The 55,015-nt window shown below is 68.0% G+C and carries 56 protein-coding genes (2 of these 56 only partly in view); 33 read left to right on the top strand and 23 right to left on the bottom strand.

Going from position 1 to position 55,015, the window contains the following annotated elements:
- Positions 1–157 carry the end of an LpxL/LpxP family Kdo(2)-lipid IV(A) lauroyl/palmitoleoyl acyltransferase gene (gene lpxL, locus I6J77_RS15965; RefSeq protein ID WP_239309054.1) on the top strand. It extends 761 nt beyond the left edge of the window, so 157 of the gene's 918 nt are visible here — the last part of the coding sequence; its start codon lies beyond the left edge, outside the window; its stop codon occupies positions 155–157.
- On the opposite strand, the gene I6J77_RS15970 is transcribed toward lpxL, so the two are convergent.
- The 4 genes from I6J77_RS15970 to I6J77_RS15985 all read right to left on the bottom strand — a co-directional run bounded on the left by I6J77_RS15970 (position 151) and on the right by I6J77_RS15985 (position 3,713).
- Positions 151–927, bottom strand: coding sequence for a glycosyltransferase family 2 protein (locus I6J77_RS15970; protein WP_204111520.1), 777 nt, complete (start codon positions 925–927; stop codon positions 151–153). The two genes, lpxL and I6J77_RS15970, sit on opposite strands and share 7 nt — an antisense overlap.
- A complete protein-coding gene (locus I6J77_RS15975; RefSeq protein ID WP_204109794.1) occupies positions 927–2,222 on the bottom strand; it encodes an O-antigen ligase in 1,296 nt (431 codons plus the stop codon). The genes I6J77_RS15970 and I6J77_RS15975 overlap by 1 nt, the downstream gene beginning before the upstream one ends.
- A 75-nt stretch (positions 2,223–2,297) precedes the next feature.
- Entirely contained in the window at positions 2,298–3,425 is a 1,128-nt protein-coding gene (locus I6J77_RS15980) for a glycosyltransferase (protein WP_204109795.1), read from the bottom strand.
- A 78-nt stretch (positions 3,426–3,503) separates the two neighbouring features.
- On the bottom strand, positions 3,504–3,713 hold the full coding sequence (locus tag I6J77_RS15985; RefSeq protein ID WP_204109796.1) for a zinc-finger domain-containing protein: 210 nt from the start codon (positions 3,711–3,713) through the stop codon (positions 3,504–3,506).
- A gap of 197 nt (positions 3,714–3,910) precedes the next feature.
- Between I6J77_RS15985 and I6J77_RS15990 the strand changes: the two genes are divergently transcribed.
- Entirely contained in the window at positions 3,911–5,176 is a 1,266-nt protein-coding gene (locus I6J77_RS15990) for a Yip1 family protein (protein WP_204109797.1), read from the top strand.
- 65 nt (positions 5,177–5,241) lie between these two features.
- Here the strand turns inward: I6J77_RS15990 and I6J77_RS15995 are convergent, their stop codons facing one another.
- Entirely contained in the window at positions 5,242–5,826 is a 585-nt protein-coding gene (locus tag I6J77_RS15995; protein ID WP_204109798.1) for a YceI family protein, read from the bottom strand.
- Positions 5,827–6,077: 251 nt separating this feature from the next.
- Here I6J77_RS15995 and I6J77_RS16000 point away from each other — a divergent pair, with 251 nt between their 5' ends.
- Together I6J77_RS16000 and I6J77_RS16005 are read left to right on the top strand one after the other, a co-directional pair.
- Positions 6,078–7,064 carry a mitochondrial fission ELM1 family protein gene (locus tag I6J77_RS16000; RefSeq protein WP_204109799.1) on the top strand — a complete coding sequence of 329 codons (987 nt, stop codon included), beginning with the start codon at positions 6,078–6,080 and terminating at the stop codon, positions 7,062–7,064.
- A gap of 45 nt (positions 7,065–7,109) precedes the next feature.
- A complete protein-coding gene (locus I6J77_RS16005) occupies positions 7,110–7,670 on the top strand; it encodes a hypothetical protein (protein ID WP_204109800.1) in 561 nt (186 codons plus the stop codon).
- A gap of 9 nt (positions 7,671–7,679) precedes the next feature.
- Here the strand turns inward: I6J77_RS16005 and glnE are convergent, their stop codons facing one another.
- A complete protein-coding gene (glnE, locus tag I6J77_RS16010; RefSeq protein ID WP_204109801.1) occupies positions 7,680–10,520 on the bottom strand; it encodes a bifunctional [glutamate--ammonia ligase]-adenylyl-L-tyrosine phosphorylase/[glutamate--ammonia-ligase] adenylyltransferase in 2,841 nt (946 codons plus the stop codon).
- 158 nt (positions 10,521–10,678) lie between these two features.
- Between glnE and I6J77_RS16015 the strand changes: the two genes are divergently transcribed.
- The gene (locus I6J77_RS16015; RefSeq protein ID WP_204109802.1) at positions 10,679–12,577 is read left to right on the top strand and encodes an LTA synthase family protein; all 1,899 of its coding nucleotides are present in this window, start codon (positions 10,679–10,681) and stop codon (positions 12,575–12,577) included.
- A gap of 170 nt (positions 12,578–12,747) precedes the next feature.
- Entirely contained in the window at positions 12,748–13,293 is a 546-nt protein-coding gene (locus I6J77_RS16020) for a hypothetical protein (protein WP_204109803.1), read from the top strand.
- A 104-nt stretch (positions 13,294–13,397) separates the two neighbouring features.
- On the opposite strand, the gene groL is transcribed toward I6J77_RS16020, so the two are convergent.
- Positions 13,398–15,047 carry a chaperonin GroEL gene (gene groL, locus I6J77_RS16025; protein ID WP_056768241.1) on the bottom strand — a complete coding sequence of 550 codons (1,650 nt, stop codon included), beginning with the start codon at positions 15,045–15,047 and terminating at the stop codon, positions 13,398–13,400.
- 120 nt (positions 15,048–15,167) lie between these two features.
- Positions 15,168–15,461, bottom strand: a complete 294-nt coding sequence (gene groES, locus I6J77_RS16030; protein WP_007806603.1) for a co-chaperone GroES — start codon at positions 15,459–15,461, stop codon at positions 15,168–15,170.
- 221 nt (positions 15,462–15,682) lie between these two features.
- Here groES and cutA point away from each other — a divergent pair, with 221 nt between their 5' ends.
- From cutA to I6J77_RS16085, 11 genes are all read left to right on the top strand, one after another.
- On the top strand, positions 15,683–16,018 hold the full coding sequence (gene cutA / locus I6J77_RS16035; RefSeq protein WP_204109804.1) for a divalent-cation tolerance protein CutA: 336 nt from the start codon (positions 15,683–15,685) through the stop codon (positions 16,016–16,018).
- Positions 16,019–16,088: 70 nt separating this feature from the next.
- Positions 16,089–18,332, top strand: coding sequence for a protein-disulfide reductase DsbD (locus tag I6J77_RS16040; protein ID WP_204109805.1), 2,244 nt, complete (start codon positions 16,089–16,091; stop codon positions 18,330–18,332).
- Positions 18,332–18,871, top strand: a complete 540-nt coding sequence (locus I6J77_RS16045; RefSeq protein ID WP_204109806.1) for a TlpA disulfide reductase family protein — start codon at positions 18,332–18,334, stop codon at positions 18,869–18,871. The genes I6J77_RS16040 and I6J77_RS16045 overlap by 1 nt, the downstream gene beginning before the upstream one ends.
- A 159-nt stretch (positions 18,872–19,030) precedes the next feature.
- Positions 19,031–19,483: a type II 3-dehydroquinate dehydratase gene (gene aroQ / locus I6J77_RS16050; protein WP_204109807.1), complete on the top strand. Its 453-nt coding sequence runs from the start codon at positions 19,031–19,033 to the stop codon at positions 19,481–19,483.
- Between the two features lie 68 nt (positions 19,484–19,551).
- Positions 19,552–20,013 carry an acetyl-CoA carboxylase biotin carboxyl carrier protein gene (accB, locus tag I6J77_RS16055; protein ID WP_056718023.1) on the top strand — a complete coding sequence of 154 codons (462 nt, stop codon included), beginning with the start codon at positions 19,552–19,554 and terminating at the stop codon, positions 20,011–20,013.
- A 121-nt stretch (positions 20,014–20,134) separates the two neighbouring features.
- The gene (accC, locus tag I6J77_RS16060) at positions 20,135–21,502 is read left to right on the top strand and encodes an acetyl-CoA carboxylase biotin carboxylase subunit (protein ID WP_007806616.1); all 1,368 of its coding nucleotides are present in this window, start codon (positions 20,135–20,137) and stop codon (positions 21,500–21,502) included.
- Between the two features lie 189 nt (positions 21,503–21,691).
- Positions 21,692–22,591: a 50S ribosomal protein L11 methyltransferase gene (prmA, locus tag I6J77_RS16065; protein WP_204109808.1), complete on the top strand. Its 900-nt coding sequence runs from the start codon at positions 21,692–21,694 to the stop codon at positions 22,589–22,591.
- Positions 22,592–22,661: 70 nt separating this feature from the next.
- On the top strand, positions 22,662–23,522 hold the full coding sequence (locus tag I6J77_RS16070; RefSeq protein WP_204109809.1) for a zinc-ribbon and DUF3426 domain-containing protein: 861 nt from the start codon (positions 22,662–22,664) through the stop codon (positions 23,520–23,522).
- 158 nt (positions 23,523–23,680) lie between these two features.
- Positions 23,681–24,004, top strand: a complete 324-nt coding sequence (locus I6J77_RS16075) for a helix-turn-helix domain-containing protein (RefSeq protein ID WP_050981427.1) — start codon at positions 23,681–23,683, stop codon at positions 24,002–24,004.
- Positions 24,005–24,076: 72 nt separating this feature from the next.
- On the top strand, positions 24,077–25,687 hold the full coding sequence (gene purH, locus I6J77_RS16080) for a bifunctional phosphoribosylaminoimidazolecarboxamide formyltransferase/IMP cyclohydrolase (RefSeq protein WP_056768230.1): 1,611 nt from the start codon (positions 24,077–24,079) through the stop codon (positions 25,685–25,687).
- A gap of 80 nt (positions 25,688–25,767) precedes the next feature.
- A complete protein-coding gene (locus I6J77_RS16085) occupies positions 25,768–26,478 on the top strand; it encodes a glutathione S-transferase (RefSeq protein WP_204109810.1) in 711 nt (236 codons plus the stop codon).
- Between the two features lie 110 nt (positions 26,479–26,588).
- On the opposite strand, the gene I6J77_RS16090 is transcribed toward I6J77_RS16085, so the two are convergent.
- Positions 26,589–27,119 carry a DUF2782 domain-containing protein gene (locus I6J77_RS16090; RefSeq protein ID WP_239309056.1) on the bottom strand — a complete coding sequence of 177 codons (531 nt, stop codon included), beginning with the start codon at positions 27,117–27,119 and terminating at the stop codon, positions 26,589–26,591.
- A 159-nt stretch (positions 27,120–27,278) separates the two neighbouring features.
- On the opposite strand from I6J77_RS16090, the gene polA reads away from it, so the two are divergent.
- The 3 genes from polA to I6J77_RS16105 all read left to right on the top strand — a co-directional run bounded on the left by polA (position 27,279) and on the right by I6J77_RS16105 (position 32,924).
- Positions 27,279–30,059: a DNA polymerase I gene (gene polA, locus I6J77_RS16095; RefSeq protein ID WP_204109812.1), complete on the top strand. Its 2,781-nt coding sequence runs from the start codon at positions 27,279–27,281 to the stop codon at positions 30,057–30,059.
- A gap of 303 nt (positions 30,060–30,362) precedes the next feature.
- Complete coding sequence (locus I6J77_RS16100; protein WP_204109813.1) at positions 30,363–30,581, top strand: hypothetical protein; 219 nt, start codon at positions 30,363–30,365, stop codon at positions 30,579–30,581.
- A gap of 72 nt (positions 30,582–30,653) precedes the next feature.
- Positions 30,654–32,924 carry an ATP-dependent DNA helicase gene (locus I6J77_RS16105; protein ID WP_204109814.1) on the top strand — a complete coding sequence of 757 codons (2,271 nt, stop codon included), beginning with the start codon at positions 30,654–30,656 and terminating at the stop codon, positions 32,922–32,924.
- 5 nt (positions 32,925–32,929) lie between these two features.
- Here I6J77_RS16105 and I6J77_RS16110 read toward each other — a convergent pair whose 3' ends face one another.
- Genes I6J77_RS16110 through I6J77_RS16120 form a run of 3 tightly spaced genes read right to left on the bottom strand, consistent with a single transcriptional unit; the run spans position 32,930 to position 36,166 of the window.
- Positions 32,930–34,186: a heme biosynthesis HemY N-terminal domain-containing protein gene (locus I6J77_RS16110; RefSeq protein ID WP_204109815.1), complete on the bottom strand. Its 1,257-nt coding sequence runs from the start codon at positions 34,184–34,186 to the stop codon at positions 32,930–32,932.
- Positions 34,183–35,337 (bottom strand): uroporphyrinogen-III C-methyltransferase, encoded by a 1,155-nt coding sequence (locus I6J77_RS16115; RefSeq protein WP_204109816.1) that lies wholly within the window; start codon positions 35,335–35,337, stop codon positions 34,183–34,185. The genes I6J77_RS16110 and I6J77_RS16115 overlap by 4 nt, the downstream gene beginning before the upstream one ends.
- A 58-nt stretch (positions 35,338–35,395) precedes the next feature.
- A complete protein-coding gene (locus tag I6J77_RS16120; protein WP_204109817.1) occupies positions 35,396–36,166 on the bottom strand; it encodes a uroporphyrinogen-III synthase in 771 nt (256 codons plus the stop codon).
- Positions 36,167–36,541: 375 nt separating this feature from the next.
- On the opposite strand from I6J77_RS16120, the gene I6J77_RS16125 reads away from it, so the two are divergent.
- The 3 genes from I6J77_RS16125 (at position 36,542) to I6J77_RS16135 (ending at position 38,018) form a co-directional block, all read left to right on the top strand.
- Positions 36,542–37,012, top strand: a complete 471-nt coding sequence (locus I6J77_RS16125; protein ID WP_056718011.1) for a YiiD C-terminal domain-containing protein — start codon at positions 36,542–36,544, stop codon at positions 37,010–37,012.
- Positions 37,013–37,068: 56 nt separating this feature from the next.
- The gene (locus I6J77_RS16130; RefSeq protein WP_056718010.1) at positions 37,069–37,485 is read left to right on the top strand and encodes a hypothetical protein; all 417 of its coding nucleotides are present in this window, start codon (positions 37,069–37,071) and stop codon (positions 37,483–37,485) included.
- Positions 37,486–37,571: 86 nt separating this feature from the next.
- Positions 37,572–38,018 carry a rhodanese-like domain-containing protein gene (locus tag I6J77_RS16135; protein WP_056768212.1) on the top strand — a complete coding sequence of 149 codons (447 nt, stop codon included), beginning with the start codon at positions 37,572–37,574 and terminating at the stop codon, positions 38,016–38,018.
- 80 nt (positions 38,019–38,098) lie between these two features.
- Here I6J77_RS16135 and I6J77_RS16140 read toward each other — a convergent pair whose 3' ends face one another.
- Positions 38,099–39,151 carry a 2Fe-2S iron-sulfur cluster-binding protein gene (locus I6J77_RS16140; RefSeq protein WP_204109818.1) on the bottom strand — a complete coding sequence of 351 codons (1,053 nt, stop codon included), beginning with the start codon at positions 39,149–39,151 and terminating at the stop codon, positions 38,099–38,101.
- 62 nt (positions 39,152–39,213) lie between these two features.
- Between I6J77_RS16140 and I6J77_RS16145 the strand changes: the two genes are divergently transcribed.
- From I6J77_RS16145 to I6J77_RS16175, 7 genes are all read left to right on the top strand, one after another.
- The gene (locus I6J77_RS16145; RefSeq protein ID WP_204109819.1) at positions 39,214–39,654 is read left to right on the top strand and encodes a hotdog fold thioesterase; all 441 of its coding nucleotides are present in this window, start codon (positions 39,214–39,216) and stop codon (positions 39,652–39,654) included.
- Between the two features lie 88 nt (positions 39,655–39,742).
- Positions 39,743–40,687 carry a serine/threonine protein kinase gene (locus I6J77_RS16150; protein WP_204109820.1) on the top strand — a complete coding sequence of 315 codons (945 nt, stop codon included), beginning with the start codon at positions 39,743–39,745 and terminating at the stop codon, positions 40,685–40,687.
- A gap of 102 nt (positions 40,688–40,789) precedes the next feature.
- Positions 40,790–41,329 carry a DUF1190 domain-containing protein gene (locus tag I6J77_RS16155; protein WP_007806646.1) on the top strand — a complete coding sequence of 180 codons (540 nt, stop codon included), beginning with the start codon at positions 40,790–40,792 and terminating at the stop codon, positions 41,327–41,329.
- On the top strand, positions 41,329–42,507 hold the full coding sequence (locus I6J77_RS16160; protein ID WP_204109821.1) for a glutathionylspermidine synthase family protein: 1,179 nt from the start codon (positions 41,329–41,331) through the stop codon (positions 42,505–42,507). Before I6J77_RS16155 ends, I6J77_RS16160 begins: the two co-directional genes overlap by 1 nt.
- Before the next feature lie 28 nt (positions 42,508–42,535).
- Complete coding sequence (locus tag I6J77_RS16165) at positions 42,536–42,970, top strand: hypothetical protein (protein ID WP_204109822.1); 435 nt, start codon at positions 42,536–42,538, stop codon at positions 42,968–42,970.
- 174 nt (positions 42,971–43,144) lie between these two features.
- Positions 43,145–43,480 carry a VOC family protein gene (locus I6J77_RS16170; RefSeq protein ID WP_204109823.1) on the top strand — a complete coding sequence of 112 codons (336 nt, stop codon included), beginning with the start codon at positions 43,145–43,147 and terminating at the stop codon, positions 43,478–43,480.
- A gap of 52 nt (positions 43,481–43,532) precedes the next feature.
- Positions 43,533–44,705, top strand: a complete 1,173-nt coding sequence (locus I6J77_RS16175) for a class I SAM-dependent rRNA methyltransferase (protein WP_204109824.1) — start codon at positions 43,533–43,535, stop codon at positions 44,703–44,705.
- A 19-nt stretch (positions 44,706–44,724) separates the two neighbouring features.
- On the opposite strand, the gene I6J77_RS16180 is transcribed toward I6J77_RS16175, so the two are convergent.
- Complete coding sequence (locus I6J77_RS16180) at positions 44,725–45,918, bottom strand: NAD(P)/FAD-dependent oxidoreductase (RefSeq protein ID WP_204109825.1); 1,194 nt, start codon at positions 45,916–45,918, stop codon at positions 44,725–44,727.
- Positions 45,919–46,041: 123 nt separating this feature from the next.
- Between I6J77_RS16180 and rmuC the strand changes: the two genes are divergently transcribed.
- Positions 46,042–47,484, top strand: a complete 1,443-nt coding sequence (gene rmuC / locus I6J77_RS16185; protein WP_204109826.1) for a DNA recombination protein RmuC — start codon at positions 46,042–46,044, stop codon at positions 47,482–47,484.
- Between the two features lie 28 nt (positions 47,485–47,512).
- Here rmuC and I6J77_RS16190 read toward each other — a convergent pair whose 3' ends face one another.
- Complete coding sequence (locus tag I6J77_RS16190; RefSeq protein WP_056768190.1) at positions 47,513–47,725, bottom strand: helix-turn-helix transcriptional regulator; 213 nt, start codon at positions 47,723–47,725, stop codon at positions 47,513–47,515.
- On the bottom strand, positions 47,722–48,366 hold the full coding sequence (locus tag I6J77_RS16195; protein WP_204109827.1) for a hypothetical protein: 645 nt from the start codon (positions 48,364–48,366) through the stop codon (positions 47,722–47,724). The genes I6J77_RS16190 and I6J77_RS16195 overlap by 4 nt, the downstream gene beginning before the upstream one ends.
- Positions 48,367–48,531: 165 nt before the next feature.
- On the opposite strand from I6J77_RS16195, the gene folE reads away from it, so the two are divergent.
- Positions 48,532–49,134, top strand: a complete 603-nt coding sequence (folE, locus tag I6J77_RS16200) for a GTP cyclohydrolase I FolE (protein ID WP_204109828.1) — start codon at positions 48,532–48,534, stop codon at positions 49,132–49,134.
- Positions 49,135–49,142: 8 nt separating this feature from the next.
- Positions 49,143–49,466 carry a hypothetical protein gene (locus tag I6J77_RS16205; RefSeq protein WP_204109829.1) on the top strand — a complete coding sequence of 108 codons (324 nt, stop codon included), beginning with the start codon at positions 49,143–49,145 and terminating at the stop codon, positions 49,464–49,466.
- A gap of 51 nt (positions 49,467–49,517) precedes the next feature.
- On the opposite strand, the gene I6J77_RS16210 is transcribed toward I6J77_RS16205, so the two are convergent.
- The 7 genes in view from I6J77_RS16210 to I6J77_RS16240 are tightly spaced (at most 43 nt apart) and all read right to left on the bottom strand, a layout consistent with a single transcriptional unit that may run on beyond the window.
- Complete coding sequence (locus I6J77_RS16210) at positions 49,518–50,723, bottom strand: ABC transporter permease (protein WP_204109830.1); 1,206 nt, start codon at positions 50,721–50,723, stop codon at positions 49,518–49,520.
- A complete protein-coding gene (locus I6J77_RS16215) occupies positions 50,720–51,454 on the bottom strand; it encodes an ATP-binding cassette domain-containing protein (RefSeq protein WP_204109831.1) in 735 nt (244 codons plus the stop codon). Before I6J77_RS16215 ends, I6J77_RS16210 begins: the two co-directional genes overlap by 4 nt.
- On the bottom strand, positions 51,451–53,010 hold the full coding sequence (locus I6J77_RS16220) for an alpha/beta hydrolase (protein WP_204111521.1): 1,560 nt from the start codon (positions 53,008–53,010) through the stop codon (positions 51,451–51,453). Before I6J77_RS16220 ends, I6J77_RS16215 begins: the two co-directional genes overlap by 4 nt.
- A gap of 9 nt (positions 53,011–53,019) precedes the next feature.
- Positions 53,020–53,214 (bottom strand): helix-turn-helix transcriptional regulator, encoded by a 195-nt coding sequence (locus I6J77_RS16225; protein ID WP_007806678.1) that lies wholly within the window; start codon positions 53,212–53,214, stop codon positions 53,020–53,022.
- Positions 53,207–53,617, bottom strand: a complete 411-nt coding sequence (locus tag I6J77_RS16230) for a hypothetical protein (RefSeq protein WP_204109832.1) — start codon at positions 53,615–53,617, stop codon at positions 53,207–53,209. Before I6J77_RS16230 ends, I6J77_RS16225 begins: the two co-directional genes overlap by 8 nt.
- A 43-nt stretch (positions 53,618–53,660) precedes the next feature.
- A complete protein-coding gene (locus I6J77_RS16235) occupies positions 53,661–54,281 on the bottom strand; it encodes a hypothetical protein (protein ID WP_204109833.1) in 621 nt (206 codons plus the stop codon).
- 9 nt (positions 54,282–54,290) lie between these two features.
- Positions 54,291–55,015 carry the 3' portion of an alpha/beta fold hydrolase gene (locus I6J77_RS16240; RefSeq protein ID WP_204109834.1) on the bottom strand. The gene runs 202 nt beyond the window's last position, so only the last 725 of its 927 coding nucleotides appear in the window; its start codon lies beyond the right edge, outside the window; it ends in the stop codon at positions 54,291–54,293.

Consider the following 55,015-nt stretch of genomic DNA (forward strand, 5'->3'; position numbering starts at 1 on the left):
CACGCCGCTCGAAGACTTCCCGGGACCCGCTGCGGAAGCCGACACCGCACGCGTCAATGCCTGCATCGAACAGATGGTGCGCGAGGCGCCCGAGCAGTACCTGTGGGTGCACAAGCGCTTCAAGACCCGGCCGCCGGGCGCGCCTGCGATCTACTGATCGTCGCCGGTGCCCTGCTTCGAACGCCGCTGCTCGAGCTCGTACAGCTTCGCGTACTTCAGGAACGCGTAGAACGCGTGGATGCGGGCGGCGATGAAGCCGGCCCAGCCGGAACGCCAATGGCCGCGCAGCAGGTAGTAGCGCAGGAAGGCCACCGTCGGATACGCCACCATGCGCAGTCGCAACCCGCCGACCCGGCGCCTGGCCAGGTCGGGCAGCTGCAGGCTGGAATAGCGATCAGCCTTGCCCACGCGTCCGCTGATGTCGGGCTCGCCGTGGTGATCGATGACGACATCGAGCACCCCGATCGCGCCGTCCACCTGCACCTCCTCGTGCACTTCATGGCCGCTCATGCGGGCATGTCGTCGATCGAACAGGCGCACGTAGTGGTTGAGCCGCGCCCGTCGCGATTGCCAGCGCCAGAACTGCCACTCGCGCCGCCACAACTGGTATCCCGCGCAGGTCGGCGCCAGCAGCGCCTGCTGCAGCGGCGCGATCGACGCTTCGTCCAGCGACTCGTCCGAATCGAGCAGCAGCACCCAGCGATGGCTGGCCAGATCAATCGCCGCCTGCTTTTGCGCGCTGTATCCGGCAAACGGCTGCGTGTGGATACGCGCACCGTAGCGGGCTGCGATCGCCATGCCGGCGTCGGTGGAACCGGAGTCCAGCACCACGATCTCGTCCGCCCAGCTCACGCCGCGCAGGCAGGCGTCCAGCGTGGCGGCGCTGTTGAACGTGGTCACCACCACCGACAACGGCTCACGCCCCATCATGGCCCTCCCGGGGGAACCGCTTCTTTGAGGAGTCCGGCAGGGACGCCGGCAACGAACAAACTGGCACACCACAGACCGAGCAACCAGGCGAACAGCAGCCCCCACCAGGCCGAATAGAAGGCCAGATGGGTGTTCAGCGGAAACAGCATCACGCCCAAGGCCAGGCTCACCGGGAACGCGCGCTCCCGCGCTGCCGCACCCACGCTGCGCCACGCCCGCCATGCCAGCACGACGCCGGCCAGCCACAGCAGCAGGCCGATCGAACCGGTCTCGGTAAGTATCTCGAGCACCAGCTGGTGGGCATGACAGGCACCTTCGCCGACGCCGCAGGCTTCGGTCGATACCACGAAATGATCATTCGCCGGGGCGTACTGCGGATACGCATAACGATAGCCACGCACACCCACGCCGTTGAGCGGATGCGCGGCGAACATCTCGACGCTGGCGTGCCAGATGTCGAGGCGGCCGCTGAGCGCGGCGTCCAGCGACTGGTCGGTGCCGTGCAGGGCCAGCAGGGTGCGATCGATGCGGTCATGGAAACGCGTCGAAGTCTTCCAGGCCAGTCCCCCGGCCAGCGCCAGCAGCAGCGCCGCCACCGCGCAGAAGCCGGCAAAGCGCAGCGGCGATTTCGTCTCGCGCCAGGCAAAGCCCAGCGCCACCAGCATGTAGCACAGCCATGCGGCGCGCGCACCGGCCAGCAGGATCGGGCCCAGGATCAGGGCAAAGGCGAGCAGCAGACCCGGCAAGCCCCAGCGTCGTCGCGCGGTCCACAGCGCAAACGGCGACAGCACCGCCAGGGTCGGTCCCAACTTGAGGTTGTCCGCACCGAAGATGCCGGAGACGCGCTCGGCCTCCGCCTGGCCGCCAAGGCTCCAGCCGGTCAGCGCCTGCACCCAGGCGTCCAGACACCACAGCGCCAATACCCAGGCCACCGCCACATACAGGGCCTGCAGCTTGCTTTCGCGGCGGATCGCAAAACACGCGTACAAACCCAGCGGCGCGTAGCGCAACAGCGCGGCCACCGTGCTCCAGCTCTTGCCCGGCCGGACCGCATCGAGCGCGGAGCACAGCGCCGCCCCGACGTAGGCCGCCAGCAGCCAGAGCAGCAGGCGTGCCCCCGCGTGCTGCTGCAAGGCCTGCGGATCGCGGGCGAACAGCATGATCACGCCGAGCAGGCACAACACGGTGCCCAGCTCGGAACTGCGCCCGAACGGCAGCAGCGCGACCACCAGCCAGAATGGCAGCAGTGGCGAGCGCAACGCGCCCTTGAGTGAGGTGCCGAACGAATTCATGCGTGGGCCGGATGACTGCGATCCCGCATTGTAGGCGAGCCGCCGCAGCCAATCCGCACGCCCGCGGCGGCCTGATCAGGACGCGGCGATTTCGTCGTACAGGGCGAGCGTGGCCTGCTGCATGTCGCCCAGGCGATAGCTCTGCAGCGGCGAGATCGGCGGCGCCACCCGCAGCAATTCGGCGGCGCGCTCCACCAACCGCTCGCGGTCACCGGGAGGCACCCGGCCGGCGGGGTACAACTCGGCCAGCAATTCGCCGACGCCGCCATGGGCGTAGCCCAGCACCGGACGGCACAGCGACAGCGCCTCGACCACGGTGCGGCCGAACGATTCGGGCCGGTTCGACAGCTGCAGCACCAGCGCGGAAATCGCGTAGATGTCGCGCACGTCGTCGCGCGGCGGGCTCAGCACCACCTGCGAGGTCACGCCGCGCAAGCGGATCAGTTCCTGCAGCTCGGCCACGTAGGCCTCGCGGCCGGGTTCGGTCACCCCCAGCAGCAACAGGCGCGCCTCGATACCCCGCCGCTTCAGGTCAGCCAGCAGCTCGATCGCGTCATGGTGCCCCTTCAGGCGCGTGCCACGACCCGGCAGGGTCAGCAGGGGTGCGCCGGTCAGCGCGGGAAACTCGGCAAGAAAGGCCTTCCGCCAGGCGTCATCGGGCCGGTGGCCATAGGGAAACGCCTGCGGATCGATGCCCCGCGGAATCACCTTGACCCGGCCCGGCTCCAGCCAGCGGTAGTGGCTCAGCACGTAGTCGCGCAAGGTCTGCGACACCGCCACCACGCGCTCGCCGCGCAACAGGATCGCACTGTAACGCCCCGGCGAATTGAGCCCGTGCACGGTGGTGAGGAAATGCGGTCGCGGCGTCATGCCCTTCAGTGCCCACCAGCCCATCCAGGCCGGCAGCCGCGATCGGGCGTGCACGATGTCCGGCTTCAGTTCGCGCAGCAGGCGCCGCAAGGCGCCCAGATGGCCCAGCGTGGACAGCGACTTGCGGCCAATGTCCAGCGTGACGTGCTCGCTGCCTTCGGCCTTCAATTGCTCGACCAGCCGGCCGCCCGCCGAGATCACCACCGAGCGATGGCCAGCCTGCACCAGCGCGCGGGCGATCTCCAGCGCTGACCGCTCGGCGCCACCGGAATGCAGCGCAGGGATCAACTGGACCACGGTCAGCAGCTTGGCGGGCACGGCAATGCTGGACATGAGCTCGGGGCTGGCGGCTTTCATTCCATAAAGGCAAGCAAGAACAATGCCGCCGAAGGGTATGACTGGCCCGAAAGCTCAGTCCCGCAGCACGTAACAGGCGCCACAGTAGGCACAGGTTGACTCGCCGCCATCGTCGACGATCGGCAGGTAGACCTTCGGGTGCGAGTTCCACAGTTCCATGCCGGGCATGGGACAGGACAGCGGCAGGTCCGCGCGCGTCACTTCATAACGATTTTCGGCATTTGCCGGCACCATCGGCGCCGCCGCAGAGCGGGGGGATGACATCAGTGAACTCCAGACTGGACATCAGGCCGCAAATGGTAGCAGGCTGCAGCCTTCTGTCGGGGGACAGCAGGGGTACCCAGGGAAGCCGGACGCAGCTCCCAGCCGTGAGGCTGCGGTGGCGGTCCTCATCACGTGAGCACTCATCCACGACCCGGCGTTTCGCGCCGGGCCCACTGCAACGAGTTCGGGAGCTGACCATGGATTCAGGAAAGATCATTGCACGCGTCAAGGCCATACTGACCACGCCGAAGACCGAGTGGCCCGTGGCCGCCGCCGAACCGGCCACGGTGAACAGCCTGTTCACCGGCTACATCCTCATCCTCGCCGCCCTGCCCGCGGTGGCAGCCTTCATCAAGGGCAGCCTGATCGGCACCAGCGCATTCGGCATCACCGTGCGCGACTCGATCGGTGGCGGCATCACCCGCATGGTGCTGGGCTACCTGCTGTCGCTGGTCGTGGTTTACCTGATGGCGCTGATCATCAACGCGCTGGCACCCACCTTCGGCGGCCAGAAGGACATGGTGCAGGCCCTCAAGACCGTGGCCTATGCGTGGACCGCCAGCTGGATTGCGGGCATCGCCGTGATCGTTCCCTGGCTGGGCTGGCTGGTTGCGCTCGCCGGCGCGATCTATGGCGTGTACCTGCTCTACCTCGGCCTGCCGCAGACGATGAAATGTCCGACCGAAAAATCGGCCGGCTACACCGCGGTCAGCGTGATCATCGCCTTCGTGCTGAGCTGGATCGTCGGCGCCATCGTGATCGGCGTGGTCGGCACCGCCGCGTTCACCGGCGCGGCGATGGGCGGCATGCATGTCACCGGCAGCAACGGCGACAGCGTCACCATCGACGGCAACAGCGCGATGGGGCAGCTGGCCGCGATGGGCAAGCGCGCCGAACAGGCCAGCAAGGACATGGAAGCCGCGCAGAAATCCGGCGACAGCGCCGCGCAATCCGCCGCGATGGGCAAGATGATGGGTGCGATGGCCGGCACCAACGGCAACGTCGAGGCGCTGGCACCGGACCAGATCAAGGCCTTCCTGCCCGACAGCCTGGGCAACCTCAAGCGCAGCAGCCTGTCGGCCCAGCGCAACAAGGCGATGGGCATGCAGATCTCCCAGGCCAGCGCCGACTATTCCGCCGACAGCGGCCAGCACCTCACGCTGGAAGTCTCCGATACCGGCGGCGCCAAGGGGCTGATGTCGCTGGCCAGCGCGATGGCGCCGGAGGAGGAAAAGCAGACCGAGCACGGCTACGAGAAGACCTACAGCGCCGGCGGCAACCTGGTCCACGAGGCCTGGGACACCCAGTCGAAATACGGCGAGTACAGCGTGGTGGTCGGCAAGCGCTTCACCGTGAAGGCCAACGGCAACGTCGACAGCATCGACCAGTTGAAACAGGCGGTCGCCAGCGTCGACCTGGGCAAGCTGGAGTCGCTGAAGGACGCCGGCGTCAAGGCGAACTGACCCACTCGTCCAGACATGAAAAAGCCGCGCCGTCACCGGCGCGGCTTTTTTGTGTTCGCGCAGACTTACTTCTTCTTCGGCACCGAACCTTCGGTGGTGATGCGGATGGCGAGTTCGTCGCTGACGTTCGGCACATAGGCGCCGACGCCGAAGTCCGAACGCTTGATGCTGGCGGTGGCGTCGAAGCCGATCGACAGCGCCTTGCTCATCGGATGCGGGCCGATCTTGTTCAGCGTCGCGTCCAGCACCACTGGCCTGGTCACGCCGTGCACGGTGAGGTTGCCGGTCACCTTGAACTTGTTGCCGCCCAGCGGCTGCACCGCCGTGCTCTTGAAAGTCACCACCGGGTACTTGTCGGCATCGAGGAAGTCCGGCTTCTTCAGGTGCTCGTCCAGCGCCGCCACGTGGGTGTCGAGACGGGCCAGCGGCAGGGTCACTTCCACGCTGGAATTGGCCGGATGCTGTTCGTCGAACACCACGGTGCCCTCGCCCAGGCCGAGGTCGGCGGTGGGGTTGGAGTAGCCGAAGTGGTTCCAGCTGAACAGGACCATGGTGTGGCTCGGGTCGAGCTGGTAGGTGACCGGGGCGGCCTGGACCGACACGGCGGCGCCGAGCAGGCCGGCGAAAGCGAGGCATTTCAGTGCACGCATGGGTAAGCTCCTGTGAATGGTGGAAGTGTGGGTCAGGCGAACGTGCCGGCTTCGTCGAGCGCCAGGCGGGGGCGACGCCCGAACAGGTTGCGGCTGGCCTCGGAAAGCCACCCGCACATCGCTATCCTGTGGCGGGGCGCGCCCGAAGTGACGCTATCCTGCCAGTGTATAGGCGGCTGCAGGCGAACGGTCCACCCATGGGAAGAACGTAGAGTGGTCATTCGGGAAACAGTGACGGAGCCTGCAGCCTCATGCTGAACCCGCATGGCGAATGCTGGGTGATCACCGACACGGCCGCCGGCAACCAGCGGCAGGCGCTGGCGCTGGCGGAGTATCTGGGCATGCCCATGCGTCACCTGGTGCTGCAGCCGCGGGCGCCGTGGTCATGGCTGGCGCCGAAACTGGAACTCGGCGGGCGGCTGGCCCTGTCCGCCCGCCAGCGCCGCCTGTTCGCGCCGCCCTGGCCGACCGTGGCGATCGGCTGCGGCCGGGCGGCCGCCCTGTTCACCCGCATGCTGCGCCGCCTGTCCGACGGACAGTGCTACACCGTGCAGATCCTGGACCCGCGGATCGATCCCGCCCACTGGGACACCGTCGTCGCGCCCCGTCATGACCGGCTCGACGGCCCCAACGTGCTGCAGCCACTGGGCTCGCTGAATCCGGTCGACGACGAATGGCTGGCCGACGGCCGCGATGCCTGCCCCGGCTTCGCCGAGCTGCCGCAACCGCGGGTCGGCGTCCTGCTCGGCGGCTCACGCCAGGGCATCACGCTGGACGGCGACTATGCGCGCCAGCTGTCGACGCGACTGCTCGAACGCCAGCGTGGCGAAGGCGGCAGCCTGCTGGTGCTCGGTTCGCGGCGCACCTCGCCCGTGCTGGTCGAAGTGTTCCGCCGCAGCCTGCGCGACGTGCCCGGCCTGGTCTGGGCCGGACCCGACGACGGCCGCAACCCCTATCCGGGCGTGCTCGGCTGGGCCGACCGGCTGGTGGTCACTCCCGATTCGGTGAACATGCTTTCCGAAGCCTGCGCCGTGGGCTGCCCGGTCCAGACTTTCGTGGCCGCGCCGTTGCCGGCGAAGATCGAGCGTTTCCATCACGCCCTGCGCGAGGCCGGGCTGCTGCACGACCTGGACGGCCCGACCGTTCGTCCACCGCCGCCACTGCGCGAGACCGCCGACATCGCCGCCGACTTGCGCCAGCACATCGCCGCCCGACAACGCGACGCATCGACGGCATAACACCACGCCGGGCTGGCTACGCCGTCCGAAAGGAAGCGCACACACATGGATACCGTGAAGCACCCCGAGAGTTGGACTGCTGCCTGGATCGTCACCGCCGTCTACATCGCCATCGGCTTCGTGCTGGCGGTCGTGTTGCCCGACACCGTCGTCGCCGAGGCATGGATTCCCTTCGACACCCGCCTTGCCCGCTCGCTGGCCGCCGCTTCCACCGACCCGCATCGCGTGCGGCTGTACTGGGCGTGGATGCCGATGCTGTTTCCCTGCGCACTGGCCGCGTTGGCGGTAACTGCACCGGTCAGGCTGAATTCGCGCGCCGCCGACAAGGAGGCCTCGATCCTCATCCTGGTCATCAGCTTCCTGCTGTTCGGCTACGTCGGCACGCCCGGGATCGTGTACCTGGTGCTGAGCATGGACGTGACGTCCGCTTCGTCGTCGCATCGAATGGACCGGATGATCCTCGGCATGAGTCGCGGCCGGCTGGGCCTGTTCTGGGGCGGCAGCTGGCTGACCACGGCAACGCTGATGCTGGCCTGGCTTTCCTACGTCGCCATTCCCGTCAGCTACTTCAAGCTGCTGAAACTCCACCGCGACAATCGCGCCTGAGCGGAAAGCTCAAAAGGCGAACCCCAGCGCATCGGTGACCTCGCGGACACTGCCGCACAGCTGCGCCAGTTCCGCATCGCGAGGCGCGATGCGCGAGCGCAGGTCGAGGGTGCAGGCCAGGGCGCGTTGCAGCAGGTCGGCGTGGGCCACGGCGAGGATCGCGGCCTGGTTGTTGTCGAGCAGGCCGGCGCCGCGGCAGGCCTCGATCAGGCCCGCGTTGGCGGTGACCCCCAGCAGTGACGGCTGCTGCGCCGCATGCGCCAGCACCAGTCCCTGCAAGGCGAACTCGATGTCGAGCAGGCCGCCGTGGCCCTGCTTCAGGTCAAACTGGCGCTCGTCGGAGCGGTCGCGTTCGGCACGCCAGCGCTGGCGCATGCTGCCGACCTCGGCCAGCACGGTGGCGCGTTCGCGCGGCACCGCCAGGATGCTGCGTCGTACCTCGGCCAGCTGCGCGTTGAGCGCCGCGTCGCCGGCCATCGGCCGCGCGCGCAGCAGCGCCTGGTGTTCCCAGGTCCACGCACGACTCTGCTGATAGGCCACGAACGCATCCAGGCTGCTGACCAGCAGCCCCTTGGAGCCATCCGGCCGCAGCCGCGTGTCGACTTCGTACAGGCGCCCGCCGCGGGTCAGCACGGTGAGCCAGTTCATCGCCCGCTGGGCCAGCCGCTGGTACCAGCGCGAACCTTCGATCGGCCGCGCGCCGTCGCTCATCGCCTGGGCGCGTCGGCCGTCGTAGACGAACACCAGGTCCAGGTCCGAGGCGAAACCGAGCTCCTCGCCGCCGAGGCTGCCGTAGCCCAGCACCGAGAAGCCCGAACCTTCGCCGCGCAGCCGGCCGTGCTGCGCCACCAGCTCGCGCTCGGCCAGGGCCAGCACCGCGCCCACCACCGACTCGGCCAGCGCGGCGAGCCGGCGCGCGGTGGCCACCGCGTCGGCGCGGCCGTCGTTGAACGCCAGACCCAGCCGGAAGGCGGTCGACGCCTTGAACTCGTTGACCCGTTCCAGTTCCGCCTCGGCCTCGCGTTCCTCCAGCGTGCCCAGCACGCGGACGATCTCGGCGGCGATGTCGGCACGCTTGAACGGCAGTTGGTCGATGCGCGGATCGAGCACGTCGTCCAGCAGCAGCGGTTGCGCGATCACCCGTTCGGCCAGGAAGGCGCTGTCGGCGAATAGCCGCACCAGCCGGCGCCGCGCGGCCGGCTGCTCCTCCAGCAGGGCCAGGTAGGACGAACGCCGCGCCACTGCCTGCATCAGGCGGACCAGCCGCAGCAGACTGGCCACCGGCGCCTTGCTGGCGCGGGCGGCCTCGAACAGCTGCGGCATCAGGTGATCGAGCCGTTCGCGCGAACGGGGCGACATCGCGCGCACCGAAGCCGCCTGCGGCAGCTTCAGCAGGGCGTCGGCCAGTTCGCTGCCGGGCACGAAGCCGGAGCTTTCCAGCACGCCGACGTCCAGCGACTCGTCGCAGGCGTGCTGCCACAGTTGCAGGTCGGCGACCGGCACGCTGGCGGCGCGGCCGCCCTGCGGCATCAGGACCGCGGCAAACTCCTCGCTGACGATGGCCCGCTGCGCCGCCAGCGCCGCCTGCAGGCTGTCCCAGTCTGGATGGTCCAGGCTCAGCGCCAGGCGCTCGCGACTGAGCGCATCGGGCGGGATGTCATGGGTCTGCGCATCGCGCAGCATCTGCACCCGGTTCTCGACGCGCCGCAGCAGCACGTAGGCCTGGCGCAGCGCCCGCGCCCGCGCGGCGGGAATGTGGCCGCGCGCCTCGCACGCGGTCAGCGCCGGCAGCAGGCCGCGCACGCGCAGGCTCGGCTCGCGGCCGCCGCGGATCAGCTGGGTCAGCTGCACGATGAACTCGATCTCGCGGATGCCGCCGGGGCCCAGTTTCAGATTGTCGGCCAGATCCTTGCGCGCCACTTCCGCATCGATCAGCGACTTCATCTCGCGCAGGCCGGCGAACGCGGTGTAGTCGAGGTACTTGCGGTAGACGAACGGCCGCAGCAATTCCTGCAACTGCTTGCCGGCGGCACGATCGCCGGCGACCGGGCGTGCCTTGATCCACGCGTAGCGTTCCCAGTCGCGACCTTCGCTCTGGTAGTACTGCTCCATCGCGGCGAACGACAAGGCCAGCCGGCCGGCGTTGCCGAACGGGCGCAGGCGCATGTCGACCCGGGCGCAGATGCCGTCCATGGTCGGCTCGTTGAGCAGGCGCACCAGCTGGCGGCCCAGCCGCACGAAGTATTCGCTGTTGTCCAGCGGCCGCGCGCCGTCGGTGTGGCCGCCGTGCGGGTAGGCGAACACCAGGTCGATGTCCGAGGAAAAGTTCAGCTCCGACCCGCCCAGCTTGCCGAAGCCGATCACCAGCAGGCGTTGCAACGCGCCCTCGGGGTTGCGGCTGTGGCCGTAGCGCGCGGCCAGCATGCGCTCGGACCAGCCCAATGCCAGTTCAAGCAGCACCTCGTACAACACGCTGGTCGCCGACAGGGTTTCCGGCAGCTCGTCCAGCCCGTTGGCATCGCGGAACACCAGCCGCAATGCCTCGGCGTGGCGGAAGCGGCGCAGCGCGACCATGCACCCGGCCTCGTCCTCCGGCAGCTTCAGCGCCTCGACGCGCGCACTGGCATCGCTGCCCGAGCGCAGGCGCTCCAGCCCGGCCGGCGCCAGCAACTGCGGCTGGCGACACCAGGTGTCGAAGGCGAAATCGCTGGCCAGCAGGGTGCGCCGGATACGCTCGGCCACGCCGGCGTCGTCGTGCAGCGGCACGCCGGCCGCACGGCAGCGACTGGCGAGTTCGCCGTAACGGTCATCGATCAGTGCGCGCAGTGCGGGGCTTGCCGGATGGGTCATCCGGGCATTGTGCCGCATGGCGGGCAGCTGCCGGCAGCTGAGCACCGCTTGAACAAGCCCTCGACAAGCCGGACACTCGCCGGCCACGCCTACTCCTTGTTCATCTGGCCGCCATTACATTGGCGCGTCCAGACCATGACAGAAAACGCAGGACTGCCATGCCGCCACTTGCTTCCCCGCCCGTTTCCCGTCGGCGAGCGATCGCTTCCCGGGTCGCGCTGCTGTTGCTGCTGGCCCTGGCCTTCGTGCTGCTGACCGGGTGGGTGGACGGTGGCGTCGGCGTGACCCCTCTGCGCATCTTCGACCAGGCACGTTACCCGCTGGCCAACGCCTTGCCGGGCCTGCTGCTGGCGGCGCTGCTGCTGGCGATCAGCCGGCGCGCATGGCTTTCGTTCGCGCTGGCGTTCCTGTTGCAGGGCCTGCTGTACGCGGTGAACGTGCTCAAGGTGGCCAACCTCGGCACGCCGCTGTTGCCGGACGACTTCCGCATCGTGGGGCAGTTGCACAAGGGCGGCATGCACCTGTTGTCGGGCTATCTGCCGCACAGCGCGTGGCCGTACCTCGGCCTGCTCGCCGCGGTGATCGCGATCGTGGTGGCGTGGCGACTGGAACCGCCGTTGTTCGAACGCCGCCCGCGGCTGCCGCGCGCGCTCGGTGGCGGCGCGGCGGCGCTGGCACTGCTCACGATGCTGGTCGGCCTGCAGGCGTGGACGAAGATCTACAACGCGAAGACCTTGTGGCTGGAGCCGTGGTCGGCCATTTCCACCACCACCCATTCCGGCCTGGTCAGCTCGCTGATGCTGTTCCACCTGCAATACGGCAAGGGTGCGCACAAGCCGGACCCGATCACGGCCAGCCGTCTGATCAACCAGTCCGCGCCGGCACTGCTGCAGTCCATGCAGGCGGCGACACCGGCGGCGGCCGACCTGCCGGACGTGGTGGTGGTGCAAAGCGAGTCGTTCTTCGACCCGACCATCATGCGCGGCTACGAGCACAGCAACTTCGCGCCCAATCTGCGCCGGCTGGCTGCGCACGGCATCAGCGGCAAGCTGCACGTGCCCACTTTTGGTGGCGGCACCATCCGCACCGAGTTCGAATTCCTCACCGGCCTGTCGCTGCGCTATTTCGACAACCTGCAGTTCCCCTATCTGCAGATGAGTCACCAGGCACTGCCGGGACTGGTCCGCACGCTGAGCCGGCACGGCTATTCGACGCTGGCGCTGCACGGCAACGACCCGGCGTTCTGGAACCGCACCACCGCGTTCAAGGCGATCGGCTTCGATCGCTTCGTGTCGCAGTCGTCGTTCCCGCCCGGCGCGCCCAACGACGGCAAGTACATGGCCGACAGCGCGATGACCGACGAGATCATGACCCAGCTGAAGGATCAGGGCCCGCCGCAGTTCATCTTCGCCATCAGCATCGAGGCGCACGGCCCGTACGACGTCGAGCCCACCCATGTCGCCGAGCGCGACGCGATCCCGGTGCCCGCCGGCATCACCGGCCGCGACAAGCTGGAGCTGCAGAACTACCTGTATCACCTCAAGCATGCCGATGCCGAGTTGGGACGCCTGGTGAAGCTGCTGGCGGCGCGCGAGCGTCCCAGCGTGGTGGTGTTCTATGGCGATCACCTGCCGGCGTTGAGCAACAGCTACCAGATCACCGGCTTCGTCGACGGCGGCGACATGCTGAGCCAGGCCGGTGTGTGGCTGCTGGTCGATCCGAAGCACCCGGGCAAGCGCAGCACGGCCGACACCGCCTCCTGGCTGCTGCCCGGCAAGCTGCTGGCGCACATCGGCATCCACGACGATCCGTACTTCGCGCTGACCGAACTGGTCGGCCCGCCGCTGGCCTCGCTCACCGAGGCGCCCGGCGCAACGCCGTTGCCCGAGGGTGACGACCTGCAACAACTCGACAAGGCCATGGCCAGCGTCGAACAGCTGCGCATGAGCAACAAGCTGGACAGCCTGCTGCCGCAGCCCGCAGCGGCGCCCGCGCCTGGCGAGATCGTCCACAACGCCGCACCACCGGCACCACGGCCGGCATCCGCCGCGCAGTGACGCGAACAGTGGCACCCTTGCCCCGGGCTCGCCGTTCAGCGAGCTGTCCGACGACTGAAGAACGCGACACGGTATTCACGCGGTAGTCGGGCAAGGCCGCCTAGCGTCGGCGTGGCCGTGGGCGCGTGCCATGCGCTTGCGGCGGCATTCCCCACCTGGAGGTCACCCTCATGCGCAAGACCATGCTTTCCGCCCTCATCATCGGTGCCAGCGTATTCACTGCTTCCGCCTTCGCCCAGGCCAGCCTCGGCGGTGCCGCCCACATCGGTGCCGGCGCCCACGTCGGCGCAGCCGCACCAGGCGCCATGCACGCCATTGGCCAGACCACCGCGCAGACGGAGCAGACCCTGCATCGCACCGGCTCCCACGCGAAACACCGGACCCACAAGGCCGCCGACCGGACCCGCTCGACCGTCAATGACCACGCCAATGCCAACGCCAACGCGAATGCCAATGGCACGATCGGCGCGGGCGCCGGCGACTCGCATGCAGGTGCCAACGCCAACGTCGATACCGGTGCCGGCCTCGATACGGCCGCCACCGCAGGCAGGGCTGGTGAGATGGGCCAAGGCGTGGGCGGCGACGTGCGCGATACCGCGCATTCGGCGATCCAGTCCACCGACCGCGCGGCCGGCTCGGTCGGCGACGCGGTGCAGGGCGTCAACGCCAGCGGCAACGCCGCCGCCAGCGGCAGTGTCCACGCCCACGGGCACTGAGTTCACTGCCACCAACCCGGCAGATATCACCGGGATTCCGGCGCCACAAAAAGGAAAACCCCGCCGAGGCGGGGTTTTCCTTTGTCGTGCCTTGAGCGGGGAACTCAGAAGTCCATGCCGCCCATGCCACCCATGCCGCCGCCCATGCCACCGCCGTGGCTGTGGCCTTCGTCCTTCTTCGGCAGCTCGGCAACGATCGCCTCGGTGGTGATCGCCAGGCCGGCCACCGACGCGGCGTGCTGCAGGGCCGAACGGGTGACCTTGGTCGGGTCCAGGATGCCCATGGCAACCATGTCGCCGTACTCGCCGCTGGCGGCGTTGTAGCCGAAGTTGCCGGTGCCTTCCTTGACCTTGTTCAACACCACCGACGGCTCTTCGCCGGCGTTGGCGACGATCGCGCGCAGCGGCGCTTCCAGCGCGCGGCGGGTGATCGCAATGCCCAGGTCCTGGTCGGTGTTGTCGCCCTTCAGGCCTTCGACGGCCTTCAGCGCGCGGATCAGCGCCACGCCACCACCGGGGACCACGCCTTCCTCGACCGCTGCACGGGTGGCGTGCAGGGCGTCTTCGACGCGTGCCTTCTTTTCCTTCATCTCGACTTCGGTAGCCGCACCGACCTTGATCACGGCCACGCCGCCGGCCAGCTTGGCCACGCGTTCCTGCAGCTTCTCGCGGTCGTAGTCGGAGGAGGTCTCCTCGATCTGCGCCTTGATCTGGCCGATGCGCGACTGGATCTTCTCGGCCTCGCCCGCGCCGTCGATGATCGTGGTGTTTTCCTTGGTGATGACGATGCGCTTGGCGCGACCCAGATCGTTGATCGTGGTCTTCTCCAGCGACAGGCCCACTTCCTCGGACACCACCTGGCCGTTGGTCAGCACCGCGATGTCTTCCAGGATCGCCTTGCGACGGTCACCGAAGCCCGGCGCCTTGACGGCGGCGACCTTGACGATGCCGCGGATGGTGTTGACCACCAGGGTGGCCAGCGCCTCGCCCTCGACTTCCTCGGCCACGATCAGCAGCGGCTTGCCGGCCTTGGCGACGGCTTCCAGCACGGGCAGCAGCTCGCGCACGTTGGACACCTTCTTGTCGTGGATCAGGATGAACGGGTCATCCATTTCGACCTGCTGGCTCTGCTGGTTGTTGATGAAGTACGGCGACAGGTAGCCGCGGTCGAACTGCATGCCCTCGACCACGTCGAGTTCATTGTCCAGGCCCGAGCCTTCCTCGACCGTGATCACGCCTTCCTTGCCGACCTTCTTCATCGCGGTGGCGATGATGTCGCCGATGTTGGTGTCGGAGTTGGCGGAGATCGTGCCGACCTGGGCGATTTCCTTGTCATTCGCGGTCGGGTTGGAGAGCTTCTTCAGCTCGCCCACGGCGGCCACGACGGCCTTGTCGATGCCGCGCTTCAGGTCCATCGGGTTGATGCCCGCGGCGACGGCCTTGAGGCCTTCCTGGATGAACGCCTGCGCCAGCACGGTGGCGGTGGTGGTGCCGTCACCGGCGACGTCGGAGGTCTTGGAAGCGGCTTCCTTGACGATCTGCGCGCCCAGGTTCTCGTACTTGTCGGCCAGCTCGATCTCCTTGGCGACGGACACGCCGTCCTTGGTGATCGTGGGGGCGCCGAAGCTCTTCTCGAGCACGACGTTGCGGCCCTTCGGGCCCAGGGTGACCTTGACGGCATTGGCGAGCGTGTTCACGCCCTTGAGGATGCGCGAGCGGGCGTCTTCGCCGAAACGGACTTCTTTAGCGGCCATAAAATTTTTCCTTGAAAAATTTTGAATAAGTAATGGGAAACGTCACGAAAGAGCTGCAAGAAGGAGCCAAGGGCGACCGGGAGCGCGGCTTTCGCGCTACACCACCAGGCTCCAGCTCAATCAGCCCTCGATCACCGCCACGATGTCGTCTTCCTTCAGGAACACGAGCTCTTCGCCGTCGATCTTGATTTCCTGGCCGGCGTACTTGCCGAACAGCACCACGTCGCCAGCCTTCAGCGACATCGGACGGACCTTGCCGTCGGCCATGATCAGGCCGGTACCGGCGGCGACGACCTTGCCGCGGGTCGGCTTTTCGGTGGCGCTGTCGGGGATCACGATGCCGCCGGCGGAGACGCGCTCTTCTTCGAGACGCTTGACGATGACGCGGTCATGCAGGGGACGCAGTGTGCTCATGGAGGACTCCAGCTGGTTCAAACAGTTGATGGACAAGGTCTTGCAGAGCCCGGACGGCAGCTCTGTTAGCACTCGATGGTAATGAGTGCCAATTCTACGCAGATAGCATCCCGCAGCAAGAGTGTTCGTACGCGGGGGTGGACAGCACATTGGGCGAACCCGGCAGCGTTTCAAGGGCGCGGCGGTGAATCACCTCGCGCAAGCTCGGCTACGCTGCCGGCATGACCACGACCGATCCCACCACCGTTTTGCTCTGCCACTGCAGCTGCCCCGACCAGGCCTGCGCCCGCCAACTCGCCGAAACGCTGGTGGGCGAACGGCTGGCCGCCTGCGTCAACCAGCTGCCAGGCGTGCCATCGACCTATCGCTGGCAGGGTGCCGTCACCACCGACAGCGAGGTGTTGCTGCTGATCAAGACCACCGCCGGTCGTTTCGAGGCGCTGAAGGCACGACTGCTGCAGCTGCACCCATACGAACTGCCGGAACTGGTCGCGGTGCCCGTGACGCACGGCCACGACGCCTATCTGGACTGGGTGCGTGCCAACGTCGCAGGGTGATTCGCGGCGACTGGGCCATAATGGTCGTCCACCCGCGCGGCGCGCGGGCCGCACTGTTCCCGGAGTCGTGATGCGATCAATGCCTGCCGGCCGGATGGCCGTTCGCCTGCTGATCGGGCTGAGTCTGCTGTTTGCCATGTTGCCCGCGTTCGCCCAGGACACGGCCGAACTGCTGCCGGTGACCGAGGCCTACAAGCTCAGCGCCGATGCCGGCACGCCCGGCGTGCTGAAGCTGCACTGGACGATCGCGCCGGACTATTACCTTTACCGCGGCCGCATGAAGTTCAAGGGTGGCGATGGCGTCAGCCTGGGCGCAGCGCAATTGCCCGACGGCGAGAAACACCACGACGAATACCTCGGCGACGTGGAGACCTATCACCACGGTGTCGACGCCAGCATTCCGTACACCATAGCCGCCGGCACCGATCGCCTGCGGATCAGCGTGCAATACCAGGGCTGCCACGAAGTCGATCCGAAGATCTGCTACCCGCCGCATACCGAGAAGCTCGACTTGCCGCTGCCCGCCGATGGCGCCGCCGCGGCGGCCCCCGTCGCCGGCTCGCTGGGCGCCGCGCTCGGCCAGCTCGGCAGCAACAGGATCGAGGCCGTGGCGGGCACGGTCGGCGCGCCGCTGCCTGCCGAACAGGCCTTCCGTTTCGAGGCGCTGGCGCAGAACCCGCACCAGCTGCTGCTGCGCTGGACGATGCCCAGGGGTTACTACCTGTATCGCGACCAGACCACGCTGAAACTCGAAAACGCCGGCGACCTTGCCCTGAAACCCGCGTGGCCGGCCGGTACCGCGCACCACGACGAGCACCACGGCGACGTCACCGTGTATTTCGACCAGGTCGAGCTGCCGGTGGCGGTCGAGGGCGACCTCGGCGACGCCAGAGCGCTGACCCTGCTGGCCAGTTTCCAGGGTTGCCAGGACGGCGGCCTGTGCTATCCGCTGATGACCCGCCGCGTGAACCTCGATCTCGGCAGTGGCGCCACCGTCACCGGCCAGACCACCGAAACCGCGCCGGAACTGCCACCGGGCAATGCCGACTCGGTTCCGGCTGACTCGGTTCCGGCTGACTCGGTTCCGGCCGGCCCGGCGCCGCTGCAAGTGAGCCTGATCGCCGCCCTGTTGCTGGCGCTGGGCGGCGGCCTGGTGCTGAACCTGATGCCCTGCGTGCTGCCGGTGTTGTCGATCAAGGCCGTCAGCGTGCTGGAAAGCGCGGAAAGCCACGCCGCGGCGCGCCGTCACGCACTGTTCTATACCGCTGGCGTGCTGTGCAGTTTCGCGGCACTCGGCCTGGGCATCCTGGCCCTGCGCGCGGCGGGGCATGCGCTGGGCTGGGGCTCGCAACTGCAACAACCCCTGGTGGTCGGCGTACTCGCCTGCCTGATGCTGGCGGTCGGCTTGTCGATGTCCGGCGTGGTGCAGTTCGGCGCCTCGCTGGGCAATACCGGCGCCAGCCTTGCCGCGCGCTCCGGTCCGGCCGGCGACTTTTTCACCGGCGTGCTGGCCGTGGTGGTGGCCAGCCCGTGCACCGCGCCGTTCATGGGCAGCGCGCTGGCCTATGCCTTCGCCGCACCGATGGTCCCGGCCCTGCTGGTGTTCCTGATGCTGGGCGTCGGCCTGGCACTGCCGTTCCTGGCGGTGGGCTTCGTCCCGGCGCTGGGCCGTCTGCTGCCACGGCCGGGACGCTGGATGGAAACGCTGAAGCAGGTGCTGGCCTTCCCGATGTACCTCACCGCCGCGTGGCTGGTCTGGGTGCTGGCCAACCAGCGCGGCGCCGACGCGGTCGGCCTGGTGCTGGTGGCGATGGTGCTGCTGGCGATGACCCTGTGGTGGTTCGAGCGCAGCCGCTCGCGCGGCGCGATCAGCAAGCTCGCGGTGGTGGTGCTGGCCATCGCCACCGTGGTGCCGATGGCCCTGCTCGCCCACGTGCCGCCGCCGTCGGCCAGCGCGGCGACCGAGGAAGGCGTGGTCGCCTACAGTCCGGAAAAACTGGCCAGCCTGCGCACCGCTGGCACGCCGGTGTTCGTCGACATGACCGCCGACTGGTGCGTCACCTGCAAGGCGAACGAGCACACCGTGCTGGACACCGACGCCTTCCGCGCCCTGCTCAGGCGCACCGGCGCGGTCTACATGAAAGGTGACTGGACCGACGTCAACCCGACCATCAGCGCCTTCCTGCAGCAATACAACTCGCCCGGCGTGCCGTTGTACGTGGTCTTCCCGAAAAATGGCGGCCCCGGCAAACAGCTGTCCACCGTGCTGACCCGCTCGATGGTCGAGCAGGCGCTGACGGAAGCGGCGCGCTGATGCTCAGCCGCGGCAACTGGACCATCCTCGGCCTGGCCGTGCTGGCCGCCGCAGTGGGCGGCTACGCGCAGCACCACCTGCAGACGGCCCCGGCCGCACCGGTGACCACCGCGGCTTCGACCATCATCGGCCAGCCGTTGCCGACGCTGAGCCTGCCCGACCTGGATGGCAGGCTGCATGATCTGGGCGAGTATCGCGGACGCCGCGTACTGATCAATCTGTGGGCCAGCTGGTGCCTGCCCTGCCTGCAGGAAATGCCCGCGCTGGTCAAAGCCCAGCAGAAGTTCGGCGATCATGGGGCGATCGTGATCGGAATTGCGGTGGACGAGCCAGCTCACGTTCGGGCCTTTTTGGCCGCACATCCGGTGAATTACCCGATCTTGATCGGCCGACCGGAATCGCCGGGCACGTCGCTGACACTGGGAAATGCCCTGCGGAACCTCCCTTACAGCGTGCTTGTCGCCGACGATGGGCGCATTTTGGCCACACATGCGGGAGCCATGACCGCCGATCAGATGGAGCAGTGGCTGGCTCCCTGATCCACGCGTCATCCGAAGGCGGCCCACATACGGTTACGCACGGGAACCCGGCACTTCTCCGTCAAACATCGCCGATCTGCGGCGAACTGGACAAGACTGCTGGCGGCGCGCACACTGCGCCCGTTCCGGGGCGTCCGGACGCGGCCTTGGACAATGACGTTGGCGAAAATCCTGGTCCTGCATGGACCCAACCTCAATTTGCTGGGCGCCCGCGAACCGGAGATCTACGGTTACGAGACGTTGACCGACATCAACCAGCAACTGGCCGAGCGCGCGCAAGCCGCGGGGCACGAACTGGTCTGGTTCCAGTCCAACGCCGAGCATGAACTGATCGGGCGGGTGCACCAGGCCCGCGACGATGGCACGGCGATGATCCTGTGCAATGCCGGTGCGTTCACGCACACCAGCATCGCGCTGCGCGATGCGTTCGCCGCCACGGCCATTCCGTTCATCGAGGTACACCTGTCCAACGTCTTTGCCCGCGAGCCGTTCCGCCACCACTCCCATCTTTCCGACATCGCGGTCGGCGTGATCTGCGGCTTCGGCGGCAACAGCTACCGGCTGGCGCTCGACGCGACGCTGCAACGGCTGCAAACCGCCGCCACGGCCTGAGCGCCGGCGACCCACCCACTCATCTTCCAGCCACCCGCGCGTGGCATGACTGACCAAAGGCTGATCCGATGGATTTGCGCAAAATCAAGAAACTGATCGACTTGCTCGAGGAATCCAACCTCGCCGAACTGGAGATCAAGGAGGGCGAGGAAGTCGTCCGCCTGTCGCGCGTGCCGAAGAACGCCGCGCCGGTCGCGGCCGCCCCGGCGGTTGCCGTCGCTCCGGTCGCCGTCGCCGCTCCCGCCCCGGTGGCGGCCGCCGCGGCAGAGCCGGCACCGTCCTCTGCACTGCCCGCCGGCACCGTGATCAAGGCGCCGATGGTCGGCACCTTCTACGCCTCGGCTACCCCGGGCACGCCCGCCTTCGTCAAGGTCGGCCAGCAGGTCAAGGCCGGCGAGACGCTGGGTATCATCGAGGCGATGAAGATGTTCAACCAGATCGAAGCCGAAGTCGCGGGCACCGTCCAGGCGATCCTGGTCGAGAACGGCCAGCCGGTGGAATTCGACGAACCGATGTTCGTGATTGCCTGATGATCGAGCGGGAACGGGGAACGGGGAACGGGGAACGGAAAGATCAATGGCGCGCACTCGCAGCTGCTGACTTTTCGGTTCCCCGTTCCCCGTTCCCGGTTCCCCGCTCTTTGGAGCTCCCATGCTAGAAAAAGTCGTCATCGCCAATCGTGGCGAAATCGCGTTGCGCGTGTTGCGCGCCTGCCACAGTCTGGGCATCAAGACCGTGGCGGTGCATTCCACGGTGGATCGCAACCTCAAGCACGTCGGCCTGGCCGACGAGTCGATCTGCATCGGCCCGGGGCCGTCGGTGGACAGCTACCTCAACATCCCGCGGATCATCGCGGCGGCGGAGATCACCGACGCCCAGGCGATCCACCCGGGTTACGGCTTCCTGTCCGAGCGCGCGGATTTCGCCGAGCAGGTCGAGCAGTCCGGTTTCATCTTCATCGGTCCCACCGCCGACGTGATCCGCCTGATGGGCGACAAGGTCGAGGCGATCAAGGCGATGAAGGCGGCCGGCGTACCCTGCGTGCCCGGCTCCGGCGGCCCGCTGGGCGAGGATGTCGACACCAACATCAAGATCGCCCGCGAGATCGGCTACCCGGTGATCATCAAGGCTGCCGGTGGCGGCGGTGGCCGCGGCATGCGCGTGGTGCGCACCGAGGCGCACCTGGGCAACTCCATCGTGATGACCAAGCAGGAGGCCAAGGCGGCTTTCGGCAACGACGTGGTCTACATGGAGAAATTCCTGGAGAACCCGCGCCACGTGGAAATCCAGGTGCTGGCCGACGGCCAGGGCAACGCGATCCACCTGGGCGAGCGCGACTGCTCGATGCAGCGCCGCCACCAGAAGGTGGTCGAGGAAGCTCCCGCTCCCGGCATCACGCCCGAGCTGCGCGCCGAGATCGGCAAGGTCTGCGTGGATGCCTGCATCCGCATCGGCTACCGCGGCGCCGGCACGTTCGAATTCCTGTTCGAGAACGGCCGCTTCTACTTCATCGAGATGAACACCCGCATCCAGGTCGAGCACCCGGTGACCGAGTGGATCACCGGCGTCGACCTGGTCCGCGAGCAGTTGCTGATCGCCGGCGGCGAGAAGCTGTCGATCAGGCAGGAAGACATCGTGATCCGCGGCCATTCGATCGAGTGCCGCATCAACGCCGAAGACCCGGACACCTTCATGCCGAGCCCGGGCACGGTGAAGCGCTTCGAGGCGCCGGGCGGCCCGGGCGTGCGCGTCGACACGCACCTGTACGACGGCTACCGCATTCCGCCGAACTACGATTCGATGATCGGCAAGCTGATCGTGCACGGCCCCGACCGCGCCACCGCGATCGCCCGGATGCAGCTGGCGTTGGCGGAAACCGTGATCGAAGGGGTGAAGTGCAACATCCCGCTGCAGCAGAAGATCATGGCCGACGTCGGCTTCCAGCATGGCGGGCAGAACATCCATTACCTCGAAAAGCGCATGGCCGAGCAGAAAGAGAAGGCCGGCCCGTCTCAATAAAGCAACGCGCTTCCTGCGTTTGCCTCCTCTCCCCTTGGGGAGAGGATTGTGACCGGAGGAAATCCCCTTGCGGGAAGGTGAGGGGTCGGACTTGCAGCATGCCCGATCACAACTCGCTCATACACACTTCACCGCAAGCCCGCCCTCACCCCAGCCCTCTTCCCCAAGGGAAGAGGGGGACATCACTCCATGCCTTTTCTCGAACTCTCCCTGGTCGTCCGTCTCGAACAGCAACCCGGCGCGGAAGAAGCGCTGGAGGATCTCGGCGCGCTGTCGATCACCTTGCGCGACGCCGATGCCGAAACGCCGGACGAACAGGCGATCTTCGAACCCGGCGTAGGCGAGTTGCCGCTGTGGTCGACGATCACGCTGAATGCGCTGTTCGATGAAGACGCCGACCGCCGCGGCCTGGCCGCGGCGCTGGGCGAACTGTTGCCATGGCTGGAGCCGGACCAGCTGAGTTTCAGCGAGGTCGCCGACCAGAACTGGGAACGCGTCTGGATGGACCAGTTCAAGCCGATGCCGTTCGGCCGGCGCCTGTGGATCTATCCGTGGAACATCGAACCGCCGGCGGACGACGACCTCGTCGTCGTCCGGCTCGATCCCGGTCTCGCCTTCGGCAGCGGCACCCATCCCACCACGGCCCTGTGCCTGGAATGGCTGGACGGCCTCGATCTCGTCGGCAAGACGATCACCGACTACGGCTGCGGCTCGGGCATCCTGGCCATCGCCGCGCTGAAGCTCGGCGCGAGCAGTGCGGTCGGCGTCGACAACGATCCGCAGGCGCTGGTCGCCTCGGCCGACAACGCCGGGCGCAATGGCGTGGACAACCAGCTCGCGCTGTTCCTGCCGCAGGACGTGGACGCCCCGCCAGCGGACGTGTTCATCGCCAACATCCTGGCCGGCCCGCTGGGCGAGCTCGCGCCCACCTTCGCCGCCGCCGCCAAACCCGGCGCGCCGTTCGCGATCTCCGGCATCCTCGCCGGCCAGCAGGAAGAACTGCTGCAGCGCTACGCCGAATGGTTCGAGGACCTGCGCGTGGACACACGCGAGGACTGGGTGCGCATCAGCGGGCATCGCCGCGGCTGAACCGCCGATGCAGGCTTGACGGCGCGATCAGCCTGCTAAGCTTGGTCGATACCGATTCAAAACGGCCTGCATGTATACCCAATGCCCCGAATGCCTGTCCGTGTTCTCGCTGGATGCGCCGACACTCGCCAAGGCGCACGGCCACGTCGTGTGCGGTCATTGCCATGCCGGTTTCGACAGCCTGGCCACGCTCGCCGAACAGCTGCCGCCTGAACCCTTCGTCGAGTTGCCGCTCAACGAACCCGCGTTCGAACCACCGCTGCTCGACCTGGTGGTCTATCGCCCGCGCCCCGAGCCGACGCCCGTCGTCGTGCTCGGCGAAACGCCAGTCACGGTCGCCTCGCAGGCACCAGTGGAAGACTTCTCGCAGCTGGTGTTTGCGCCGCGCTTTGCACGCGAGTCGAAGGCCCAGGCGCCGAAGCGAACGGAACGAAGGGAGCGGCGGCACCTGTCGTCATCGGACGAACGACGCTGGCCATGGGTACTGGCCTGCAGCCTGCTGACGCTGGCGCTCGGCGTTCAGCTGGCCTGGGCCAAGCGCAACGACCTGATCCGCGATCCGCTTACCGGCGGCTGGCTGCGCAGCGCCTGCGCGACGCTGGGCTGCGAGCTGCCGCTGGTCGCCGCACCGGGACGGCTGCGGCTGCTGGCCAGCAACGTGCAGGCGCACCCGAGTGTCGCCCACGCGCTGATGATCAGCGCCAGCGTGCGCAACGATGCCGCCTTCGCCCAGCCGTACCCGGTGCTGACGGTCACCCTGTCGAACGCGCAGGGCCAGCGCATCGCGATGCGCCGGCTGCAGCCGGAGGAGTACCTGGACGACACCTCGATCCTGCGCAGCGGGCTGTCACCCGGGGGCACGGCGGTGCTGCTGCTGGAGGTGGAGGACCCGGGCGACAACGCGGTGGCGTTCGAGCTCGGTTTCGAATGAAGGCATCCGTGGTACTTAAAATTATCCGCCCGCGCGGGTAGACTCGGTTCTTCGCGTCTGCATGCCTCGACCGCATGCAACAGGCGCCACGAAGCACCAGCATCATCCATAACCATTCGCGACGGCCCATGCAGTCGTCGTTTCGTACGTGAGGGAAAATGTCCGTGAATGCCGTAAGACTGCCTGCTGCCGAGCCCGCCAGAGCGGCCTCGTCGCAGAACGCAGGTTCGCCTGGCGCCAGCCACCATGGCCAGAGTGCCCTGAGCGAATGTGTCACCCGCACGGTGCGCCGCTATCTCGCCGATATCGGTGACACCGAGTGTGCCGAAGGCCTCCACGCGCTGGTCCTGCGCGAGGTGGAGGTGCCGCTGTTGCGCGAGGTGCTGGCCTTCCACGACGGCAACCAGAGCCGCGCCGCCAGCGCGCTCGGCATCAACCGCGCCACCCTGCGCAAGAAGCTTGCGGCGCACGGCCTGCTGTAATTCCCACCCGCAAAAGCCGGCCTGCGTTTGGCCGGCTATAATGACCGGCTTTCCCCCTACGGAAACCCGCTCATGCCCGCTCCCCAGCTCGTCCCGGTTCGTCGCGCCCTGCTCAGCGTCTCCGACAAGACCGGCCTGATCGACCTGGGTCGACGCCTCGCCGCGAAAGGCATCGAACTGCTCTCCACCGGCGGCAGCGCGAAGGCGCTGCGCGATGCGGGCATCGCGGTCACCGACGTCAGCGACGTCACCGGCTTCCCCGAAATCATGGACGGCCGGGTCAAGACCCTGCATCCGAACGTGCATGGCGGCCTGCTCGGTCGCCGCGGCACCGACGACGCGGTGATGGCCGAACTCGGCATCGCGCCGATCGATCTGCTGGTGCTGAACCTCTACCCGTTCGAGGCGACGGTGGCCAGGCCGGACTGCACCCTGGAGCAGGCGATCGAGAACATCGACATCGGCGGCCCGGCGATGCTGCGTTCGGCGGCGAAGAACTGGAACGACGTGGGCGTGCTGACCTCGCCCGGGCAGTACGACGCGGCGCTGGCCGAGATCGAACAGCATGGCGGCCTGACCCGCGCCACCCGCTTCAGTCTGGCGGTAACGGCATTCAACAACGTGTCGAACTATGACGGCGCGATCAGCGATTACCTGTCGGGCCTGCAACTGGACGAGACCCAGCAGACGATCGCCGGCCACGCCACGTTCCCCGCGCAGATCAACGGCCGCTTCACCAAGCTGATGGACCTGCGCTACGGCGAAAACCCGCACCAGCAGGCAGCGTTCTACAGCGACCTGTATCCCGCCGCCGGCACGCTGGCCACCTTCCGGCAGCTGCAGGGCAAGGAGCTTTCGTTCAACAACATCGCCGATGCCGATGCCGCGTGGGAATGCGTGCGCAGCTTCGTCAAGCCGGCCTGCGTGATCGTCAAGCACGCCAACCCCTGCGGCGTGGCGGTGAGCCTGGACGGCATCGGCAAGGCGTACGACCTGGCCTTCCAGACCGATCCCACGTCCGCCTTCGGCGGCATCATCGCGTTCAACCGCGAAGTGGATGGCGCCACCGCGAAGGCGATCGTCGAGCGCCAGTTCGTCGAGGTGGTGCTGGCGCCGGCGTATGCGGACGAAGCGCTCAAGGCGTTCCACAAGAAAGGCAACGTGCGCGTGCTGGTCATTCCGATTCCGGAGGACGGCGACCTGCTCGGCGCGCATCCGGGCGGCCATTCCAAGCGCGTGGGTTCGGGCCTGCTGGTCCAGAGCGCCGACACCGGCATGATCACCGCCGCCGACCTCAAGGTGGTGACCCGCAAGGCGCCCACCGAAGCGCAGATCCACGACCTGATCTTCGCCTGGAAGGTGGCCAAGTTCGTCAAGTCCAACGCCATCGTCTACGCCCGCGACCGCCAGACCATCGGCATCGGCGCCGGCCAGATGAGCCGCGTCTACAGCGCGAAGATCGCCGGCATCAAGGCGGCGGACGAGAAGCTCGAAGTGCGTGGTTCGGTGATGGCATCGGATGCGTTCTTCCCGTTCCGCGACGGCATCGACGCGGCGGCCGCGGCGGGCATCAGCGCGGTGATCCAGCCGGGCGGCTCGATGCGCGACGCCGAGGTGATCGCCGCCGCCGACGAGCACGACATGGCGATGGTGTTCACCGGGATGCGCCACTTCCGCCACTGAACGTGACGGAGGCAGGTCGGCATTGAGTCCGGGCGCGGACAGGCGCACGCTCGGCATCCACCCTCAGGCGGGAGGCTGCCATGCATTACCAGCTGTTCTACTGGAGCGGCATCCAGGGTCGCGGCGAATTCGTGCGGCTGGCGCTGGAGGATGCCGGCGCCGCTTATGACGACATCGCCCGCGAGCAGGGCGACGACGTCATGGTGCAGTACCTCGACGGTGTCCACGAGGGTCCGCTGCCGTTTGCGCCGCCCTTCCTCAAGGCCGGCCGGCTGCTGATCGCGCAGACGGCGAACATCCTGCACTACCTCGGGCCGCCGCTCGACCTGGTGCCGGACAGCGAGAGCCGCCGGCTGCTTGCGCAGCAGTTGCAGCTGACCATCGCCGACCTGGTCGCCGAAGTGCACGACTCGCATCACCCGGTCGCCGTCGGCCTGTACTACGAAGAGCAGCGCAGCGAAGCCGCCCGCCGCGCGGCGGACCTGCGCGAGACGCGGCTGCCGAAGTATCTCGACTACTTCGAGCAGGTGCTGGAGCGCAGCGGCGGGCATCACGCCCTGCACGCGCACTCGTACGTCGACCTGTCGCTGTTCCAGCTGATGAGCGGGCTGGAGTATGCGTTTCCGCGGGCGATGCAGCGCATCGGCCGGCAACTGCCGCTGTTGCGGGCACTGAAGGAGCGGGTGGCGCAACGACCACGCATCGCCGCCTATCTCGCCTCGCCACGACGCCTGCCGTTCAACGAGAGCGGCATCTTCCGCCACTATCCGGAACTGGACGATCCGGGCTAGGCGACCCAGGCGAACAGCGCCGAGCCCCGCGCGGACGGCTACCAGCTTTCACCCAGTTGCCCAGGGCATCCCCACTGCCGGCGTGGCCGGATGCCGGTGGAGCGCGCTCGTCAGTGACCGTTGTCGCTCGGCGTGGTGTCGCCCGACTCTGCCGGCGGCCGCGCCTTGCCCCACTCCAGCACCTTGTACATGACCGGGCCCACCGGCTTCTGGCCATGCTCGTCGACCAGCCGACCCTGCGGGTCGACCATGTAGGTCTGGGCGATGCCGCTTTTCGGCGTGATCACGACCATGTAGACACGGCCGTTGCGGCTGTATTCCTGGATGCTGTTGTCGCCCTCCTGGCGCACCCGCACTTCCGGCGTCACTTCGTCGCGCGGATGCCGCGCGCCATCGTCGTGCATCGCCGGCAGGGTCTGCGGCTTCAGGTTCAGGGACTTCGCGGGCGCGCTGGTGGCATGCCCGGTCTTCGTCGCGGCCTTCTTCGCCGCCGGCGGACTCACGGCCTTCACTCCCGGGTCGTTGAGGCCCGGCGGGGGTGGCACGCTCGTCGATGGAGCGGATTGCGCCAGTGCACTCGAGCCCGGCAGGCTCGCTGCGAACAGGAAGCTGGCGGCAACCAGCAAGGCAACGGTCTTCATGGCGGCAACCTCGTTCGGGGAGGGCAGCATAACAGCGCGGCACGCCCGCTTTCGTGAAGCGCGGCGTTTCGTCCTGCATGCGAGAATGACCGACACTCTTCCCCGGACCCGCCGGCCTGCAACATCCGGCGCGACGGCTCCGCCCAGGTCATCATTGCCATGTCCAAGCTCATCCTCATCGACGGCTCTTCCTATCTGTACCGCGCCTTTCATGCGCTGCCGCCGCTGACCAATGCGCATGGCGAGCCCACCGGCGCACTGTTCGGCGTGGTCAACATGCTGCGTGCCACGCTGAAGGCGAAACCGGAGTACCTGGCCTTCGTCAGCGACGCGCCCGGACCGACCTTCCGCGACGCGCTGTACGACCAGTACAAGGCGAATCGTCCGCCGATGCCGGACGACCTGCGCGCCCAGGTCGAGCCGATGCTGGCGATCGTCGGCGCGCTGGGCTTTCCGATCCTGCGCGTGGGCGGGGTCGAGGCCGACGACGTGATCGGCACGCTGGCGATGCAGGCGCACGAACTGGGCATCGAGGTGGAAGTGTCCACCGGCGACAAGGACATGGCCCAGCTGGTCGGTCCCCACGTCACCCTGGTCAACACCATGAGCAACACGGTGATGGACAGCAACGGCGTGATGGAGAAATTCGGCGTGCGGCCGGATCAGATCATCGACTTCCTCGCGCTCACCGGCGACGCCATCGACAATGTCCCGGGCGTGCCCAAGTGCGGCCCCAAGACCGCCGCGAAATGGCTGGCCGAATACGATTCGCTGGACGGCGTGATCGCCAACGCGGACAAGATCGGCGGCAAGATCGGCGAGAGCCTGCGCGAGGCGCTGCCGCGGCTGCCGCTGTCGCGCCAGCTGGTCACCATCAAGACCGACGTGCCGCTGGAATTCGGTCCTGCCGAACTGGCCCAGCGCGATGCCGACGTGGCGCAGCTGCGCGAGCTGTACACGCGCTACGAGTTCAAGGCCGCGCTGAAGGAGCTGGATGGCCAGGAGCCGGGCATCGGGGATCGCGCAGGGGGAGTTCCTGACGGTCGTCGGGCATCGGGCATCCATGCCGCGCCCGGCATCGGGCAAGCCACGGCTGCCAGCAGCCCTGCCGCGCCTGATGCCGCGTTGTCCGCGCCGGGTGACTACGAACTGGTCACCACCCGGCCGCAGTTCGACGCCTGGCTGGAAAGACTCCGCGGCGCCGAACTGATCGCCTTCGACACTGAGACCACCAGCATCGACGCGATGCGCGCGGACATCGTCGGCATCAGCCTGGCGGTGGAGCCGGGCAAGGCCTGCTACATCCCGCTGGGCCATGACTATCCCGGCGCACCGAAGCAGCTCGATCGCGAAGAGGTGCTGGCCGCGCTGAAGCCGGTCTTCGAGGATCCGTCGCGGCCCAAGCTCGGCCAGCACGCGAAGTACGACATCAACATCCTGTCGCACTACGGCATCGCGGTGCAGGGGCTGGCGCACGACTCGATGCTCGAATCCTACGTGTGGAACGCCACCGCCACGCGCCACGACATGGACTCGCTGGCGAGGAAGTATCTGGGCTACGAGACGATCAAGTACGAGCAGGTCGCCGGCAAGGGCGCGAAGCAGATTTCGTTCTCCCAGGTGGACCTGGACACCGCCTGCCGCTATGCCGCCGAGGACGCCGACATCACCCTGCGCCTGCACCATGCGCTGTGGTCCAAGCTGGAGAGCGTGCCGTCCTTGCGCGACGTGTACCGGGACATCGAGATTCCGCTGGTGCCGGTGCTGGCCGAGATGGAACGCCGCGGCGTGCTGATCGACGGCGACGAACTGCGGCGGCAGAGCCAGCAGCTGGGCAAGCGCATGCTGGAACTGCAGCAGCAGTCGTACGCGCTGGCCGGTCGCGAGTTCAACCTGGATTCGCCCAAGCAGCTGCAGGCGGTGCTGTTCGACGAGCTCGGCCTCGAAGCGAAACTGAAGACGCCCACCGGCCAGCCTTCCACCAACGAAGAAGCGCTGGAGGCGATCGCCGAAGCCCATGAGCTGCCGCGGCTGATCCTCGACTATCGCGGCCTGGCCAAGCTGCGCAGCACGTACACCGACAAACTGTCAGGCATCGTCAACCCGCGCACCGGCCGCGTGCACACCAGCTACCACCAGGGTTCGGTGGCGACCGGGCGGATCTCTTCCTCCGACCCGAACCTGCAGAACATCCCGGTGCGCACCGAAGAGGGGCGGCGCATCCGCCAGGCCTTCATCGCGCCACCCGGCTGGAAGGTGATGGCGGCGGACTATTCGCAGATCGAGCTGCGCATCATGGCTCACCTGTCCGGCGACGAAGGCCTGCTGCGCGCATTCCATTCCGGCGGCGACGTGCATCGCGCCACCGCGGCCGAAGTGTTCGGCGTGGCGCCGGAGGAGATCACCACCAACCAGCGCCGCGCGGCCAAGGCGATCAACTTCGGCCTGATGTATGGCATGAGCGCGTTCGGCCTGGCCCGCCAGCTCGGCGTGGACCGCGGCGAGGCCGGCGACTACATGGGCCGCTATTTCTCGCGCTATCCCGGTGTACGCGCATTCATGGATGCCACCCGCGAACAGGCCCACCGCGACGGCTACGTGGAAACCATCTTCGGCCGCCGGCTCTATCTGGAGAACCTCAACGCACGCAACCAGGGCCTGCGCCAGGGAGCCGAGCGCGCCGCGGTGAACGCACCGATGCAGGGCAGCGCGGCCGACATCATCAAGCGCGCGATGATCGCGGTGGCCACGTGGCTGAAGGATCGCGACGACGCACACATGCTGATGCAGGTGCACGACGAACTGGTGTTCGAGGTGCGCAGCGAGGCGATCGAGGAAGTGCGGGCGGCCGTGGTCGAGCGGATGTCCGGCGCCGCGGCGCTGGCGGTGCCGCTGCTGGTCGACGTGGGCGTGGGCGCCAACTGGGACGAGGCGCACTGAGCGGCGTTCCCGTTAATTTTCCATGAGACTGAATCGCTCGTAAATTTCTCTGCAACCCTTGCAACTTTTTCGATCCACCCCACTCTAATCCCCCGGATGCACGCAACGGCATCCGCGGCGCGCTCACCTCCCTGAGCCGCCACAGGCACGAACCTCTCCCCTGGGTCTTCGTGTCTGCCCCGCCCCGGAGGCTCCCCCTAGCCTCCGGGGCTTTTTTTGCCCGCCGGCCTGCCGCCTCGCCTGTACGTTTCATGCACACCGGCGCACGGCATACTCCCGGGCACACTCACCAAGGGGAACACCATGCGCACAGGTCTGATCATCGTCGGCATCATCCTCATTGCCGCGGGTATCTGGGTGGTGGCCGGCCATGCCTTCTACCAGGACACCGACACCCTGGTGCAGATAGGTTCGGCCAAGCTCACCGCCACCCACGACAAGGGCGTGCCGCAATGGATCGGCATTGCCGGCATCGTGGTCGGCGCGTTGCTGGCGCTTGGCGGCTTCATGCAGAAGCGCTGACGGCGACCATGCGCCAGCCGAAAACCGCCGCCTTCGCGGCGGTTTTCCTTTGCGCCCACTACAATGGGCACGATGGATGTCTCGTACCTGATCGACCCGCTCAACGACGCGCAGCGCGAAGCCGTCTGCGCCCCGCCCGGCCATTACCTGGTGCTCGCCGGCGCCGGCTCGGGCAAGACCCGCGTGCTGACCCACCGCATCGGCTGGCTGACCCAGGCCGAACGCGTACCGCCGTGGGCGATCCTCGCCGTCACCTTCACCAACAAGGCGGCGGGCGAGATGCGCGCGCGGCTGGAGGCGCTGATCCCCGGCGGCACCCAGGGCCTCACCGTGGGCACCTTCCACGGCATCGCGCACCGGTTGCTGCGCCGGCACTGGCGCGAAGCCGGACTGCCGGAGACGTTCCAGATCCTCGATTCGGACGACCAGCTGCGGCTGGTGAAACGGGTGGTCGCCGGGCTGGGCCTGGATGACGCGAAGTACCCGCCGCGGCAGGCCATGTGGCAGATCAACCACTGGAAGGACGAAGGCAAGCGCCCGGACGGCATCGAGCATCGCGATCACCCGGTCACGCAGACCTTCGTCAACATCTACAAGGCCTACGAGGACGCCTGCCGCCGTGCCGGCCTGGTCGATTTCGGCGAGCTGTTGCTGCGCGCGCACGAATTGTGGCTGAAGCATCCCGCCGTGCTGGAGCACTACCAGCAACGCTGGCGCCACCTGCTGGTCGACGAGTTCCAGGACACCAACACGCTGCAATACGCCTGGATACGCGTGCTGGCCGGCGCCACCGGCCAGGTCTTCGCGGTCGGCGACGACGACCAGTCGATCTACGGCTGGCGCGGCGCCAGGGTGGAGAACATGACGCAGTTCCTGCGCGACTTCCCCGGCGCGCGCACGATCAAGCTGGAACAGAACTACCGCTCCACCTCGACCATCCTGAAAGCCGCCAACAGCGTGATCCAGCGCAACGGCAGCCGCCTGGGCAAGGAGTTGTGGACGGCCGGCGACGACGGCGAACGCATCGCGCTGTACGCGGCCTACAACGAGCAGGACGAGGCGCGCTTCGTGATCGAGCGCATCCGCGAGTACATCGACGAGCACGGCTCGGCGAAGGACTGCGCGATCCTGTATCGCTCCAACGCGCAATCACGCAACTTCGAGGAGCAGCTGGTCCAGCGCAACATCGGCTACCGCGTCTACGGCGGCCAGCGCTTCTTCGAGCGCGCCGAGGTGAAGGACGCGCTGGCCTATCTGCGCCTCACCGCGAACCGGCACGACGACGCCGCGTTCGAGCGCGCGGTGAACACCCCGCCCCGCGGCATCGGCGATCGCACGCTGGATGTACTGCGCCGCCGCGCCCGCCACGACGATACGTCAATGTGGGAAGCAGCGCTGCTTGAGCTGGCCGGCGGCAGCGAACTGGCTGGGCGGGCGAAGAACGCGGTGAAGGCGTTCCTGGCGCTGATCGACGGGATGGCGCGCAGCTTCGCGGGCATCGGGAATGGGGAAGCGGGAATCGGAGAAGCCGATGCCGCGCTTCCCGCTGTTGATCCTCCCATGCCCGACTCCCCATTCCCGACTCCCGGCCTCACCCTGGCCGAACAGATCGACCACGCGATCACCCACACCGGCTTGCGCGATTTCTACGAGAAGGACTCGCGCGGCAATGCCGAGTCGCGGGTGGAAAACCTGGACGAACTGGTCAACGTGGCCAGCCGCTTCGAGCGCACCGCCGAGGACATCGACGCGGGCCTGAGCGAACTCTCCGCGTTCCTGTCCCACGCCACCCTGGAAGCGGGCGAGAACCAGGGCGAAGCCTGGGACGATTGCGTGCAGCTGATGACGCTGCATTCGGCCAAGGGGCTGGAGTTTCCGGTGGTGTTCCTGGTCGGCATGGAGGAAGGCCTGTTCCCCAGCCAGCGTTCGGTCGACGACGAAGGCCGGCTGGAGGAGGAACGCCGGCTCGCCTACGTGGGCATCACCCGCGCCCGCGAAAGGCTGGTGGTCACCCACGCCGAATCGCGTCGCATGCACGGCACCGAGATGCTGGCACGACCGTCGCGTTTCCTCGGCGAAATGCCGGCCGAACTGATCGACGAAGTGCGCCCGCGCGTACACGTGACCCGACCGATGTACAGCGGCCGTCCGCGCGAAACATCGTCGTCGCTGGAAGAAACGCTGCCGGTGAAACTCGGCCAGCGCGTCAGCCACCCCAGCTTCGGCGAAGGCGTGGTGGTCAGCGCCGAGGGCAGCGGGGCGCACACCCGGCTGCAGATCAATTTCGAAGGCGTGGGCAGCAAGTGGCTGGTGGCCGCCTACGCGAATCTGACGACGCTGTAGCGGCGTTACCCGGGCAAGCGCGGCAGCCCGTGCGCGTCACGCTCCTCGATCGCGATCGGATGCGTGTCCGGCTGCATCGGACTGGCGGTCTGCGCCAGCGGCGTGACGACGTCACCACGGGTGAACGCCAGCGCGTTGCGATAGCAGCGTTGCGCCTGGGCGGCGTCACCCTGGCCGGCGAAAGTGTCGCCCAGTGCTTCCCACGCGGCGGCGCCCGGCGCCAGCGCCAGGGAGCGCTGCAGGTACTGGTGGGCCTTGCCCCAGACCTTCAGCCGCACGCACATGCGGCCCAGCGTGAGCAGCAGGTTGGCGTCGTTCGGATGCGCGTCCAGCCAGCCTTCGGCGCGACGCAGGCGCGCCTCCACGTCATCGCCGGACAGGCTGCCGTAGGTTTCGATCAGCAACGGCGACCACTCGCGGCGCAGCGCGGATTCCACTTCATCCATGGCCGGCAGGGTCAGGCCGAAACCGGCGGCGCGACGCGCGTAGGCATCGATCACGGCCGGCACCCGCCGCTGCGGCTTGGGCCATTGCGACCACATCGCGTTCAGCGTGGCCCCGTCGGGCGTGGCGTTCAGCGTGGCAACCAGCACCTGCGCCTCCAGCGCGGCATAGGCACGATGACCCAGCGCGCCGCTCTTCTGCAGCGGCGCCAGCGCCTCGCGGGCGCGACGGGCGTCGCCGGTGGCCAGCGCAGCCTGCACCAGTTCGCGCCAGCCGCCGGGAGTCAGCGTGCCCTTGTCCGATTCGGGCAGCAGCAGGGCCAGCGCTTCGGCCGGCTTGCCTTCGCGACGCAGCACGCGGGCGCGCAACACCCGTGCGGCCTGCGGCACCGATTGCGCCGCCTGGTCCAGCGCCTCCAGCGCGCGGCCGGGTTCGCCACGGCGCAAAGCGGCTTCGGCCGAGGCGAGCAGGGCCGGACCACGCAGGCTGTCCAGCCGCGAGGCACGATTGAGATCGCGTTCGGCATCGCCGTGGCGACCTTCGATCAGCGCGATCAGACCAGCGCCGAGGCGCTGCTGGCTGAGTCGCCGATGCCGCCGCGAGAGCGCGCCGAACGGCCAGCGCAACAGGCGCCACAAGGTGGTCAGCACGGCCCACGCCAGCAGCAGGATCACCAGCGCGGCGACCACCGTGGTTTCGATCTTCCAGCCACGCAGGCGCAGCAGCACGTAGCCGGGGTCCTGCGCCACCCAGTGCCAGCCAAACGCGGCCAGCGCGGCGGCGAGCACCGCCAGCAACACTCCGTACCAGAGCCTCATGGCTGCGCCTCGGCCGGCGCTGCGCTGCTGCTGGACGATGCCGGGCCCAGTGCATGCACCGCGCGCAGGTTGCGCAGTTCGGTCAGCGCGGCGCCGAGCTGTACCGACGGCTTCGCCGGCAATTGCGCCGCCAGTTGCCGCAGCGTGGTGCGTGCCTGCTGCACGGCGGGCGCAGCGGCGTCGAACTGGCTGGCCAGGGCGGCGTCCGCGCGCTGCAGGGCTGCGGCGTAATCCTTGCTGTCGTAGGCCAGCAACGCTGCCTGCGCCTGCGCCAGGTCGAGCGTCGCCAGCTCGCGGGCGAGACGCGCGTCGGCGACGGCCAGCGGCGCGCCGTTGTCACGCTGCACGCTGACCACGCTGGCCAGCGCGCGACGAATCCGCGACCACGTGTCGGTGCCGACGGCGGTGCCGCTGTCCAGCGGCTTCAGCGGCAGCGTGGCCAGCTCGCCACGCAAGGCCAGCAACTGTTGCAGCGCGGCGGCCTGGCTGGCCGGCTGGCTCCTGGCCAGGGCCTCGCGCTCGGCTTCGATGCTCTGGCGCAGCCCGCCGAACGCGCCGTCGTTGACCGCGGCCAGGGTCTGGTCGGCCAGCGCATAGGCGGCCGCCGCGCCCTGCGCGTCGTGGAACAGCGTGTAGCGTTCGCTGGCCATGCGCAGCAGCGATTCGGTTTCGTCCAGCAACATGCCGTCATGGCCACTGAGACTCTTCTCGGCAAGCCTGGCCACCGCGTCCTCGACATGGCGGGTCCGTTCGGCCTGGCCCAGCAATTCCTCGCGCAGCGAACGGTTGACCTGGGCCGCATCGTCCAGCCGCTGGTTGAGGCTGCCGCGCTGCTCGCCCATGGCGGTCAGGGTGGTCTCCAGGGTCTCCACGCGCTGCTGCAGGCTGGCCACGTTCCGCGTGTCGACCGCCGCGCCCTGCTCCTGCTGCCACTGGCGCCAGCCGACGTAGCCGGACGCGCCCACCGCGATCAGCGCCAGCAGGATCGCCAGCGCCAGCGTGCCGCCACCACGGGGGCGTGGTGCGGGGCGATGGGAAGCCGGCCGTGTCGGGCGCAGCGGCGGTTCGACCAGCACCGCATCGGGCGCGACGGGTGCGGAACGGGCGCCCTCGGGCGCGGCGGGCTCGTTGGGCATGTCGTGGTTGCTCATGAGCGCATGCTAGCAGCCCATACGCGCGCGTTCGTAGCACGCGGATGTGAAGATTCCCTCAACCGGCCGTACCGGCCTCGGCCAGCAGGTCGGCCGATACCGCCGAAGCCGCCACGCGGATGCGCCGGAACCCGGCCGCGCGCGCCGCCTCGGCCAGGCGCTCGCTGCTGACCACCGCGGTGGCCGCGCACAATCGCGCCCATGCCGGCGCCGGCAGCAACTGCTGCAGGTTGTGCAGGGCCTCGGCACTGGACAGCAGCACCCGCGCCGAGGCGGGCAGCTGAAGCAGCGCTTCCACGTGACGACGATCGGGTCGCGGCGGCACGCGATGGTAGACATGCAGCTCGCGCAGACGCGCGCCCCGCGCCGCGAGCTGCTCGCGCAACACGCCGCGACCACCCGGCGCGCCGATCAGGGCCACCCGGCGTCCGCGCAACGACTGCAGTTGGGGAAGTTCCAGCAGCCCCTCGCTGTCCTGCCGACGCGGGGCCAGCGGCGCGGCGACACCGTGTCGACGCAGGGCTTGCGCGGTGCCCTGGCCCACCGCCAGGACGCACGCGGCGGTGCGCAGCGGCAGCAGCGCCGCGGCATGACGGACCGCGGCGGGGCTGGTGAACACGATCAACTCGTCGGCCAGCGCGGCGCGCATGCTCGCACGCACCGCCTCCGCATCGGGTGCGGCACGCAAGCCCATTCCGGGCAGGCGCAACGGCACGCCGCCCAGCGCGCGCACCTTCCGCGCCAGCGCGGAGGCGGTACCCGCCGGACGGGTGATCACCACGATCCGGCCATGCAGGTCTGGGGTTTTCCGGCTGGATGGTTGCTGCATCCGTATACCGCGCACGCTCACTGTCATGGCTCCAGTGTAGCGGTGGCTCAGGATGTTCTGATCTATTCAGCGCAGGCGGCATGACGTCCAGAAGGCCCGCAGGTGGCAGCGCGCGGTGCCGGCAAGGCTGGCCGCCTTGGCAAGCCGTGCGCTGCCGCCTGGGGGCCTTCTGGACGTCACCCCATCTTTGTATTCAATCGGTTGGGGCCGGCTCTGTCTGCCCGCATCTCCGCGGCGCGCCTCCTCGACAGGCCGACGCCTGTCTTCGTCCGCGCACCACCAATCTGCGGGCAGACAGAGCCGGTGACGCCAGTGCTGAATAGATCAGAGCATCCTTTACACTGCCGGGCTTTCCCCACGCGAATCCCCGATCACGTGAGCAAGACCGAAGCAACCCTGCAGGCACGGCAACTGATCCAGTTCATCCGCGACGAGATCCCGCTGGCCCATGCGATGGACCTGGAACTGGCGGACTGCGACGAGCACAGCCTGACCCTGCGCGCGCCGCTGGCGCCCAACGTCAACGACAAGGGTTGCGCCTTCGGCGGCAGCCTGGTCAGCGTGATGACCTTGAGCGGCTGGGCGCTGGTCGAACTGGCGTTGCGTCGGCGCGGCACGGACTGCGACGTATTCGTCGCCGAGTCCAGCGTGCGCTACCTGGCGCCGCTGTGGGACGATTTCCACAGCCAGGCGCGACTGGCCGAGGACGCGGACTGGGCGACGTTCTTCTCCACCCTGGACAACCGCGGCCGTGCGCGCATCGCGATCGACTGCGTGGTGCCCGGCGAGAATGGCGAACCGGCGTGCACCTTGAACGCGCGCTTCGTGGCCAAACGCCGCGCCTGAGTGGACTGCCTGCGCATCAGGCAGAATGGGCGGGATTTCATCGGGGAGGAAACCACATGCGCCGGATGTCCAGTCTTCTGATCGTGCTGTTGTCGGGCCTGCTGCTGGCCGGCTGCGCCACCAAGACCCGCAGCGATGCCCTCACCACCACGCTCAAGGCGTACGGCAGCACGCTGCGCTGGGGTGATTTCCAGAGCGCCGCCCAGTTCGTCGAGCCCAAGGTTCGCGCTGCGCATCCGCTGACCTCGCTGCAGCTGGCGCGCTTCCAGCAGGTGCGGGTCACCGAATACAACGACGATGCAGGCCCGGTGCCGACCGGCGACTTCGACGTGCAGCAGACGGTGGTGATCAACCTGGTCAACATCCACAACCAGTCCGAGCGCAGCGTCGTCGACCACCAGACCTGGCATTACGACGAGGCGACCAGGCACTGGTGGCTGACCAGCGGCCTGCCGGACATCACCCAGGATTGAGTCGGCGCGGCCGCGCAAGCGGCGGCAACCCCGTATAATTGACGGTTTACCCGAATTGGTGCGATCAAGGCACCTGTGGACTGACGATGAACGATTTCCTGCACAAGCTGCCCGAATTTGTCGGCAACCATGTGGCCCTGGTGGCCCTGTTCGCGATCCTGCTGCTGGCATTGATCGTGATGCAGGTCAGCGCCCTGTTCAGCAAGGTCGGGGAACTGAGCCCCGCCGGCCTGACCCACCTGATCAATCGCGAGAACCCGCTGCTGATCGACCTGTCGGCGATCGCCGAGTTCGAGAAGATGCACGTGCCCGGCGCGAAACACGTGGCGATGAGCCAGTTCGATCCGGAAAACAAGGATCTGGCCAAGGCGAAGGAGCTGCCGGTGGTGGTGATGGACAAGGACGGTCGCGGCAATTCGATCAAGGCCGCGCAGCGGCTGGTCAAGGCCGGCTTCGCCAAGGTCCACCGCCTCGACGGCGGCGTGCTGGCCTGGCACGCGGCGCAATTGCCGGTGGCCAAGGGCAACCGGTAGAGCGAGGAGTGAGTGGAGAAGAGTTAGAAGTGAGAGAGAGCAAGGCTGTTCTCTCTATCTTCACTCCTCTTCACTCACTTCTAGCCGTCGTGGATGCCGGCGCGCCCGGCGATGATCTGCGCCAGCACGTCGGGCGCGTATTCGAACGAGTCGTAGTAGAGCCGATCCTCCGGCAGGCCGGCGGCGAGGAAGCGCGGATGCGCGGCATCGATCATCGCCGGCGGCCCGCTCATGTACAGGTCGTGGCCTGACAGGTCCGGCTGGTCGGCCAGCACCGCCTCGTGCACCAGGCCGGTGCGCAAACCCGCCGCGCCGTCCGCGTCGGACACCACCGCGTGGAACGCGAGGTTCGGCAGCTCGCCCGCCCAGCGTTCGGCCAGCGCGCGCAGGTACAGGTCATCCGCCACGCGCGCGCCCCAGTACACCTGGATGGTGCGACGCGTGCCCAGCGCGATGAAGTGCTCGACGATCGCCTTCACCGGCGCAAAACCGGTGCCGCCGGCCATGAAGATCATCGGGCGTTCCGAATCCTCGCGCGGCACGAAGGTGCCCAGCGGACCTTCCACGCGCAGGTGATCGCCCGGCTTCAGCGTGCTGCTGACCCACGACGTGAAACCGCCGCCGGCCACGTGGCGTACGTGCATCTCGATCATGCCGTCGGCCTGCGGACCGTTGGCGATCGAGAACGGACGACGCTTGCCGTCTTCCAGCAGCACGTCGACATACTGGCCGGGCAGGCGCTTCAGGCGACGCTCGCCGCGTGCCGGCAGCAGGCGCAGGCCGGTGACATCCGGCGCCAGCGACCATTTCTCGGTCACCACCATGCCCAGCTGGCGCCGCGCGATGTCCTCCACCGAGGTGACTTCGCGCGCCTCCAGCAGCAGGTCGGTCGCCGGCACCGCCTGGCACAGCAACACCGCATGGTGGGCCTGCTCGTCCGCATTCAGCGCCAGCGGCGGATTGCGCGGGTACTCGCAACGCCCGTCCAGCAAGGTGGCCTTGCAGCTGCCGCAGACGCCCGCCCGGCACGAGTAGGGCAAGGCCACGCCCGCCCGTTGCGCCGCTTCCAGCACGGTTTCGCCCGCGACCACCGAAAACTGGCGGCCGGATGTCTTGAGGGTGATCTTGAACACGTGTGCATTGTCGCGGCGATGACCCCGGACGACAATGCAGGCTCGATCCACGGGAATCAACGATGAGCATCTGGAAACAATCCACCGACCTGGACCGCGTCAACGCATGGAGCGCCAACACCATGATGGAGACGCTGGGCATCCGCATCACCGCGGTCGGCGACGACTGGCTGGCCGGCACCATGCCGGTCGACCATCGCACCCACCAGCCCTACGGCCTGCTGCACGGCGGCGCCTCGGTGGTGCTCGCCGAAACGCTGGGCAGCACCGCCGCGATGCTGACCCTCGACCCGGCGAAGGAGCTGGCGGTGGGACTGGACATCAACGCCAACCACATCCGCGGCGTGCGCGGCGGCAGCGTCACCGGCACCGCCAGGATGCTGCACATCGGCCGCACCACCCAGGTATGGGAGATCCGCATCGAAAGCGAGGAAGGCGCGCTGGTGTGCATTTCGCGCATCACCATGGCGGTGATCGCGGCGCGCGGCATGGGCACGCGTTGAACATGTCGCATCTCGATAGAGCGTCCCCTCACCTCAATCCTCTCCCCGACACGGGGAGAGGAGGCGAAAGCAGGAGGCGCGTTTCCTGATGGCGGCTGCGCCGTATGGCAACCTCACGCCCGATCTCGTGCTCGACGCCGTGAGCGCCTGCGGGCTGTGGCCGGACGGCCGCCTGCTGGCGCTGAACAGCTACGAGAACCGGGTGTGGCAGGTCGGCATCGAGGACGCCGCTCCGGTGATCGCGAAGTTCTACCGGCCGGACCGCTGGAGCGACGCGGCGATCATCGAGGAACACGCCTTCGCGCAGGAACTGGCCGATGCCGAACTGCCCGCGGTGGCGCCGCTGTTGTTCGACGGTCGCAGCCTGCTGCATCACGGCGGCTTCCGCTACGCGCTGACCCCGCGCCGGGGCGGTCGCGCGCCGGAACTGGAAGCGGCCGACCAGTTGCAGTGGCTGGGCCGGCTGATCGCGCGCATGCATCTGATCGGCGCCCGCGCGCCGTTCGAACATCGCGGCAGACTCGACCAGGACACGATGGTGCAGCAGCCGATGCATGCGGTACTCGGCTCGTCGCTGCTGCCGGCCGGCCTGCAGACCAACTACCGCGCCGCCGCGACCCGGCTGGACGCGGCCATCGGCGCACGCATGGAGGCGATCGGCCCGCTGCGCCAGTTGCGCCTGCATGGCGACTGCCATCCGGGCAACGTGCTGTGGACCGAGGCCGGCCCGCACTTCGTCGACTTCGACGACGCCCGCAGCGGCCCCGCCGTGCAGGACCTGTGGATGCTGGCCAGCGACGAACGCACGATGGAGGCGCTGCTCGAGGGCTACCAGCAGTTCCGCGATTTCGACCACGGCGAACTGGCGCTGATTCCCGCCCTGCGCGCGATGCGCCAAGTGCATTACGCCGGCTGGATCGCCGCGCGCTGGCACGACCCGGCCTTCCCCATCGCGTTCCCGTTCGCCGCCGAATCGCGCTGGTGGGAGCAGCACATCGCCGACCTGCACGAGCTGGCGGACGAACTCGAATAGCCGGATGGCCGCCAGCAGAGCCCACCCCCGCTCATTCGCAAGAACTTTCATCCGGGCGCCCGAACAGGCATGCTTGAGCGGATACCCTGGCCGAGCATTCCCATGAAACGATCCCGTACCGCCGCCCTGCTGCTGATGGGCACGGCCCCGCTGCTGCTGACCGCCTGCGACCGCAACGAGGCGCGCGAAGGCCTGTACACCTCGGTCGAGGCCTGCGTGGCGCAGACCAATGACAGCAGCACCTGCAACCAGGCCTTCGCCAAGGCCGAGCAGGAAGCGGTGGCCACCGCGCCGCGCTTCGCCAACCGCGAGGAATGCGAGGCCAGCTACGGCAAGGAAAAGTGCGCCGAACGCAGCGACGGCAACAACCATTCGTTCTTCGGCCCGCTGATGACCGGCTTCTTCCTGTCGCAGATGATGCGCAACGGCGTGGCCGCCAACGGCTTCAACAGCGCCCCCGCGTTCCGCGACAGCAACGGCGGCTGGCAACGGCCGGCGGCGGGCGGCGCCAGCGGCGGCGTCTATCGTGGCGGCACCGCGGGCACCGGCATGGTGCCGATCAACGCCACGCCGAATCGCGCGGTCACCACCAGCCGCTCCGGCTTCGGCCGCTCCAGCGGCAGTCGCGGTTTCGGCAGCTGATGCGCCGCATCGCGCTGGCCGAGCGCCCCGACTGGCGCGCCAGGGCCGCGGACTGCGGTTTCGGTTTCCACACCATCGACGACGCGCCGTACTGGGACGAGTCCGCGTACTACGCCTTCAGCCTGCGCGAGATCGAGCACGACATCGAGTCGCCCACCGAAGAGCTGCACGCGATGGCGCTGGACATGGTCGAGCGCATCGTGGGCAGCGAGCAGCTCATGCAGCAGCTGGCGATCCCCGAGCCGTACCGGGACTGGATCGCCGAAAGCTGGCGCCGGCGCGAACCGCACCTGTACGGCCGGCTGGATTTCGCCTACGACGGCCGCGGTCCGGCCAGGCTGTACGAGCTCAACTACGACACGCCGACCTCGCTGTTCGAGGCCGCGTTCTTCCAGTGGCAATGGCTGGAGGACCAGCTCGGGCGCGGCCAGCTGCCGGCCGGCAGCGACCAGTTCAACTCGATCCAGGAATCGCTGGTGGAGGCGTTCGGCACGATCGCCCGCGGCATCGCGCGACCGTTCCATTTCGCCGCCGTGCGCGACTCGAACGAGGACCAGGGCACCATCGCCTACCTGCGCGACTGCGCGCTGCAGGCCGGCATCGAGTGCGGCACGCTGGCGATCGAGGACATCGGCATCTCCGAGGACGGCCGCTTCACCGACCTCGACGACCAGGTGATCGGCTGCCTGTTCAAGCTGTACCCGCTGGAAGACCTGTTCCGCGAAACGTTCGGCCCGTACCTGCCGCGCTCCGGGCTGCAGCTGATCGAACCGCCGTGGAAGGCGCTGCTCAGCAACAAGGGCATCCTGCCGCTGCTGTGGGATGCGCACCGCGGCCACCCGAACCTGCTGCCGGCCGAGTTCGACGAGGGCGGCGCGCTGCCGCGCGGCTGGGTGCGCAAGCCGCTGCATTCGCGCGAGGGCGCCAACATCGCGATGCACCTGGACGACGGCCGCGAACTGCGCACCGACGGCCCGTATGACGGCCCGTGCATCCGCCAGGCCTGCCATCCGCTGACCGCGTTCGACGGCCACTATCCGCTGATCGGCAGCTGGGTGGTCGGCGACCGCGCCTGCGGCATCGGCATCCGCGAGGACAGCTCGCTGGTGACCCAGGACAGCGCCCGCTTCGTGCCGCATGCCATCGTCGAGGAAGCGCGCGGCGTGCTGATCGCCTAAGCTTGCGTCTTTTCCGCCAGGGCTTCGCATGCGCACTGTTCTGTTCCGCCTGATCGGCGTCCTCGAAATCGCCGGCGGCTTCTACGGGGTGGCGGCGATGCTGCACCGGCTGCTGCCATTCGGCGCCCACGACAGCCTGATCGCCCTGCTCGGCCTGGCGCTGTACGGTTTCGTGCTGGCCGCCGGCATCCAGCTGGTCACCGGCAGCGAGCAGGGCGTGCGGATGTCGCGCTGGGCGCAGCTGCTGCAGCTGCCGCTGATCGCCCTGCCCGTGTTCAGTTACGGCCTGCACTGCGGCGCCTTCGTCAACGTGTTCGCCACGCTGCAGTCGACGCCGCGGCTGGGCATCGACTGGCACCTCGGCTCGCAGGGTTTCCTGCTGGCGATTGCCGGGCCGTCGGTGTCGCGGATCGGCATCAACCTGCTGGCGCTGCTGTCGTGGCTGGTGCTGCGACTGCGCTGAGGGGTTATGTTTCAACCTCTCAGCCCGGCCATGGACGGCCGGTCGCGGGGCAGTCACGCAGGTGACTGATTCGCGTGAGCACGTCCGGGCACGTACCGGACGTGCGATAGAAGAAAACCACAGGAAGTGGTTTTCTTCACAGGTGCTGACCTGTTCAACCCCGGAGAATCCGTGATGGCGCGTCCCAACTACATCGAACTGCCGGCCAGCGACATCGCGGCGTCCAAGGCGTTCTACCGCCAGGCCTTCGGCTGGGAACTGACGGACTTCGGTCCCAGCTACGCGGCGACCATGACCGGCGACGTGGATGTCGGCCTGCAGGGCGACTCCACCGAAGCCACCCGCGCACCGCTGCCGGTGATCGCGGTGGACGACCTCGAGGCCGCCCTGCTCGCGGTGACGGCCGCCGGCGCCAGCATCGTGCGCCCGATCTTCGCCTTCCCCGGCGGGCGGCGCTTCCAGTTCCTCGACCCGCACGGCAACGAACTGGCGGTGGTCCAGGCCGACTGAGCACTCGCCGTCGCAGCGCGGCCAACGCCCGGCCACCAGCTATCATGCGCGGATGAATACTCCCGCCGCGCTACCCGTCATCCGCCTGAAATCCGACCGCAGCCCCGGCCATCCGTGGGTGTGGTCGGCACAGATCTACAAGCCCGAGGCGAAACTGCCGCCGGGCAGCGTGGTCGAGGTGCAGGACGCGAAGGGCCGCTTCGTGGGCCGCGCGTTCTGGAACGGCCACGCGCGCATCGCGCTGCGCCTGCTCGACACCGATCCGCAGGCCACGATCGACGCCGACTGGATCGCCGCGCGCATCGCCCGCGCCGTGCAGCTGCGCCGCGACTGGCTGCAGCTCGATGCGGTCAGCGACGCGTGGCGCGTGGTGCACAGCGAAGGCGACGACCTTTCGGGCCTGATCGTCGACCGCTACGCCAACGTCATCGTGGTCGAATACTTCGCCGCCGGCATGTGGAAGTTCCGCGAGGCGATCCACGCGGCCCTGCTCGCGCATTTCCCCGACGCGCAGTTGTACTGGTTCGCCGAATCGCACGTGCAGAAGCAGGAATCGTTCGACTGCCGCAGCCCCGACGTGCCCGCCGCGTTCGAGGTGCACGAACACGGCCTGCGCTTTCACGCCGCGCCGGGTTCCGGCCACAAGACCGGCTTCTTCGCCGACCAGCGCGACAACCGCAAGCGCTTCGCCGAACTGGCGAAAGGCCGCCGCGTGCTCGACCTGTGCTGCAACGCCGGCGGCTTCGCGGTGCACGCGATGGCGGCCGGTGCGCGCGAGGCGGTCGGCGTGGACCTGGACGCCGGCATCCTCGAAGTCGCCCGCGCCAATGCCGAGGCGAACAACGTCGCGGTGAGCTTCGAGCAGTCCGACATCTTCGACTGGGTGCGTGCGGCGGTGGCCCGCGGCGAGCGCTATGACGCGGTGATCCTCGACCCGGCCAAGCTCACCCGCGACCGCAGCAAGGTGATGGACGCGCTGAAGAAATACTTCGCGATGAACCGCATGGCGCTGGACATCATCCCGCCCGGCGGCCTGCTGCTGACCTGCTCGTGCACCGGCCTGGTCGGCGAAGGCGAGTTCCTGGAAATGCTGCGCCGGGTCGCGCTCAACGCCGGCCGCGCGATCCAGGTGCTGGAAGTGCGCGGCGCCGGCGCCGATCATCCGTTCCGCACCGACGTGCCGGAAGGCCGTTACCTGAAGGCGGTGTTCTGCCGGGTGGATTGAAGCTGCTTCCGCAGGAGGGTCACGCGCCGCGGGGCAGTCGCCCGCGCAGCGAGGCGGCATCGAACGGGCCAGGCTCGGCGAGCAGCTCGCGCGCGGCGCCGACCTGGTCCCAGGTGTTCCACAACAGCACGCCGCGCACGCGACCGCCGTCGAGGTAGTACACCACGCCTTCGCGATACGGCTCACGCCAGTCCTCGACCACCTGAAGCCGCGTATCGAGCAGGCCGACGGCTTCGTAACCCAGGTCGAACAGATCCGAGTAGAAGAACGGCTGGACCACGTAATCTTCCGCCACGCCGGCCATCGCGCGTCCCGCATGCCGGCCCATGCTGATCGCGGCATCCTCGTGCTCCACGCGCATCCGGCGATCCAGCGCGACACTGTGGAAATTGGCCACGTCGCCGGCGGCCCAGATGTCCGCGTCATTGGTGCGCAGTTGCGCATCGACCACGATGCCGTTGTCGACGGTGAGCCCGGCCTGCTCGGCCAGCGCGGTGTTCGGCGTCACGCCGAGGCCGGCCACCGCCGCCTCCACCCGCAACACCTCGCCGTCGAACAGGCTCAGCTCCACGCCGCCGTCGGTCCTGCTGCCACCGATGACCCGAACGCCGCTGCGCACATCCACACCACGGCTGCGGTAGTAGTCGTCGAGATAGTGCGCCAACCCATCGGGATAGCGGCCCGCGCCGATCGTCTCGCCGGGAAACAGCAGACTCACCTTGCAGCCGATGCTGCACAGCGAGGCCGCCAGCTCGCAGCCGATGAAGCCGCCGCCGATCACGGCGATGTAGGCGCCGGGTCGGGCGTAGCGGCGCAGCGCTTCGTAGTCGGCCAGCGTGCGGTAGTGGATCAGCCTTTCGCCGCCATCGATCGGCAGCAGGCGCGGCGTGGCGCCGGTGGCCAGCAGCAGCCGGCGATAGCGATAGCTGTCGCCCCGGTCGTCGCGGGCCACATGGGCGACGCGATCCAGTGAGGCAATGCGCCGCCCCGGATGCAGTGTCGTTCCGCTCCCTGCGGTGGCCAGGTCGATGTCCGCGAGCGACTTGTCGCCCTTCCACATCGCCTTGCTCAGCGGCGGCCGCTGATAGGGTGGCGCGGGATCGTCGCCCACGATGCCGACGTTCGCTGCGCCGTCGACCTCGCGGATGGCCTTGGCAGCGGCGTCGGCGGCCATGCCGCCGCCGATGATCAGGTAATCGTGGACATGTTCCATGACGTTCTCCCGGGCTGAACCTCCGCCCATGATGCACCGCCCCGGCGACGGCGACATGAATCCGGGCGCAGCCAATGAGACCGCTCGACGTACACTGGATGCCTTGCCTCGGGAAAACGTTCCATGCCGCTCAATGAAACCCTGCTGATTGTCCTCGTCATCCTCGCCGCGCTGGTGTTGCTGCTGCAGGTGGCGTTGCTGCTGCGCGGCCGCGGCGATCCCGGCCTCGAAGCCAAGCTGGACGCGCTGAAGGACGACAGCGCCCGCGTCGAGCGCACCCTGCGCGAGGAACAGCGCGCCGGCCGCGAGGAATTGCAGCAGGGCTTCGACCGCTTTCGCGGCCACCTGGGGGAACAGCTCAACGGCATGTCGCAGCAGCAGTCCGAGCGCATCGACGGTTTCGGCCAGCGGCTGACCCTGCTCACCGAACGCACCGACAACGGCTTGCAGTCATTGACCCAACGACTGGTCGAGGACGCGCGCAAGGGCCGCGAGGAGATCGCCACCACCCTCAACCGGCTGGGCGAACAGCAGCAGCAACGCCTGGCCGCGCTCACCGCCGACAATGAAAAGCGCATGGGCGAGATGCGCGCCACGCTGGAAGCCAAGCTCGGCGCGATCCAGCAGGACAACGCGGCGAAACTCGAACAGATGCGCGCCACCGTGGACGAAAAGCTGCACGCCACGCTGGAAACCCGCCTGGGCGAATCGTTCAAGCTGGTGTCCGAGCGGCTCGAAGCGGTGCAGCGCGGGCTGGGCGAAATGCAGAACCTGGCCACCGGCGTGGGCGACCTGAAGCGCGTGCTGACCAACGTGAAGAAGCGGGGCATCTTTGGCGAAGTGCAACTGGGCGCCCTGCTGGAAGACATGCTCACCGCCGAGCAGTACGCGTCCAACGTGATCACCGTGCCGGGCAGCAACGACCGTGTCGAGTTCGCGATCCGCATGCCGGGCCAGGACGAGGGCGAACACGTCTACCTGCCGATCGACGCGAAGTTTCCGGTGGAGGACTACCAGCGCCTGCTCGACGCCCAGGAAGCCTCCGATGCCGATGCCGCGCAGGCCGCCGGCCGCGCGCTGGAGCTGCGCGTGCGCGAGGAGGCCAAGCGCATCCACGGCAAGTACGTGGCGCCACCGCATACCACCGATTTTGCCGTGCTGTACCTGCCCACCGAGGGCCTCTACGCCGAGGTGATCCGTCGCCCCGGCCTGTTCGAGAACCTGCAGCGTGACCATCGGATCACCGTGGCCGGTCCGACCACGCTCAGCGCCCTGCTCAACAGCCTGCAGATGGGTTTCCGCACGCTGGCGATCGCCAAGCGCAGCAGCGAGGTGTGGAAGATCCTCGGCGCGGTGAAGAACGAGTTCGGCAAGTTCGGCGTGGTGCTGGAAAAGACCCGCAAGCAGCTCGACGCGGCCCGCAACAGCATCGACAGCGCCGGCCAGCGCACCCGCGCGATCGAGCGCAAGCTGCGCGACGTGGAATCGCTGTCCGGCGACAGCCCGTTGCTGCTGGACGATGTGTCGGCGCTGGATGACGGTGGTGACGACGCCACCGCGCCGTAGGACGAAAGCGCCTGCGGACAGACGGCGCTCACCGTTTCCACTGGAACACGTCTTCCACGCCCGCGCCGAACACGCGGGCGATGCGGAACGCCAGCTCCAGCGAGGGCGCGTACTTGCCCGCCTCCAGCGCGATCACCGTCTGCCGGGTGATGCCGCAGGCATCGGCGAGGGCCTGCTGGGTCATCTCGCCATGCTCGAAGCGCAGCTTGCGAATCAGGTTGTCGATCGGCGTGCCGGTCATGCGCCGCGCCGGTCGTGCCAGTAGGTGATGCCCGTCACCGCGTACTCGAGCAGGCAGGAGGCGATCAGGCCGGCCATCAGCAGGTTGGACATCGCCATCGGCCTTGCCCAGGCCAGATGATCCAGCGGCGAGAACGCGAACATCACTGCCAGCGCCAGCACGAAGACCGACAGCCCCCCGCGTGCCCAGCCGCCGGCGCGCGCCTCGATCTGGCGATCGCGCTCGTCGGCCTCCACGGTGTCGCGCCAGCGCTTGCGCAACACCCGCATCACCACCAGCCACGCGACCACCAGCCAGCCGACGTGCCGGCCGATCGCCGAGGCCTCCGGCGCCATCGAGCCGTCCGCGGCGACCATCTGCGAGCCGCGCAGGGCGTAGTAGGCGAGGATGGCCGCGGTGAAGATCAGCCCGATCCAGGCGCGCTGTTCGCCGGGGGACACCGTCGCCATCGACTCATCCGTCTTCGCCGCGGCCGCCGATTCGCGCATGGTTGACCACAGCAGGTACCAGACCAGCCATGCCGCCCCCAGCATGGCCAGGCCACCGGGCCAGCCCAGGTCGATGTCCGGCAGCACGAACAGCACATAGAACGCGAGAACCGACAGCGGGATCAGCACGGCATAACGCAGGGATCGAGGCATGATGTCTACTCCATTGGACGTTATGTACGTTATACATTACATATTGTCCTGTCAACATGACCTTCAGCGGAGCAGCCTGCACCGGCCCGGCACCGGAACGAGCGCTGCACAGACGCCACTGGACACGGACGCTAAACTGGTACGTCCGCATACCGAGGCCTTCGCATGAGCGACCAGCGCAACCCGAACGATGTCAGCCAGGAACAAGCCGAGGAGGCGGTGCGCACCCTGCTGCGCTGGGCCGGCGAAGACCCCACGCGCGAAGGCCTGCTCGACACGCCCAAGCGGGTGGTGAAGGCCTACGGCGACTGGTTTTCCGGCTACGCCGAGGACCCGGCCGATTTCCTCAAGCGCACCTTCAAGGAAGTCGAGGGCTACGACGAGATGGTGGTGTTGCGCGACATCGAGTTTGAGAGCCACTGCGAGCACCACATGGCGCCGATCGTCGGCCGCGCCCATGTCGGCTACCTGCCGACCAACCGTGTGGTGGGCATCAGCAAGCTGGCCCGGGTAGTGGACGGTTACGCGCGGCGCTTCCAGGTGCAGGAAAAACTCACCGCGGAAATCGCCCACTGCATCCAGGAAACCCTGCAGCCGGCCGGCGTGGCGGTGGTGATCGACGCCAGCCATGAGTGCATGACCACCCGCGGCGTGCACAAGCGCGGCGTGTCGATGGTGACCAGCCAGATGCTGGGCACCTTCCGCGAGGACGCCAGGACGCGCGCCGAGTTCCTGCAGTTCATCGGCATCCACGGCGGCCACCGCTGAACACGCGGGTGATCGCTGCCGCCACGGCCCTGCTGCTGGCATCGACGGCGACCCATGCCCAGTCCAGCCGCGAGGAGTACCTGCGGCGCTTCGACGGCAACGGCGACGGCCGGGTCAGCGCGACGGAATACGTGGCCTACATGAGCCAGGGTTTTCGCAACATGGACAGCAACGGCGACGGCATCATCGAAACCGATGAACTGCCCGGTGGCCGCGGCCAGCCGATCACGCTGCAGGAAAACCGCGACAACCTGCGCCGCCAGTTCCACAAGCTGGACCGCAACCGCGACGGCTACCTCAACGCCCGCGAACTGACCGCGCCACCCGGATAGTGCCCCCTCCCCTGCGTGCAGGGGAGGGGCCGGGGTGGGGTCGCTCCTGGCTCAGGCCGAGATCGCCAGCTTCTCCGAGCGATACAGCTGGGCGGTCACCAGCACCGCGAGCAGGGCCGCCGCCAGGCTGCCGGCCAGGCACAGGCCGAGCTGTTCGCCGGTGACACCATCGCCGCGCAGCAACTGCATGATGCCCAGGTTCTGCCCCAGCAGCGGGATCGCGTACATCCACGCCTGCGCCTTGATCGGCATGAACGACAGCAGCGCACTGGGGATGATCGGCACCAGCATCAGCAGCGAGATGTAGGTCTGCGCCTCGCGATAGCTCTTGGCAAACGCGGCCACCAGTGACTGCAGCGCGGACAGCAGCAGCACCAGCGGCAGCATCAGCAGCAGCACGTAGGTGGCGAAGTGCAGGCCAAGGTCCAGCTCCATGCCGATCTTCTCGGCGGGGATGAAGCGGCCGACCACGGCGAAGCCCAGCAAGGTGATCAGCAGGCTCGCGGTGGAGAACGCGCAGATCGCCGCCAGCTTGCCGCAGAGGATTTTCCAGCGCGCCACCGGGTTGGCAAACAGCGGCTCCAGCGATTGCCGCTCGCGCTCGCCGGCGGTGAGGTCGATCGCCAGGTACATGCCGCCCATGAAGATGGTGATCACGAAGAAGTACGGCAGCATCGCGAACATCAGCACCGCGCGCGACTGCGGCGTGGCTTGGTCGCGCTTGGCCACCTGCAGCGGCCACGCGGTGCCTGGCGACATCCCCCGCGCGACCAGTCGCATCGCACCCTGTTGCCGCGCATAGTTCTCGACCAGGTCGCTGACCCGCTCCACCGAAGTGTTCGCATCACGCCGCGAGGAGTCGTAGAACAGCTCCACCTGCACCGGCTCGCCCTTGCGCCAGGCCTTGCCGTAGTCGGGGGCGATGCGCAGCACCACGTCGGCATCCTGCTTGCGCACGGCCTGCGCGGGATCGGCCACCGCCGCGCCCGGCACCACGCCGCCGGCCTTCAGCGCATCGATCAGGTTGGGCGCATACCCGGCGCCCAGCACCGGCACCGGCAGCGGCTTCTCGGCCTTTTCCAGTTCGCGGTTGAGGGTGAGGTTGATCAGCATCACGAACAGCAGCGGCCCCAGCAGGGGGCCGGTGAGGAAGGCGCTCATCAGGGTGCGGCGGTCGCGCAGGTTTTCCTTCACCTCCTTCAGGAACACGGTGAGGAAGGCGCTGCTGCGCCGGATTTTCGCGGACATGTCGTTCATGCGGCGAGGCCCTCTTCGCTGCCGATGATCTTCACGAAGGCATCCTCCAGGTTGTCCTCGCCGGTCTGGGCGCGCAGCGCGTCCGGCGTTTCGTCGGCCACCACGCGGCCGTGTGCGATCACCACGATGCGGTCACACAAGGCGCCCACCTCCTGCATGATGTGGCTGGAAAACAGCACACAACGCCCCTCATCCTTCAGCCGCGTCATGAACTGGCGCAGCGCTCGGGTGGCCATCACGTCGAGGCCGTTGGTCGGTTCGTCGAGGATGACGTTGCGCGGGTCGTGCACCAGCGCGCGGGCGATCGCGGTCTTCACTCGCTGGCCCTGGGAGAAACCCTCGGTGCGGCGATCGGCGATGTCGCCCATCTCCAGCGCCTTGACCAGGGCTTCGCGCCGGCTCGCCAGCAGTTCTTCGGGCAGACCGTGCAGGCGGCCGAAGTAGTCGATGTTCTCGCGCGCACTGAGCCGCTTGTACAGCCCGCGCGCATCCGGCAGCACGCCGAGCTGGCGACGCACGGCCAGCGGGTCGGCCGCTGCATCGATGCCATCCACCAGCACCTGGCCACGATCCGGCGCCATCAACGTGTACAGCATGCGCAGCGTGGTGGTCTTGCCGGCACCGTTGGGGCCGAGCAGGCCGGTGATCTCGCCGTCGCGGGCAGTGAAACTGACGCCGTCGACGGCCTTCACCGCGCCGAACGCCTTGTGCAAATCCCTTACCTCGATCATGGGGTCGCTCCGTTGAAGTCGATGAAGATCGGCGTCGGCTGCAACCGGTCCAGGCAACTCGCGTCCAGCGTCTTCGGGTCGAGCTTCTCGATGAAATGCTGGATCAGCTGCGGCGTGCAGCCGGTCGCCATGACACTGTGCGCCTGGCCCTTGAGGGTCAGCACCCGCGCGTTCGGCAGGCCCTTGGCCACTTCCTCGGCGTAGCGGGGCGGAGTCACCGGGTCGTACTGGCCGGCCAGCAGCAGGACCGGCTTGTCGGTCTTCAGCGGCGCGTGAAAATCGGCCGGGCGCGTGCCTTTCGGCCACACCGAACACACCGCCTTCAGCGCGTCGACCATGCGCGTGCCGAGGATGGTCTGCGCATCCTGCGGGCGCACGGCCAGCAGGTCGGCGTCCTCGCTGCAGATCACCGAATACTGCATGCCGCTGCCCATCAGCTCCGACAGTTCGCCGGACAACAGCTTGGCCTGGCCCAGCAGCGGACCCACGTCGCCATGCGCCGCCGCGTCGATCGACAGCGGCAACAGCGCGGCGGTGGCCGGCGTGTACGCGAACATGCGCACCACGCTGGCCAGCGAGTCCTCGTCCAGCATCTGCTTTACCGTCTGGTAGTTCTGCGGATCGCGAAAACTGACCTGGTGCGGATTGGCCCGCAACGCGTCGCGCAGCTGGTACAGGGTCTGGTCCGGATCGCCGAACTGCTTCTTGCAGGCCGGCTCGGCGGTGCAGCGGGCGAACTGCGCCTTCAGTGCGTCGTCCAGGTTGCGGGCGAAGTCCTCGCCCAGGGCCAGCGAGTTCGGCACGGCGCTGTCCAGCACCACGCTGCGCACCGACTGCGGGAAACGCATCAGGTACTGCTGCGCCATCCGCGTGCCGTACGACACCCCAAGCAGGTCGAACTGCGGCGAACCGATGGCCTTGCGCACGTCCTCCAAGTCCTGCGCCGCGATCGTGGTGGTGTAGTAGCGCGGATCGGCGCGACCGGCCAGCAGCTTCAGGCACTGCGCCGCCGCTGCGCGCAGCTTGTCGGCGTCGAAAGTGCTGTCGTCCGGCGCGGTCGTGGCGGCGGACTCCTTGCAGCTGAGTGCGTTGGAGCCGCCGGTGCCACGCTGGTCGAGCAGCAGCACGTGGCGATGGGCCAGCAGCGGCTTCAGCACCGTCGCCACCTGGGCCGCCGAATCGGTGGCCGCCTGTCCCGGGCCACCGGCAAGAAAGGCCAGCATGTCGGGACTGGCCACCTGCGCCCGCGAACGCAGCACGGCCAGCTTCAGCTTGATCGTGCGGCTGTGCGGATCGGTCCGGTTTTCCGGCACGGGTAAGTCCGCGCACCAGGCCGCCGTGCTCAGGCCGCTGTTCGGCGCGGCAAGCTCGCATGCGGTCAGGGTCAGGCTGCCGAGTTTCCAGGTGGCGGCCGGCGCGGGTGCGACAGCCGCAGTCGAGGCCGAAGCCGGCGCAGGTGGCGCCGGGTCCTTCTCACGATGATGGGCGACGCGGTTGGCCGAGATGATCGCCACCGCGACAGCGACCATCACGCCCATGCGTTTTCCGGGTTTCATGCTCACGTATCACTCCCCAGGTTCAAAAATGGATTCGATCGTTTGTCCGAACAGCCGGGCAATCTTGAAGGCCAGCGGCAAACTCGGATCGTACTTGCCGGTCTCGATGGCGTTGACGGTTTGGCGCGAAACATCCAGCCGCTCGGCCAGGTCGGCCTGCGACCAGGCCTGCGCGCCGCGCAGTTCACGCACATGGTTATTCATGACTGCGATAGCGCCACAGCACCAGCAGCTTGGCGATGCCGAAGCTGGCGAACAGGCACGGCATCACCCAGATGGCGACCACCTGCCCCGACACCGACCAGCCCACGTTGGCGCCCATCAGCAGGCCGAAGCTGAAGAAGCCGAAGCCGGTGACCATGGCGGAGATCGCGAACGCCTCCAGGTCGATGCGCCGCTCGAGTTCATCCTGGTCGCGAACCACGCGAACCATCGCGCGGATGGCCAGCAGGATGGGCAACAGGGGCAGCAGGGCCAGCACGACGCGCCAGGTGACACTGTCGACCCGGGCCGATGCCAGCGCCGAAAGGAAGATCAGCACGACATACGCGGCCATGGCCGGCAGGAATTCGCGCAGGTAGCGCTTGTGCACTTCGCGCATGGCCATCAGTCATGTCCCCCGGTTGATGGTGTGGTCGACGACACGGGCCTCATCCCTGCCTCCGGTCATCTGCCAGCGCCGCCTTCTGCCGACGGTGACGGATCAGCTGCAGCATGGCAAAAGCGATGAATGCCGCCGCCATCCCCGCAAACACGCCCCACAACTGATCGTCGTTCTTCACGTAGGCAAAGGCGGCCACCACCGCCATCAGCACGGCGACCAGCAAGGCGCGCACGTAACCGGGAATGCCCGAATCGCCAGCACAGGCAAACATGTCGCCGCCGTAACGCCGAACCATCACCGATCGGACGATCCCGTAGCTGGCCATCATCAGCGGGAACACCCAGATCAGGATCGATCCGTCGATGGCGAGCACGTGCGCCGCCGCCAGAAAGCCGCCGACCAGGCTGAGCGCCGCCGTAAGCATCGTGGCCACGCCCAGCGCCACCAGATGCATGCGCTGCTCCAGTTCGTCGCTCTCGCGGATACGGCGGGCCATCAGGGCGAACAGGTAGAGCATCGGCAGCACCGGCGCCAACGCCAGCAGGCCCTTGGCCGCCCAGCCCTCCACCGTGCGCGCCAGCGGCCACACCAGCAACAGCAACACGACGTAGACACTCATGCTGAGCAGGGTCTGCCACTGGTAGCTCTTGTTCGAAAGACGGGTCATCACGTGGCCTCAAAGCGACTTCAGGAAAGCGTCCAGCGCCTGCTGAAACTTCACCGGCTGGTCGAGCATCACGAAATGCCGCGACGGCGAGATCGAGACCACCTTCGCCTTCGGCGCATCTTGCAGCAGCGACTGGTAGTACGCCGTCTTCTGCGCCTCGCTCATCGCCATCGGCGGCTGGCTGAAATCCGGTGCGTTGTATGGTGAAATTTCCAGGATCGGCACGTTCGCGTTCTTCAGCGCCGTACGTCCGTCGAACGCGAGATCCTCGGCCATGTACTGCGCGCTGGCCTTGATGTCGCTGCGCGCATTCATCGGCGCGTAGCGCGCGGCCAGCTGCGGATCGATCACGCCGATCTTCTGCATGTAGCCCAGCGACTGCGCCTGGAACTGCTCCGGCGTCACCGCCGACATCTGCTGCTGCATCTGCGCCGCCATCGCCTTGCGCTGCTCCGCGCTCACCCGCTCCATGCCGGGGAAAATCGGCAGTCCATCCACCGCCACCACGCCCGAGATCAGTGCCGGATGCTCGCCGGCAAACCGCAGCGCCAGCGTGCCGCCCAGGCTGTGGCCGACCAGCACCGGCTTGTCGATCTTCCGCTGTTCGATCAACTGCTCCAGCGACGCATCCGCCCGATCGAACAGGTTGCCGCCGTCAGTCGGCGCCGGCACGCCATCAAAACCCGCCAGCGTCACCGCGTACACCACGTGATCCTTCTGCAACTGCTCGATCG

It is taken from the genome of Rhodanobacter sp. FDAARGOS 1247 (assembly GCF_016889805.1).
Taxonomy (GTDB): Bacteria; Pseudomonadota; Gammaproteobacteria; order Xanthomonadales; family Rhodanobacteraceae; genus Rhodanobacter.

What these genes read in the sequence shown, in the direction of transcription:
- I6J77_RS15970 (WP_204111520.1), bottom strand. Translation starts at nt 927, where the DNA reads ATGGGGCGTGAGCCGTTGTCGGTGGTGGTGACCACGTTCAACAGCGCC.
- I6J77_RS15975 (WP_204109794.1), bottom strand. Translation starts at nt 2,222, where the DNA reads ATGAATTCGTTCGGCACCTCACTCAAGGGCGCGTTGCGCTCGCCACTG.
- I6J77_RS15980 (WP_204109795.1), bottom strand. Translation starts at nt 3,425, where the DNA reads ATGTCCAGCATTGCCGTGCCCGCCAAGCTGCTGACCGTGGTCCAGTTG.
- I6J77_RS15985 (WP_204109796.1), bottom strand. Translation starts at nt 3,713, where the DNA reads ATGTCATCCCCCCGCTCTGCGGCGGCGCCGATGGTGCCGGCAAATGCC.
- I6J77_RS15990 (WP_204109797.1), top strand. Translation starts at nt 3,911, where the DNA reads ATGGATTCAGGAAAGATCATTGCACGCGTCAAGGCCATACTGACCACG.
- I6J77_RS15995 (WP_204109798.1), bottom strand. Translation starts at nt 5,826, where the DNA reads ATGCGTGCACTGAAATGCCTCGCTTTCGCCGGCCTGCTCGGCGCCGCC.
- I6J77_RS16000 (WP_204109799.1), top strand. Translation starts at nt 6,078, where the DNA reads ATGCTGAACCCGCATGGCGAATGCTGGGTGATCACCGACACGGCCGCC.
- I6J77_RS16005 (WP_204109800.1), top strand. Translation starts at nt 7,110, where the DNA reads ATGGATACCGTGAAGCACCCCGAGAGTTGGACTGCTGCCTGGATCGTC.
- glnE (WP_204109801.1), bottom strand. Translation starts at nt 10,520, where the DNA reads ATGACCCATCCGGCAAGCCCCGCACTGCGCGCACTGATCGATGACCGT.
- I6J77_RS16015 (WP_204109802.1), top strand. Translation starts at nt 10,679, where the DNA reads ATGCCGCCACTTGCTTCCCCGCCCGTTTCCCGTCGGCGAGCGATCGCT.
- I6J77_RS16020 (WP_204109803.1), top strand. Translation starts at nt 12,748, where the DNA reads ATGCGCAAGACCATGCTTTCCGCCCTCATCATCGGTGCCAGCGTATTC.
- groL (WP_056768241.1), bottom strand. Translation starts at nt 15,047, where the DNA reads ATGGCCGCTAAAGAAGTCCGTTTCGGCGAAGACGCCCGCTCGCGCATC.
- groES (WP_007806603.1), bottom strand. Translation starts at nt 15,461, where the DNA reads ATGAGCACACTGCGTCCCCTGCATGACCGCGTCATCGTCAAGCGTCTC.
- cutA (WP_204109804.1), top strand. Translation starts at nt 15,683, where the DNA reads ATGACCACGACCGATCCCACCACCGTTTTGCTCTGCCACTGCAGCTGC.
- I6J77_RS16040 (WP_204109805.1), top strand. Translation starts at nt 16,089, where the DNA reads ATGCGATCAATGCCTGCCGGCCGGATGGCCGTTCGCCTGCTGATCGGG.
- I6J77_RS16045 (WP_204109806.1), top strand. Translation starts at nt 18,332, where the DNA reads ATGCTCAGCCGCGGCAACTGGACCATCCTCGGCCTGGCCGTGCTGGCC.
- accB (WP_056718023.1), top strand. Translation starts at nt 19,552, where the DNA reads ATGGATTTGCGCAAAATCAAGAAACTGATCGACTTGCTCGAGGAATCC.
- accC (WP_007806616.1), top strand. Translation starts at nt 20,135, where the DNA reads ATGCTAGAAAAAGTCGTCATCGCCAATCGTGGCGAAATCGCGTTGCGC.
- prmA (WP_204109808.1), top strand. Translation starts at nt 21,692, where the DNA reads ATGCCTTTTCTCGAACTCTCCCTGGTCGTCCGTCTCGAACAGCAACCC.
- I6J77_RS16070 (WP_204109809.1), top strand. Translation starts at nt 22,662, where the DNA reads ATGTATACCCAATGCCCCGAATGCCTGTCCGTGTTCTCGCTGGATGCG.
- I6J77_RS16075 (WP_050981427.1), top strand. Translation starts at nt 23,681, where the DNA reads ATGTCCGTGAATGCCGTAAGACTGCCTGCTGCCGAGCCCGCCAGAGCG.
- purH (WP_056768230.1), top strand. Translation starts at nt 24,077, where the DNA reads ATGCCCGCTCCCCAGCTCGTCCCGGTTCGTCGCGCCCTGCTCAGCGTC.
- I6J77_RS16085 (WP_204109810.1), top strand. Translation starts at nt 25,768, where the DNA reads ATGCATTACCAGCTGTTCTACTGGAGCGGCATCCAGGGTCGCGGCGAA.
- I6J77_RS16090 (WP_239309056.1), bottom strand. Translation starts at nt 27,119, where the DNA reads ATGAAGACCGTTGCCTTGCTGGTTGCCGCCAGCTTCCTGTTCGCAGCG.
- polA (WP_204109812.1), top strand. Translation starts at nt 27,279, where the DNA reads ATGTCCAAGCTCATCCTCATCGACGGCTCTTCCTATCTGTACCGCGCC.
- I6J77_RS16100 (WP_204109813.1), top strand. Translation starts at nt 30,363, where the DNA reads ATGCGCACAGGTCTGATCATCGTCGGCATCATCCTCATTGCCGCGGGT.
- I6J77_RS16105 (WP_204109814.1), top strand. Translation starts at nt 30,654, where the DNA reads ATGGATGTCTCGTACCTGATCGACCCGCTCAACGACGCGCAGCGCGAA.
- I6J77_RS16110 (WP_204109815.1), bottom strand. Translation starts at nt 34,186, where the DNA reads ATGAGGCTCTGGTACGGAGTGTTGCTGGCGGTGCTCGCCGCCGCGCTG.
- I6J77_RS16115 (WP_204109816.1), bottom strand. Translation starts at nt 35,337, where the DNA reads ATGAGCAACCACGACATGCCCAACGAGCCCGCCGCGCCCGAGGGCGCC.
- I6J77_RS16120 (WP_204109817.1), bottom strand. Translation starts at nt 36,166, where the DNA reads ATGCAGCAACCATCCAGCCGGAAAACCCCAGACCTGCATGGCCGGATC.
- I6J77_RS16130 (WP_056718010.1), top strand. Translation starts at nt 37,069, where the DNA reads ATGCGCCGGATGTCCAGTCTTCTGATCGTGCTGTTGTCGGGCCTGCTG.
- I6J77_RS16135 (WP_056768212.1), top strand. Translation starts at nt 37,572, where the DNA reads ATGAACGATTTCCTGCACAAGCTGCCCGAATTTGTCGGCAACCATGTG.
- I6J77_RS16145 (WP_204109819.1), top strand. Translation starts at nt 39,214, where the DNA reads ATGAGCATCTGGAAACAATCCACCGACCTGGACCGCGTCAACGCATGG.
- I6J77_RS16150 (WP_204109820.1), top strand. Translation starts at nt 39,743, where the DNA reads ATGGCGGCTGCGCCGTATGGCAACCTCACGCCCGATCTCGTGCTCGAC.
- I6J77_RS16155 (WP_007806646.1), top strand. Translation starts at nt 40,790, where the DNA reads ATGAAACGATCCCGTACCGCCGCCCTGCTGCTGATGGGCACGGCCCCG.
- I6J77_RS16160 (WP_204109821.1), top strand. Translation starts at nt 41,329, where the DNA reads ATGCGCCGCATCGCGCTGGCCGAGCGCCCCGACTGGCGCGCCAGGGCC.
- I6J77_RS16165 (WP_204109822.1), top strand. Translation starts at nt 42,536, where the DNA reads ATGCGCACTGTTCTGTTCCGCCTGATCGGCGTCCTCGAAATCGCCGGC.
- I6J77_RS16170 (WP_204109823.1), top strand. Translation starts at nt 43,145, where the DNA reads ATGGCGCGTCCCAACTACATCGAACTGCCGGCCAGCGACATCGCGGCG.
- I6J77_RS16175 (WP_204109824.1), top strand. Translation starts at nt 43,533, where the DNA reads ATGAATACTCCCGCCGCGCTACCCGTCATCCGCCTGAAATCCGACCGC.
- I6J77_RS16180 (WP_204109825.1), bottom strand. Translation starts at nt 45,918, where the DNA reads ATGGAACATGTCCACGATTACCTGATCATCGGCGGCGGCATGGCCGCC.
- rmuC (WP_204109826.1), top strand. Translation starts at nt 46,042, where the DNA reads ATGCCGCTCAATGAAACCCTGCTGATTGTCCTCGTCATCCTCGCCGCG.
- I6J77_RS16190 (WP_056768190.1), bottom strand. Translation starts at nt 47,725, where the DNA reads ATGACCGGCACGCCGATCGACAACCTGATTCGCAAGCTGCGCTTCGAG.
- I6J77_RS16195 (WP_204109827.1), bottom strand. Translation starts at nt 48,366, where the DNA reads ATGCCTCGATCCCTGCGTTATGCCGTGCTGATCCCGCTGTCGGTTCTC.
- folE (WP_204109828.1), top strand. Translation starts at nt 48,532, where the DNA reads ATGAGCGACCAGCGCAACCCGAACGATGTCAGCCAGGAACAAGCCGAG.
- I6J77_RS16210 (WP_204109830.1), bottom strand. Translation starts at nt 50,723, where the DNA reads ATGAACGACATGTCCGCGAAAATCCGGCGCAGCAGCGCCTTCCTCACC.
- I6J77_RS16215 (WP_204109831.1), bottom strand. Translation starts at nt 51,454, where the DNA reads ATGATCGAGGTAAGGGATTTGCACAAGGCGTTCGGCGCGGTGAAGGCC.
- I6J77_RS16220 (WP_204111521.1), bottom strand. Translation starts at nt 53,010, where the DNA reads ATGAAACCCGGAAAACGCATGGGCGTGATGGTCGCTGTCGCGGTGGCG.
- I6J77_RS16225 (WP_007806678.1), bottom strand. Translation starts at nt 53,214, where the DNA reads ATGAATAACCATGTGCGTGAACTGCGCGGCGCGCAGGCCTGGTCGCAG.
- I6J77_RS16230 (WP_204109832.1), bottom strand. Translation starts at nt 53,617, where the DNA reads ATGGCCATGCGCGAAGTGCACAAGCGCTACCTGCGCGAATTCCTGCCG.
- I6J77_RS16235 (WP_204109833.1), bottom strand. Translation starts at nt 54,281, where the DNA reads ATGACCCGTCTTTCGAACAAGAGCTACCAGTGGCAGACCCTGCTCAGC.